Source organism: Arthrobacter sp. SW1 (assembly GCF_001766675.1).
GTDB lineage: Bacteria > Actinomycetota > Actinomycetes > Actinomycetales > Micrococcaceae > Arthrobacter.
Window position 1 is genome coordinate 625,383 of the sequence record NZ_MJLT01000001.1, and the last position, 48,737, is coordinate 674,119.

A 48,737-nucleotide genomic window follows, 5' to 3' on the forward strand; every position below is an offset into this window, starting at 1 on the left:
CGCACGCCGAGGCCTTCGGCGAGGCCCTGGGTGAAGGTCGTCTTGCCGGCACCGAGCTCGCCGGTCAGGACCAGCAGGTCCCCGGCTTCAAGGACCCGGCCGAGGGCCGCGCCGAGCGCGTGGGTGCCGTCCGCCGTCGGGATCGCAACGGAGCGCTCCCACAGCGCTGCCGCTTCCCCGCCAAAGGGATTCTCCAGGCTCACTCCGCGCCCTCTTCCGTAGGTACTTCGTTCACATAACTGCGCGGCACGCGCGGGCTGATCCGGGTAACGATCTCGTAGTTGATGGTTCCGGCTGCCGCCGCCCAGTCGTCCGCCGTCGGGCCGCCGTCGGTGCCGTCACCGAACATGACCACTTCCGCACCATGCAGCTCCGCGGCGGCGTCCGGGCTGAGATCGCCGAAGTCCACCACCATCTGGTCCATCGCGATCCGGCCCACCACGGGATAGCTGCTGCCGTTGATGCGCACGGGAGCGCCGGTAGCCACCCGCGGGACGCCGTCGGCGTAACCAAGCGGGATCAAGCCCAGGGTGCTTTCCGAGGCGGTGCGGTACCGCAGTCCGTAAGACACGCCCTGGCCTTCCGGCACGCGCTTGCAGTTGGAGAGCAGCGTACGCACGGTCATGGCCGGGCGCAGGCCGAGTTCGGCAGAGGGCTGGCCGTCGAACGGCGACAGTCCGTACAGCCCAAGGCCCACCCGGACGAGGTCGAAATGCGCGTCCGGGCGGGACAACGCGGCCGGCGTGTTGGCGATGTGCCGCACTTCGGGATCGACGCCGGAGTCCTCGGCCATGGCGATCGCCTCACGGAAGACCGCGAGCTGGTCATCGGTTTCCGGACGGTGCGGCTCATCGGCAACGGCAAGGTGTGAGAAGATGCCGACCACCCGGAGCAGGCCTTCGTCCTGGTACTCCATGGCCGTGCCGAGGAGCCTGTCCCAGTCTTCGATGGTGCAGCCGTTGCGGCCCAGGCCGGTGTCCACCTTCAGGTGGATGCGTGCCGGCCGCTCCTGTTCGCGCGCGGCGGCCACCACGGCGTCCAGTTCCCAGCCGGAGACTCCGATGTCGACGCCGGCGGCCACTGCCGCGGCGAAGTTGCTTTCGGTGGTGTGCAGCCAGGCGAGCAGCGGGGCGTCGATGCCGGCCGCACGCAGGGCCAGTGCCTCGGAGATGTGCGCGACGCCAAGCCAGCGGGCGCCGGCGTCGAGGGCTGCGCGCGCCACCTGGACGGCGCCGTGGCCGTAGGCGTCCGCCTTCACCACGGCCATGACATTGGCCGGGGAGGCGATGGCGACGAACTTCCGGACGTTGTGCCTGATGGCCTCAAGGTCGATGACCGCCGAGCGTTCCAATACGGAAGGGCCCGGCGAATCCTGGCGTCCTGGTGCTTCGTAGCTCACCCAACGATTCTAATGCGGGCCTTGGAGCCCGCTTGACGGCAGGTCCGGAGCAGGCTGTCGGAGCATGGAGCGCCGCAGCGCCCCGGCGGGTACCTTGCTGACGATGCCTTCGAGGAACGCGAAGCGGCGCAGCCACTGGCTGGATTGCCGCTCGGGCCGGGCGTTGGCCGTGTGCCACCAATCGGCGATGTCTCCCCACCCCGGCGCGGAGAACGAACCACCCAGCTCCTGCACGGACAGGGACGCGCAAAGGTTGGCGAAACGCAACCGGTCCCCCAGCGGCCACCCGGCCAGGCACCCCACGATGAACGCCGCCTCGAAGCAATCACCGGCACCGGTGGGATCGTGGGCCGTGACCGGGAGCGCCGGCACCCATTCCTCCTCGCCGCTTTCCGAATCCACGGCCATGGCGCCCTGCGCGCCGAGTGTCACCACCGCCACCGGAACCATCTCGGCCAGGGTGTAAAGCGCCGACCACGGATTGTCCGTGCCGGTGAAGGCCATGGCCTCGCGCTGGTTCGGCATGAAGGCGTGGAAATGGCCCAGCTGTTCCAGGCGCTTCCTGGACCAGGCGCCGCTCGGGTCCCAGCCGGCGCCGCCGAAGATCTTCACCCCCGCGCGGTGCGCATCCAGCACCCATGGTTCCGTTTCTTCAGCCAGGTCCGCGACGGCGGCGAGCGCCGGGGGCGGCGTGCCGATCAGTTCCGATCCGCTCAGCGGAGCCGGCAGCCCGTGCGTGACCATCGAACGGTCGTGTTCGATGCACAGCGACACGGTGACCGGCGACGGCCAGCCCGCGAAGCGCCGGGACAAGGACAGGTCCACCTCTTCCTGGCTTTCGAGGATGCGCCAGTTCGAATCGCCGTAACCGTCATCGCCGAACGCCGCGGCCAAGCTGGTCCGCAGGCCCAGGCGGGCTGCGGCGATCGCCTGGTTGGCGATCCCGCCGGGGCAGCTGCCCATCCCCTGGCACCACACCTCGGTGCCGGGCTCGGGGCGCTGACCCAGCCCTGTGAAGATGATGTCCTGGAAAACGGTGCCGCTCAGCAGCAGGTCGCAGCCGCCGTCGCCGTTTGCTCCTGCCGGGCCGGGGGCAGTGGCGCGCACGGCGGCAAGCGGATCGAAGCGATCCCGGGCACCGGGCTCGCGGTATGCCTCCATGCACGGCAGACTACGCCGCAGCCGGGGGCAGGAGTAGTGTTTTCTTCGCAGGTGTCTCTCAAGGCGGGGATGGTTCCGCCGCCTGCGGCAAGGCGTTTGGTTCAGGAGGTGTGGCGTGTCCCTGATCCGCCGTGTCGCCTTCCTCTCCCTGCACACCTCCCCCATGGAACAGCCCGGAAGCGGCGACGCCGGCGGCATGAACGTGTACATCCGCAACCTGGCCGCGGCGCTCGCGGACGAGGGCGTCGAGGTGGAGATCTTCACCCGCTCCACCGTGGCCGGCCAGCCCGCCATCGAGCATCCGGCACCTGGGGTCTGCGTCCACAACGTCCTGGCGGGCCCACCCCGGAAGCTGCCCAAGGAACACCTTCCGGAGCTGCTGCACGCCATGGTGGAGGAGATCGGACGGATCCGGCAGCGCCAGCCGCACGGCCGCTACGACCTGGTCCATTCGCACTACTGGGTGTCCGGCGTGGCGGGCCTGGAACTCTCCCGGATGTGGGGCGTTCCGCTGGTGCACACCATGCACACCATGGCCAAGGTGAAGAACCTGGTGCTGGCCTCCGGCGAGCGCCCCGAGCCGCGCCGCCGGGAAGAAGGCGAGCAGAGCATCGTCGACGGCGCCGCCCGGCTGGTTGCCAACACCCCCGCCGAAGCCGAAGAGCTCGTCTCCCACTACCACGCGGATTTCGACAGGATCGATGTGGCGCCGCCCGGCGTCGACCTGTCCGTTTTCACCCCCGCGTTCCGCGTCCGATCGCGGCGTGACCTGGGCGTGCGGCCGGGGAGCTTCCACCTGCTTTTCGCCGGCCGCATCCAACGGCTGAAAGGGCCGCAGGTGTTCCTGGCCGCCGTTGCGCTGCTGCGCAAGCGCCGCCCGGACATCGACCTTGAGCTCACCGTGCTCGGGGCCCTGAGCGGAGCGAAGGACTTCAACCTCCGCTCGATCATCAGCGACGCCGGGCTGGACGACGTCGTCACGCACCGGCCGCCGGTGGACGCGCCGGAGCTGGCGGGCTGGTTCCGTTCGGCGGACGTTGTGGTGATGCCTTCCTACAGCGAGTCGTTCGGGCTGGTGGCCTTGGAAGCACAGGCGTGCGGTACACCGGTGGTGGCCACGCAGGTGGGCGGGCTGAGCCGGGCTGTCCAGCACGGACGTACCGGGCTGCTGGTGGACGGCCACGATCCCGAGGACTGGGCCGACGCACTCGAGGACCTGTACGACGATCCGCAGACCAGGCAGGACATGGGCCGGTCGGCGGCGGTCCATGCCGAGGATTTCGGTTGGCAGCGGACGGCCCAGCGGACCTTGGACAGTTACCAGGCGGCGGTGGGCGGGCTGTTGCTGCCCCAAGGCTGACCCGGGCTGCGCGGGGCTGACGCCGGGCTGCGCGGCTTCGGCCGCGCTGTCAGTACCGGCTGGTAGATTCCTGGGATAGCTGGAAAGCAGGCCGTTCCGGACCGGAAGGACAATGATGTCTGACAGCAAGGCTCCTGGAAGCATGACCGACCTCGACATCGCGCTGGACGCAACCCTGAAGCCGATCGGCGAGATCGCCGCGGCTGCCGGGATCCCGCCCGAGGCGCTGGAGCTCTATGGCCGTTTCAAGGCCAAGATCGATCCCGCCCGGCTCACTCCCCCGGCCGGGAAGGAACCCGGCAAGGTGGTGCTGGTTTCGGCCATATCCCCCACGCCCGCCGGCGAAGGGAAGTCCACCACCACCGTGGGCCTGGCCGATTCGCTGGCCAGGGCCGGCCACAAGGTGATGATCGCCCTGCGCGAGCCTTCGCTGGGCCCGGTGCTTGGCATGAAGGGTGGGGCCACGGGCGGCGGGTATTCGCAGGTGCTGCCCATGGATGAGATCAACCTGCATTTCACCGGCGACTTCCACGCCATCACCTCCGCGAACAATGCCCTCATGGCTCTCGTGGACAACCACATCTTCCAGGGCAACGAGCTGGGCATCGACCCCCGGCGCATGACCTTCAAGCGTGTGATGGACATGAACGACCGTTCCCTGCGCGAGGTCGTGATCGGCCTGGGCGGACCGGTGCAGGGCGTTCCCCGGCAGGACGGTTTCGACATCACCGTGGCGTCCGAGATCATGGCCGTGTTCTGCCTGGCCAAGGACCTTGCCGACCTGCGGGAACGCCTGGGCCGGATCACCTTCGGCTACCGCTATGACCGCACGCCCGTCACCGTGGCCGAGCTCGGTGTCCAGGGCGCCCTCGCCCTGCTGCTGAAGGACGCCATCAAGCCGAACCTGGTCCAGACCATCGCAGGCACCCCTGCGCTGGTGCACGGCGGGCCGTTCGCGAACATTGCCCACGGCTGCAATTCGCTCATCGCCACCAGCACCGCGCGGCAGCTGGCGGACATCGTAGTCACGGAAGCCGGCTTCGGCGCGGACCTGGGCGCGGAAAAGTTCATGGACATCAAGGCGAGGATCGGCGATGTCGCGCCGGCCGCCGTCGTCGTCGTTGCAACCATCCGGGCGCTCAAGATGCACGGCGGCGTCCCCAAGGACCGGCTCTCCGAGCCCAACCCGGAGGCCCTCGCCGCCGGCGTCGAGAACCTGCGCCGGCACCTGCACAACGTCGAAAAGTTCGGCATCACGCCGATCGTCTCCATCAACAAGTTCGCCGGCGACACTCCGGAGGAACTGGACTGGCTCCTCGACTGGTGCGCCCTCGAAGGCGTGCAAGCCGCCGTCGCGGATGTGTGGGGGCGCGGCGGAGGAGGCGACGGCGGCGATGAGCTTGCGGCGAAAGTCGCCGCAGCGGTGGCGGCGCCGTCGTCGTTCCGTCACCTGTACCCGCTGGAACTGCCGGTGGAGGACAAAATCCGGACCATTGCACAGGAAATCTACGGGGCGGACGGCGTCGAATTCTCCGTCCCCGCGCAGAAGCGCCTGGCGGACATCCGGAAGAACGGCTGGGCCGGCCTGCCCGTGTGCATGGCCAAGACACAGTACTCGTTCACCGACGACGCCTCCGTGCTCGGCGCCCCCAAGGGGTTCACCATCCACGTGCGGGACCTGATCCCGAAGACGGGTGCCGGCTTCATCGTGGCGTTGACTGGCGCCGTCATGACCATGCCCGGGCTGCCGAAGGAGCCCGCAGCCATGCGGATGGACGTGGACGAGGACGGGAACGCCGTCGGGCTGTTCTGATTTTTCGGGCCGGACCCGGGACCGCGCAAAAGATGTCTGTGCCTCCTGCTTGGATGGGTTCATGGAGGCCACCAGGGTTTTGGAGGACATGCCGCAGGGTGATGCGGTGTTGATCCTGCCGTGGCCCTGGACAATCTGGTCTCGACTTTGCAGCATGTTGAGGCTGTGATGGCGAGTTTGCAGGCGTTTCGGGAGTACACGCTCGCTGTGGCGGCGCGGGTCGCGGAGGTGATGGCCGACGACGGCGGGGCTCGGTTTGGTTCCTCGCTTTGCGGTTCGGGTGTGGTGGGTTTGGGGTCGGTGGAGCTGGCCCAGCGGGCGGTGGCGGCGGAGATCGCCACTGCGACGCGGATGAGTGACCGGGTCGTGCAGCGCCAGATGGGCCAGGCCTTGGAATTGCTGAGCCGTTTCCCCGGCACGTTCCATGCCCTGGCGGACGGGCGGATCAGCCTGACCCACGCCCGGGTGATCCAGGACGCCGGGGTTTCTTTGGTGGACTCCGAGACCGTAGCTGGCTTTGAGGCGGCGGTGCTGCCCTGCGCCGAGTCGCAAGCGCCGAACCGTCTGCGGCGCCTCGCGGCCCGCGAAGCAGAGAAAGCCCACCCGGAGGCGTTGGTGGTCCGCCATGAGCGGGCCGTGGCGGGGCGATGCGTGCGGGTGAACCCGTTGCCGGACGGCATGGCCGAACTCGCCGCGACCCTGCCCGCCGCGGTGGCGTACGGGATCCATGACCGGTTGACCCAGATGGCCAAGAAGCACACGGAACTGACCGCAAGCGGCGCCGGCCCGGCCGCTGCGCTGGGCACAGCTGCAAGTACGGATGTCGGGGAATCCCGCACCATGGACCAACTCCGGGCCGACTTGTTCAGTGACATGCTGCTCAGCGGCGCACCCACGGGGCACGACACCCCGGACAGGTTGCTGGCCGCGATCACGGCCCAGGTGGATGTCACGGTGCCGGTGTTGACGCTGATGGGTGGCAAGTTCTCCCGGTCCGGAAAGCGTCGGGTGAAAGGCCGCCTTGGTGGTGCTCCGGCCGAACTGAGCGGCCGCCACCCCATCGACCCTGAAACCGCCAAACAACTCGCCGGCGCGGCCAGTGCCTGGAACCGGGTCCTCACCGATCCGGTCAGCGGCGCCGTCCTGGCGGTCGACAGGTACCGGCCCGGTGAGGACATCAAGCGCCTGCTCACAGCCCGGGATTCGCGTTGCCGTTTTCCCGGCTGCGGCATCCCGACCCGGGATCTCGACTTGGATCACACCCGCGACGCCGCCCACGGCGGAGCCACCGAGGCCGGGAACCTCGCCGGCTTGTGCCGCCGGCACCACGTCCTCAAACATCACTCGGAATGGACCGTCAGACAAGCCGGCAACGGAACCCTGCAATGGACCAGCCCCACCGGCCGGAACTACACAGACAAACCACCCACACCGGCGGCAACCACGGTGAATACCTCCAGTAACCCGCCACCGTTCTGAGCTCCCGGGCTCCGCCCGAACGACTGACCGGAAGGCGCTGGTCTTGTTCCGTGCCTTCGGGGCGGCCGGCATCGTTTGGACACAGGACGAACAGCAGGCGGAGCCGATGACCCTCTCCGGCCCCACCTGCCGTGGTCCTTCCGCTGCGTCCCTGCCTCTACTTCCCTGCCGTGTACACCGGCGGGAAGAGTTCTGCGGCGTCGCGGCGCTTGTAGTCACGCTCGCTGTAGGCCGCGACCATCTGTTCGAAGAGTCGCTGCCCCTCGGCCCGCAGTTCTTCGAGGTCGATGCCAGGCAGCGCGCCGTCCACCACCACAGGACGGCCGGCCACGTACGTGTCCGTCACGTTCCGGGCGGAGCCGTTGAGGATGAGCGTGCGCAGCGGATCTTCCACGGTGCCGTCGCGGAAGTCGCCCAGCGAGGCCACCATGATGTCCGCCTGGGCTCCAGGCTGCAGCCGGCCGAGGTCCTCGCGGCCCAGGGCCTTGGCGCCGCCGAGGGTGCCGGCGTCGAAGAAGTCGGAAACCTTGCCGGCGTCGCGGCGGCCTTCGGCGATGCGCGCCAGGTGCGTTCCGACGTCGATGCCCTTGATGAGGTCCGGCGGGAAGGAGTCGGTGCCGAGGCACATGTTGACGCCGGCGGCCGCGAAGGCGTCGAAGGACTTGAGCATGCCCGAGTAGTGGAAGGAGGTCAGCGGGCAGTGGACGATGCTGACATTGTGGCGCGCCAAAAGGTCCAGCGGACCGCCTTCGGCGTGTGATTCCGGATCGGTGCCGTCGATCACCACGCCGTGCGGAATGAGGAGCCGGGTCTTGAGCATGCCGGTGTCGACGAGCTGTTCCAGGACGGTGCGGCCGGTGAGCTTGAGTTGGAAGCCGTCCTCGGTGGGCTGCTGGAGGCAGTGCAGGCGGACGAGGGCGTCGCGGCCGAGGGCGAGCTCGACGGTCTTGCGCATCAGCTCGTCGGAGAGCGTTTCGATGCGGCACGGCAGCAGGACGCCGGTCACCAGCGGGTGGTTGAGTTCCTTGGCGTAGTCGAGGAAGCGCTCGGCGTCGGCCAGGCCCTTGAGGCCTTCTTCTTCGTCGAACAGGATGACGCGTTCGCCGTTGTTGTCCGTGACGTTGATGCCGGAGCGGTAGGCCGGGCCGAGGAAGCCGCGGAGGCCGAGCTCAATGCTGGTCTGTGCCATGCCCTGCAGTTCTTCGAAGGTTTCGGCCCAGGAACTGTGGATCTCGGAGGCGATCGGCATGTAGCTGGTGACGCCGTGCAGTGCGAGCTGCGCAAGGGCGAACTTGCGGACGTTCTGGCGCTGTTCGGGGGTGAACACGTCACGGCGGCGGTCGTGGAAGTAGTCCTCGGACCACTGCATGCCCGGGCCGGTCTCATCCGTAGGCCAGGAATCGAAGATCATGTGGTCGATGTCCGTCAGGGCATCGAGGTCGATCAGGCCCGGAGCGATCAGGCTTTGCCCGAACTCCCGGCGTTCGTCAACCGGCCCCTCGTAGGCGGTACCGACATAGATGACCTTGTCATCCTCCATCACCACCTGACCGTCGGTGAAGAGCACGTGCCGGCCGTCCTGATGGCCGAGCACATAGCGCGCGGATAGTTGAGTGATCATGAAACGCCTCCAAAATATGAAAATCGCCGTCCGGTATCCCAGAATTAACCGATCTTCAAACGACCGGGACTGGCACCTTTCCCAGTAACCGCTTGATTTCCGGGAAAGCTCGGAATGTTGTGACGTGCCTTGCATTACGCCGTGATCCACCTTACCATTTTTGGTATACCAAGACGGGGTGTCCCCATACCCTGCACAATCTCCCCAGCACACACGAAGGGTGCACTTCAATGAAGAACCAGTCCACAACCACACCGGAGGTGGATGAACGCGGCGTCAAGGTCGACGACCGCGCGGCCAGCCTCTTCACCCCGAGCGCATGGCAATGGATGTCGATGATCCTCCTGTCCACCGCGATCTGCGTGGTGGCCATCCTGCTCGGAACCCACAAGATTCCCCTGGGCAGCGCCGCAATCGTCCTCATGCCGGTCCTCTGGGCCGTACTCATGGGCGCGGTGGCCGGCATCCAGAAAGCCCGTCCCATCTCCGGCCCCAGCCGTGCCGTCTCCTCGGTGCTCCTGAACGTCAGCATCGTGATGTTCCTGGCAGCGCTCGGCACGCACGTAGGCCCGTCCCTCGCCAAGCTCACCACCCTTGGCCCGGCCATCATCCTCCAGGAAGTCGGCCACATCTTCGGCACGATCATCCTCGCACTGCCGGTCGCCGTCGCCCTCGGCATGGGCCGCATGGCCATCGGCGCCACCTGGGCCATCGACCGCGAGTCCTACCTCGCCTACGCCCTGCAGCGCTTCGGCGTGAAGTCCCCGGTCTACCGCGGTGTGTTCTCCGTGTGGCTGCTGGGCAGCGTGTTCGGCGCAGTCTTCATCTCCCTGCTGTCCGGCATCCTCGGCGGCATGGGCATCTTCGACCCCAAGGCACTGGCCCTCGGCCTGGGCCTGGGCTCCGGCTCCATGATGCTCGGCGGCGTTGCAGCGCTGTCCATCATCTACCCGGAGCAGGCTCCGGAGATCATGGCGCTGGCCGCCCTCTCCAACCTCGTGACCAACCTCGTCGGTTTCTACGCCGGTGCCTTCGTCTCCCTGCCGATGGCCCTGCGCCTCTACAAGTTCTGGTCCCGGATTTTCCGCCGCGATGACGAGGGCCGCCGCCTCGACCGCTCCGGCAAGGTGATCGAGAAGGCCAAGGCCCCGGTCGAAAAGGAACTGGACGTCACTGCTGTAGTCCAGGATCCCGAGGTCCGCATGAGCAAGAAGACGTGGATCATCGCGTTCGGCGCCAGCATCGCAGTCGGCATCCTGCTCAACGCCCTGGGCACCAAGGCGACGAGCGCCAACGACGTCATCGGTGTGTTCGTCCTTGCCGGCCTCACCGCCCTGGCCTTCGTCCTCGCCAAGTACGTCCCGGCCGTCCCCTCCAGTGTGTGGGTACTGGGCCTCGCCACCTTGGTCACGGCACCGTTCATGCCGTTCAGCTCCACCGTCGTCGCCCTGACCCACAACCTGGACGCACTGTACGTGGGCCTCGGATCGATTGCCCTGCTGGGCATGAACATCGGCCGCGACGTCAAGGCACTGAAGTCGCTGAACTGGAAGACCGTGATCGTCGCCTGCTTGACCTTCACCTCCAGCTTCGTGGCTGCTGCGGCACTCGCCCAGTTCGTCATCCACGTCTAGGCAGACGCGTCGCATAGGCGGCCTGGCCGGTTGTAACCGGCCAGGCCGCCTGTTTGTTTAAGGGGCCGTTCTCTTTGTTTAAGGAACCGTTCTTACGGCTCCGGCGGAAAGGTGTACACCACGATGGTGGTCCCCGGCTCGATCACGGCGCCGGTGGAACGGTAGGCAGCCAACGCCGCCTCGTTGTCGTGTTCCGTCCCGGTCCACATGCCATAGCAGCCCCGTTCACGGGCAATACCCGCCAAGGCGACGATCAGTCGGGAGGCGACTCCCCGCCGTCGCCGGTCCTCCGCGACGCCCAGCTCATAGATGAACATCTCCAGGCCTTTGTCCGGATGACACATTTCCACGCCGCTGATGAAGCCGACGGCGGTCCCGTCCGGGTCTTCCGCGAGCAGCAAATGGTGCCCGGGGCGTGCGAGGAAGTCCCGGGCAAGGGCCGGAACAACAGGCCTGTCGAAGAGCGGTGATGCCGCGAGCAGCAACGCTTCGTCACCTTCGGAGAGCCTGCGCAGGGTGATTTTCGACGCATCGGATCCGTCCATGCCCCGAGGCTACGCCCGACACCCGGTCAAATGAACGCAGGAAGAACACCGGACCACCTCCGGCTTGCTAAGATCTAAAGGCTCGACCGGCACTCCGGAGAGCCTCCCCATCAACTGGCCCGAAACGGACGTGCCCCAACGCGCCCGGAACCGGCCCCTGCCCGAACCGAGGAGACCCCCGCCCTCATGACCGCCTTGGCTGAACAGGACTATTTCGAGGACTACGACGACGAGGACTACCGCAGCGATATCGCTTCGCGGTACGAAGAGGGATTCGGGCAGGGTCCCGAGCTCGACGACGATTACGATTCCGGCTACGACGAAATCGACAAGCTCTTCGAGGGCCTGTTCGACGACGACGATGATGACGATTTCGACGCCCCGGCCAAGGCGAAGGCTCCCGCAAAGAAGGCCGCACCCAAGGCAAGCGCGAAGGCCACGGCCAAGCCGGCAGTGAAGAGCGAAAAGACCGCTGCCAAGAAGGCCGCGTCTTCCTCGATGCCCAAGGCCGGTCCGGTCATCACCCGCCGCGTCGTCCCGGTGGAAGCCCCGGTGGAGGCCCCTGTGGAAGCCGCGCCCGAAGCACCCGCCGCCGTCGCGCCGGTTGGCGCCGCGCCCGCAGCCGCCGCGGCGATCGAGGAAACCGCACCCGCCGCCGAGGAAACCGTCCCGACGGCGTCGGTGACCGTCGTCGAACCCGAAGCCGAACCGGAAGCCGAAGCTGCCCCGGAGCTGCCGGACAGCCCGTTCTTCGCCCCGCACATCGCGCCGGTCAACCAGCACGTGGAATTCCTGCGCAAGTTGCGCCCTGGCTTCGAGGTCCCCTACGTGGACCCGATGCACTCCGTGGAGGACTGCCGCATCGTCAGCCTCTTCTCCAACACCAGCGAAGCTTCCCCGCGCGGTACCGTGTGGGCCGGTGACGACGCCGCCGCCACCCGCCTGCTGGGCCTGCAGTTCCAGCTGGGCCTGCGCCCGGAGTGGATGATGCCGTGGAACACCCACCCCTGGTACACCCCCGGCGAAGCGAACGGCAAGCTCACCCCCGAGCAGGTCAGCGCCGGCCTGAAGCCGCTGCTTGCCTTCCTGCGGCTCGTTCCGCGGGCGTCGGCGATTGTCGCGCACGGCACCGAGGCCAACCGCCTCGCCCAGATGCTCCTCAAGACAGACAACCCGCTGATCTGGCGCCGTGGCCTGAAGGTCTACAAGGCCCGTTCCCTGCACGGCCGCGCCTTCGCCGGTTCCAAGGAGCGCCAGACCGAATGGCTGATCGAAATGGGCCGTTCCTACGCTGATGCCATGGCCCGTGCGGGCCTGCAGGCCGGGCGGCGCTAAGCTCCGGCGGGCACATCGGGGCCCGGCTTCAGGGTTCAGGCCCGTCCTGCTGGTGAGCGGTCGACGGCGGCAAGCGGCCGCCGTCGACCGCTTCCGTTTAAGCCCCCTCGGAAGAGGGACAGGTAGACCGCCGCGACGGTGCCCGCCACGAGGAGGGCGACAAAGACGGCGCTGGCGGGGTCAACGGCCAGCAGTTCAGGGATCGCCCGGCCTGGTGCGGCGACTGCGAAGCCGAAGGCGATGGCCGTTCCGATGTAGCTGCCCACCATGTTTCCGCGGTGTGCCGGGATGTTCCGGCGGATGGCGCTGATGAGGCCGAGGGTCACGGTCACCAGGGTGAACGCGGACAAGCCGTGGAGCCAGGAGAAATGACCTCCGGTGACAATCCAGAAGCTGCTCAGGCAGGTGTAGTACATCGCAGCGATCCACAGGTAGCCCATGGCGCGGTGGACCCGGTCGCGGCGGCGGCGCAGGATCTGGGCCGGACCGATCGCCAGGACGAACAGGGCCGCCACCACATGGCTGGCAAGAAGGACGTTCCAGTGCTCCATGCCTTTAGGATAGGAGCACTATCCCAAACTTGTACATCAAGATAGTCCGGGCAGGATCTGCTATCCAATGCCTCGCCTGGACACTGTCCTGCACGTGGAGGAGGCTCTTATGCAGTTGAAGGAACTCAGCGCCCGCAGCGGGGTCAGTGCCGCGAGCATCAAGTACTACCTGCGCGAAGGGCTCCTGCAGCCGGGCGAAACAGTCACCGCCACCCGCGCGGATTACGGTGACGGCCATCTGCGGCGCCTGGAACTGATCCAGGCCCTGCGCCAGATTGTCGGTCTGGGCATCGGGCAGATCCGCACCATCCTGTCACTGGCCGACGGCGGCGCCCCGCGCTTGGACGTCTTGGCGACGGTCCAGCGCGTGGTGCTCGGACTGGACAACCCCGGCACCGCGCGCGGGAGTTCCGCACCAGGGCCAGGCGACGCCGTCGTCCGCCTCCGCCGGTGGCCCGACGCGCCCAGCGACGCACGCAACGCGCTCAACGCCCATTTGGAGCTGATGCAGAAGCTCTCGGTTCCGGTGTCCCCGGCCACCCTGGATGTCTACAGCCAGGCGATGGATACAGTGGCCGCCTTGGATATCCGCGAGACAGTAGCTCCGGAGGACACGGACCAGCTGATCCTGACGGCCGCCGTCGGGATGCACATGCACTCCCAGCTGCTGCTCAAGCTGCTTGCCCTGGCCCAGGCCAGCCACGCCATCCGCGCCTTGGAGGTGCACGGCCCGGAAAACAGCAACGCGGGGTCACTTACGGCCCATCCTGACGGGCAAGATGGGCCGTAAGTGACCCCGCGTTGCGGGAAAGTGGATCCTTAGCGTTCGATGTCGCCGCGGATGAAGGCTTCGACCTTCTCGCGGGCGACATCATCGCTGTACTGCTCCGGCGGGGACTTCATGAAGTAGCTGGATGCCGAGAGCAGCGGGCCGCCGATGCCGCGGTCCAGGCCGATCTTGGCGGCGCGGATGGCGTCGATGATCACGCCTGCCGAGTTCGGGGAGTCCCAGACCTCGAGCTTGTATTCGAGGGAGACCGGGGCGTCGCCAAAGTTGCGGCCTTCGAGGCGGACGAAGGCCCACTTGCGGTCGTCGAGCCAGGAGACGTAGTCGGACGGGCCGATGTGGACGTCGTCGGCGTGGAGTTCGGCCTCGACGTTGGAGGTGACGGCCTGGGTCTTGGAGATCTTCTTGGACTCGAGGCGGTCGCGCTCAAGCATGTTCTTGAAGTCCATGTTGCCGCCGACGTTCAGCTGGTACGTGCGGTCCAGGGTGACGCCGCGGTCTTCGAAGAGCTTGGCCATGACGCGGTGGGTGATGGTGGCGCCGATCTGGCTCTTGATGTCGTCGCCAACGATCGGAACGCCCGCGGCGGTGAACTTGTCCGCCCATTCCTTGGTGCCCGCGATGAAGACCGGCAGGGCGTTGACGAAGGCAACGCCGGCGTCGATGGCGCACTGGGCGTAGAACATGGCGGCTTCTTCGGAACCCACCGGCAGGTAGCAGACCATCACGTCGGCCTTGGCCTCGCGCAGTGCAGCGACCACGTCCACGGGCTCGGCCGGGGATTCGACGATGGTTTCGCGGTAGTAGCGGCCCAGGCCGTCCAGGGTGTGGCCACGCTGGACGGTCACGCCGGTGGCGGGGACGTCGGCGATCTTGATGGTGTTGTTTTCGCTGGCACCGATGGCATCGGCGAGATCCAGTCCGACCTTCTTGCCATCAACATCGAAGGCGGCAACGAACTGGACGTCGTTGACGTGGTACGGACCGAACTCAACGTGCATCAGACCGGGAATCGTGGCCTTGGGGTCGGCGTCGCGGTAGTAGTGGACACCCTGGACCAGGGAGGCGGCGCAGTTGCCGACACCGACGATGGCAACACGAATCGGATGTGAAGACACGGAACTCCTTCGAGAACTAAGCTCAGGTGCCGGGCGCAGCCGGCGTATTTTGCGGCGGCGGCTTATGGGCACGGCGCCATTCGGCGCGGTTTTCATTATACGCAACAGGGGTAGCGCCGGATTTGTTCCTCCGGCACCACCCCTGTTTTGTGAAGCTTACTTCTGGGCCCAGCGGTTGATATCGGATTCGACGGCGAACTCGTCGATCGCGGTGAGCTCCGCCTCGCTGAAGTCGAGCCGTTCAAGCGCTCCGAGCGTGTCTTCCAACTGGGCGACGCTGGAGGCGCCGACCAGGGCCGAGGTCACCGGGGAACCCTTTGGCTGATCGCGCAGGATCCACGCGATGGCCATCTGGGCCAGGCTCTGGCCGCGGCCTTCGGCGATGGCGTTGAGGCCGCGTACCCGGTTCATCCGCTCCTCGGTGAGGGCACGTTCGGACAGGAAGTGTTCCTTCGCGGCCCGGGAGTCAGCCGGGATGCCGTGCAGGTACCGGTTGGTGAGCATGCCCTGGGCGAGCGGCGAGAACGCAATCGAACCGGCTCCCACCTGGTCCAAAGCCTCGTACAGATTGGGCGAGCCGTCTTCCGTCCAGCGGTTGAGCATGGAGTAGCTGGGCTGGTGGATGAGCAGCGGCGTCCCCATCTCCTTGAGGATCCGGGCAGCTTCGAGGGTCTGTTCCGGGGTGTAGGACGAAATGCCGGCGTACAGTGCCTTGCCCGAACGCACCGCGTGGTCCAGGGCGCCCATGGTTTCCTCGAGCGGCGTTTCCGGGTCCGGGCGGTGGCTGTAGAAGATGTCCACGTAATCCACGCCCATGCGCTGAAGGGACTGGTCCAGGCTGGAGAGCATGTACTTGCGGGAACCCCACTCGCCGTACGGGCCGGGCCACATGAGGTAGCCGGCCTTCGTGGAGATGATCATCTCGTCCCGGTAGGACTTGAAGTCTTCGCGCAGGTGGCGGCCGAAGTTGGTCTCCGCCGAACCCGCCGGCGGTCCGTAGTTGTTGGCGAGGTCGAAGTGGGTCACGCCGAGGTCGAAGGCCCGGCGCAGGATGGCGCGCTGCTCCTCGAAGCGCTTGTCATCGCCGAAGTTGTGCCACAGGCCGAGCGAGATGGCGGGCAGCTTGAGGCCGCTGCGCCCGACGCGGCGGTAGGGCATGGAGTCGTAACGGGTGTCCGAGGCCACATAAGTCATACGAACCATCCTGCCACCGGCCCGGCGGCGGCACCGGTGCAGTCCGGCATGTGGTCAGGAACACCGCTTCAGGAACAGCGCCTCATGAACACCGCACGACGGCGGCCGCCTCACCCGGGAGGGTGAGCGTCCCGCCCTGGAGCGAAACCGCAGGCTCGCTGGCGAGCAGCAATCCGCCGTCGAGGTCTCCGTCAAGGTCCATGGACAGCTCGTCCGGCCCAAAGTTGCACACCACCCGTACCCCGCCGCGGATCAGCGCCAGCCAGCGTTCCTCCTCGCTGAAGTCCACCTCGATGGCGCCGAAACCGCCCTCGCCCAGTTCCGGCGTCGAACGCCTCAACGCCGCCAAAGAACGGTAGAGCCCCAACAGGCGCGCGTGGTGGCCCTCCGAGGCTTCCTCCCAATCGAGCTTGGAGCGGAGGAAGGTTTGCGGGTCCTGGGGATTGGGCACGAGCGCCGGGTCCCAGCCCATCCTTTCGAATTCCTTGAGCCGACCCTCTGCGGTCGCCTTCCCCAACCATTCCTCCGGATGAGAGGTGAAGAACTGCCAGGGCGTCGAGGCCGCGAATTCCTCGCCCATGAACAGCATGGGCGTGAACGGGGAGGTCATGGTCAGCACCGCGGCCAATGCCAGCCGGCCGTAGGACAGCGAAGCGCTCAGCCGGTCCCCGGCGGCCCGGTTCCCGATCTGGTCGTGGTTCTGGTTGCACACCACCAGGGCTGCGGGGTGCGCGAGGTCCTGGCGGATCGGCCGGCCGTGGTGCCGCCCCCGGAAGCTGGAGTAGCTGCCGTCGTGGAAGAAGCCGTGCTTGAGGACCTTGGCCAGGGCAGCCAGGGATTCGAAATCCGCGTAGTACCCGGCGGTTTCGCCGCTGAGGTTCACGTGGACGGCATGGTGGAAATCGTCGCTCCATTGCCCGGCGAGCCCATAGCCGTTGGCCCGGCGCGGATAGATGAGCCGCGGGTTGTTCAGGTCCGATTCCGCGATCAGGGTCCGCGGCACGCCGTCTTCCTCCGCGATTCCATCCGCCAGCACCGCGAGCTCTTCCAGGATGTGCACGGCCCGCTCGTCCCGGAGGGCGTGCACGGCATCAAGGCGCAGCCCGTCCACGCGGTAGTCGCGCAGCCACATGGCGGCGTTGTCCAGGATGTACCGGCGGACTTCGTCCGAGCCCGGGCCATCCAGGTTCACCGAGTCGCCCCAAGTGTTCCCTTCGCCCAGCTTGAGGTACGGCCCGAACTTCGGCAGGTAGTTCCCGCTCGGCCCCAGGTGGTTGTAGACCACGTCCTGGATGACACCCAGCCCGGCCGCATGTGCGGCGTCCACGAAGCGCTGGTACGCCGCCGGCCCGCCGTACTGTTCGTGAACGGCGTACCAGAGCACGCCGTCGTACCCCCAGTTGTGGGTGCCGTTGAAGGCGTTGACCGGCAGGAGTTCCACGAAGTCCACGCCCAATTCCGCCAGGTAGTCCAGTTTCCCGGCCGCGGCGTCCAGGGTGCCTTCCGGGGTGAACGTTCCGAGGTGCAGTTCGTAGATGACGGCGCCGCGGAGGGCCAGGCCGGCCCAGGCGGTGGCCTGCCACTGGTGCGCTGAAGCGTCAAAGCCGGCGGACAATCCGTGCACCCCGTCCAGCTGGCGGCGGGACCGGGGATCCGGGAAAGGGCCCTCGCCGTCAACAAAGTAGCCGTAGGGAACGCTGTCCCCGGCAGGCGCGTCCGGCGCGTGCCACCAAGCGTCCGCCTGCCGCTCCATGCGGTACTCCGTGCCGCCCGCCAGCAGTGTCACGGTGCCCGCTCCGGGCGCCCACACGTCGTAGCGCATTCCGTCGGTGGCGTTTTCAGGCATGGTTCTCCCCTGCGATGGATGGGTGGATGTCAGCCGGCGGGTACCAGCAAGGCGACGGGATAGCGGGACAGCAGCTGCCCGACGTCGGCCGGGCCGGCCGGGTAGGCCGCCCCGGTGAGTTCGTCTGTGCAGTCCGCCGGCAGTTCCACCATGGTGTCCCGCCAGCCGCCGTCGCGTTCCAGCCGTTTCGGCAGGCGGGTGGCGAGCGTGACGGCGCCGCCGTCGCCTCCGCGGTCGAAGGCAATGAGGTGGCCCTCCCCTGCGCCCGACACGGACAACGGCCGGTAGCCGCCGAACAATCCGGGCCGGTCCCGGCGCAGCCGCAGAGCGCGGGAGACCACCAGCAGTTTGGCGCTTTCGTCAGTGAACGACGCCGGCCGCCCGCCGCCGTCGAGCGCCTCCAGTGCCGCGGCGCGCGCCCGGAAGTCCACCGGCCGCCGGTTGTCCGGATCGGTCAGGGAACCGTCCCGGAACTCGGTGCCCTGGTAGACATCCGGCACGCCCGGCATGGTCAGCTGCACCAGCTTGGCCGAAAGTGAATTGGACCATCCATAGGGCTCCAGTCCGGCGACGAAGTCTGCCAGGGCAACTGCCGCTTCCGGTACGTCGAACACGGAGTCGACGGCGGCCGTCACTTGGGCTTCGAAGGCTTCGTCCTGTTCGGTCCAGCTGGTGGAATTGCCGGCCTCGCGGGCGGCTTTGAGCGCAAAGCCGCGGAGGCGTTCGCGTTCTGCCGGCCAGGCCCCGGCGATGCCCTGCCACAGCAGGGCAGCGAAGGGGCCGTCCGGGATGGGCGCGAGTTCCTGCATTCGCCCAAGGAACGCTTCCCAACCGGGGACGTCCTCTGTAATGACGGAGATACGGGCCCGGGTGTCTTCGCTGCGCTTGGTGTCGTGCGTGGTCAGGGTGGTCATGGAGAGCGGAAGCGCGGACTGGCGCCGGGCCATACGGTGATGGAATTCGGCGGGCGGAACGGCGAACTCCGTGGGATCGGAGCCCACCTCGGTGAGGGTGCCAAGCCGGGTGTACCGGAAGAACGCGGTGTCCTCCACCCCCTTGGCCATCACCATGCCGGAGGTCTGCTGGAAGCGGCGGCCCAGTTCCTTCTCCGGATCAAGCAGCAAGGGCAGCAGCCGCCGGAGGACGCCTTCGAGCTCCGGCCGCGAGCGCGCCGCGCTCTCCACCGCTTCCTCAAGGACCCTGCGGCCGTGCGGCAGGTACGTGCGGTACACGGGGAAGGCGGCGATGATTTCGGACAAGGCATCCGCCACCGCGTCCCGAGGCGTCCCGCCTTCGCCCGGGACCAGCTCGCCCGGGACCACTTCCTCCGGGAGCAGCCGGGCGAGGCGGAGGATTTCCGAATGCAGGATGCCGTCAGTGACCCGGCGCTTGGTCCCGTGGATCATGGCCTGGTAATCGGCCGGCTCTCCGCGCAGCCGGGCGTCCAAGGCGTCGAGCCCGGCTTCGCCATCGGGGTCGGTGAACAGCCGGTCCACGTCGGCGAGCGCGTCGTATCCGGTGGTGCCCTCGCAGGTGAAGGATTCCGGCAGTGACTCCCCCGGTTCCAGGATCTTTTCCACGAGCACATAGGCACCGCCCGTGGCTTCCTTAAGCCGGGCCAGGTATCCGGCCGGATCGGCCAGGCCGTCCGGATGGTCGATCCGCAGCCCATCCGCCAGCCCTTCCCGGAACCAGCGCAGGATTTCGGCATGGGACTCCTCGAAGACCCAGGGCACCTCGACCCGGACACCTGCCAGGGTGTTGACGGCGAAGAAGCGCCGGTAGTTCAGTTCGGAGTCGGCCCTGCGCCAGTCCACCAGTTCGTAGTGCTGGCGGTCGTGAACCTCCCGCGGGCTGTCGCCGGGCGAGTGGCTGCCCTCGGCGAGCGGAAAGCGGTGCCCGTAGTAGTGCAGTTCGCCGTCGACGAGCTCCAACGCATCCAGGTCGTCGGCGCTGCCGAGGACCGGGATCCGGATCCTGCCGCCCGCCGCGTCCCAGTCGACGTCGAACGCTTCCGCGTACCGTGAAGACCGCCCCTCCTTCAGCAGCGACCACCACCACGCGTTCTGCGGCGGCGAGGCCACACCCATGTGGTTGGGAACAATATCCAGCAGCAGGCCCAGGCCGTCCTTCCGGGCCGCGTCCGAGAGCGCCGCCAGCCCCTCGGCGCCGCCGCGGGCAGGATCAACGGAGGAAGGATCCGTGACGTCGTAGCCGTGCTGGGATCCCTCCTCCGCCGTGAGGATCGGGGAAACATACACCCAGTCCACGCCGAGCGATTTGAGATAGCCGGTGAGCTCCGCGGCGTCCCCGAGGGTGAACCCGGGGCGGATCTGGAGCCGGTACGTGGAGGTGGGTGTCTTCATGCCTACCCTTTCGTGGCGTTGTCCGGTTTCCGTGCGGAGTCGTCCGGCTGGGAAAGCGCCGCCAGGGAGGCAGCCACGGAATGGTCCGGCTCCTTTTCAGGCATGCTGTGCGCGCGGAGGACCACCAGGGCTTTCGCGCCCACCGGGAGGATGGAGTCGGCCTCCACGGGCGTGTCCGCGCTGCCGCCGGCAGTATCGATGATCACGTCCCATTTGGGCGCGTACTCGTCCGTGGGGACTTTAAAGCCCACGGGTTCGTCGTGTGCGTTGAAGTACAGCAGGAAGTTGACATCCGTGATGCGCCGGCCCTGGTTGTCCCGGCCGCGGATGCCGTCGCCGTTGAGGAAGACTCCCACGGATCTGCCGAAGCCGCTGTCCCAGTCCGACGGCGTCATGGTGCTGCCGTCCACATCGAGCCACACGATGTCCGGAAGCCGTTCGCCCTCGCCCCGCAGCACCGGCCGGCCGTCGAAGAAGCGGCTGCGCCGGAACGTGGGGTGCTTGGCGCGCAGGGCGCTCACCGCGGCCGTGAATTCCACGAGGGGCTGGTCCACGTTGTCCCAGTTGATCCACGTCAGTTCCGAATCCTGGCAGTACCCGTTGTTGTTGCCGCGCTGCGTGCGCCCCAGCTCATCGCCGTGCAGGATCATGGGCACGCCCTGGGACAACAGCATGGAGGCAATGAAATTGCGTTGCTGGCGGGCCCGGAGCGCAAGGACTTCAGGGTCATCCGTCGGCCCCTCCACACCGCAGTTCCAGGAGCGGTTGTGGGATTCGCCGTCTTTGTTGCCTTCGCCGTTGGCTTCATTGTGTTTCTCGTTGTAGGAGACCAGATCCGCCAGGGTGAAGCCGTCGTGGGCGGTGACGAAGTTGATCGACGCCACGGGCCGGCGGCCGGAATGCTCGTACAGATCGGCCGAACCGGTCAGCCGCGAGGCGAACTCGCCCAGGGTGGATGGCTCTCCCCGCCAGAAATCGCGCACCGTATCGCGGTACTTGCCGTTCCATTCCGTCCACAGCGGCGGGAAGTTGCCCACTTGGTAGCCGCCGGGTCCCACGTCCCAGGGCTCGGCGATCAGCTTCACCTGGGACACCACCGGGTCCTGCTGGATGAGGTCGAAGAAGGAGGAGAGCTTGTCCACGTCGTAGAACTCGCGGGCCAGGGTGGAAGCGAGGTCGAAGCGGAAGCCGTCAACGTGCATCTCGGTGACCCAGTACCGGAGCGAGTCCATCAGCAGCTGCAGGGAATGCGGGCTGCGCACGTTCAAGGAATTGCCGGTGCCGGTGTAGTCCATGTAGTGCTTGAGGTCGCCTTCCACCAGGCGGTAGTAGGCGGAGTTGTCGATGCCCTTGAAGGACAGCGTGGGGCCCAGGTGGTTGCCCTCTGCGGTGTGGTTGTAGACCACGTCCAGGATCACCTCGATGCCGGCATCGTGCAGCGAACGCACCATGGCTTTGAATTCCTGGACCTGCTGCCCCGTGTCGCCCTTGGAGCTGTAGCTGTTGTGCGGGGCGAAGAAGCCGATGGTGTTGTAGCCCCAGTAATTGCTCAGCCCGCGGTCCTGGAGGATGCCGTCATTGGTGAACTGGTGGACGGGCATGAGTTCGATCGCAGTGACGCCAAGCTTCTGCAGGTGCGCGATCACGGCGGGATGCGCGACCCCGGCATAGGTGCCGCGCTGCTCTTCGGGAACCTCCGGGTGCAGCTGGGTCAGGCCCTTGACGTGGGCCTCGTAAATGACGGTCTTGTGGTACGGAATGCGCAGCAACTGGTCCCCGGCCCAGTCGAAGAACGGGTTGATCACCACGCCCAGCATCATGTGCGGAGCGGAATCGGCATCGTTCCGGGAATCGGGATCGCCCATGTTGTAGGAGAACAGCGCAGGGTCCCAGTCGATCTGGCGGTGGATTGCCTTGGCGTAAGGATCCAGCAGGAGCTTGTTGGGGTTGAAGCGGTGGCCTGCAGAGGGGTCGTACGGTCCGTGGACCCGGTAGCCGTACCTTTGGCCGGGCTGGACCTGCGGCAGGTAGCAATGCCACACATAGCCATCCACTTCGCGCAGTTCCACGCGCTCTTCCGCGCCGGTTTCATCGATCAGGCACAGTTCCACTTTCTCCGCGTTTTCGCTGAAGAGCGCGAAGTTGGTGCCACTGCCGTCAAAGCTTGCTCCCAGCGGGTAAGCAGATCCAGGCCAGACTTCCATGTGTTCTCCTCTGCGTGACGGAAAGCTGCCCCGGCCGTGCTTTCCGGCATGGCCGAAGCGATGTGCCAAAGTAACACGGCCACGTTACGCGGCGGTGTGCAAGCGGTTACACAGGGGTGGTGCCCTTCCCAAGTTTCCGGATCACCGCGGGGATCCCACCCAGCACAGAACGGGCCGTAACGGGCCCGCCAACAGAACCACCCGCACGGCCGTGGACGCTCGCCCCAACGGCGGCCACGGCTGCCCATCTGTCCTCCGGGGCGATCCCGAGCGCCGCGAACGGCCCGCCGTCGTCGAGCGCTGTTTCCGCATACTGCGCGGCAAGCGCGCCAAGCAGCCCGGCGAGCACGTCACCGCTGCCGGCGGTCGCCAGCCAGGGGGTGCCCTCCGACTGGCTGAACACCGTGCCCGACGGCGAGGCCACCAGTGTGGTGGCCCCCTTCAGCAACACCGTGGCCCCGCTGTCCGCGGCGGCCAGGCGGGCAAAGTGCAGCGGGCGGGACTCGACCTCGTCCCTGGAAACAGAGGTTCCGCGCGCCGAGAGGAAGGCGGCTAACTCCCCCGCATGCGGGGTGAGGATCCACTTGTCGGGGCAGCGTTCCGGGAGCAGGCTGAGCGCTCCGGCGTCGACGACGGCGGGCTGGCCGGCTGCCTGGGCCGCCGCCAGGACCTCGCGGGCGCGGCGGTGCTGCCCGTCGCCGTCGTCCCCGTCCGCGCTCGGAGCCGGGATTCCCGAGCCCAGCAGCCAGGCCTGAACCCGCCCCGGTTCGCCGCTTTCCACGATGGCTTCCGGAACCCGCGCCAGCACCTGCCGGGCCACGGCATCCGGGCCGAGGTAGCGGACCATGCCGGCACCCGAGACGGAAGCGCTCCCGACCGTGAGCATCGCGGCCCCGGGATAGCGCTCCGAACCGGCCACCACGCCCAGCACTCCCCTGCTGTACTTGTGGTCCCGCCGGCCGGGCGCCGGAAGCAATGCCGCAAGGTCTGCGGCATCGAGGCGGCGGAGCGAAGCCATGGGCAGGCGGTCCTCGATTCCGATTTCCGCCAGCACAGGCCGCCCTGCGTATCCTTCGCCCGGGTCGGCCAGGAGCCCCGCCTTGATGCCGCCGAAGCTGACGGTCACGTCCCCGGGGAGGACCGGCCAATGGACCTCGCCGGTATCGGCGTCCACGCCGCTCGGGATATCGCAGGCCACCACCAGAGCCGGCTTCAGGTCCTGGAGCAGGGAAACGAGCTCGGCTGCAGGACCGCGGAGGCCACCGCGCGCGCCTGTGCCCAGGATGGCATCGATCAGCACGTCGTCCGCGGCCGCAAGGACTGCCAGGTCCTCGACGTTCTCCGCAGTAAGGCGGTGTTCGCGTCCGCCGGCCGCGAGGAAGGCGGCCAACGCTTCGGGATGGGCGGAGTCCGCGGTGAGGACCGCCGTCGTACGCATTCCACGGGCGGCGAGCTTTGCCGCCGCGAACAGGCCGTCGCCGCCGTTGTTGCCCTTGCCGGCCAGCACGGTGACGGAGGCGCCGTACAGGCGCCTGCCGCGCTGCTTCAATTCGCGTACGACGGCGGCCGCCAAACCGTGGGCGGCCCGCTGCATGAGAACAGCGCCCTCACCGGAGTCCAGGAGCGGTTGTTCCGCTGCCCTGACTTCCTTTCCGGTGAAGGCGCTGATCATTGCTTGAAGTTGTCAGCCTTCGGCGACGACCATGGCGGTGGCGATTCCGCCGTCGTGGCTCATGGACAGGTGCCAGCGCTTGACGCCCTTGGCATCGGCCACGGCCAGCACGGTGCCCTGGACCTTGATGGTGGGGCCGTTCTGGTCCAGGCCGATCCAGCAGTCCTGCCAGTTCATGCCTGCCGGGGCACCCAGGACCTTGGCCACCGCTTCCTTGGCCGCAAAGCGCGCGGCCAGGGAGCGAACGTGGAGTTCCCGTTCCGCGGGCACGAACAAGCGGTCCCGCAGGCCCGGTGTGCGTTCCAGCTGCCGTCCGAACCGTTCGATGTCTACGACGTCAACGCCGATGCCAACAATCATGCGGTTATTCTACGGTGACGCTCTTGGCCAGGTTGCGCGGCTGGTCCACGTCGTAGCCCTTGGCTCCGGCGAGTTCCGCGGCGAAGATCTGCAGCGGGACCGTGGTCAGCAGCGGCATGAGCAGCACCGGGGTCTCCGGGACGTAGAAGACGTGCTCGGCGTAATCCTTGACCGATTCGTCGCCTTCCTCGGCAATCACCAGGGTGCGGGCACCGCGGGCGCGGACTTCCTGGATGTTGCTGACGACCTTCGAGTGCAGGGAGTCGCGGCCGCGCGGGGACGGGACGACGACGAACACGGGCTGGCCGTCGTCGATCAGGGCGATCGGGCCGTGCTTGAGCTCGCCGGCGGCGAAGCCTTCAGCGTGGATGTAGGCGATTTCCTTGAGCTTGAGCGCACCTTCGAGGGCCACCGGGAAGCCGACATGGCGGCCCAGGAACAGCACGGACTTTTCGTCCTTCATGCTGCGGGCCAGCTCGCGCAGCGGACCGGCTGCGTCCAGGATCTTCTGGATCTTCGCCGGGATCTTGCCAAGGTCCGCGAGGACGTCCTTGACCTGGCCGGTGAAGATGTTGCCGCGCAGCTGTGCCAGGTACAGGCCCAGCAGGTAGGCGGCCGTGATCTGCGCCAGGAAGGCCTTGGTGGAAGCCACGGCGATTTCCGGTCCGGCGTGGGTGTACAGCACGGCGTCGGATTCACGCGGGATGGTGGAGCCGTTGGTGTTGCAGATGGAGACGGTCTTGGCGCCCTGTTCGCGGGCGTAGCGGACGGCCATCAGGGTGTCCATGGTTTCGCCGGACTGGCTGATGGACACCACCAGGGTGTTTTCGTCCACGATCGGATCGCGGTAACGGAACTCGTGGGCGAGTTCCACCTCGGTGGGGATGCGGCACCAGTTCTCGATGGCGTACTTGGCCACCAGGCCGGCGTAGGACGCCGTGCCGCAGGCCAGGACGATGATCTTGTTGACCTTCTTCAGCAGCTCAGGATCGATGCGGAGTTCGTCGAGGGTGAGCTTGCCGTTGGCGTCGGAGCGGCCCAGGAGGGTCTGCGCGACGGCGTCCGGCTGGTCGTGGATTTCCTTCTCCATGAAGGAGGAGAAGCCGCCCTTTTCGGCCGATGCCGGGTCCCAGTCCACGTGGTATTCGCGGCCTTCTGCGGGGGCGCCGAAGAAGTCGGTGATCTCCACGGTGTCCGCGGTGATGGTGACGATCTGGTCCTGGCCGAGTTCTACGGCGCGGCGCGTGTAGTCGATGAAGCCGGAGACGTCGGAGCCGAGGAAGTTTTCGCCCTCGCCGAGGCCGACAACCAGCGGGGAGTTGCGGCGGGCTGCGACGACGACGCCGGGCTGGTCCGCGTGGACGGCGAGCAGGGTGAAGGCACCTTCGAGGCGCTGGCAGGCAAGCTGCATGGCCTCGGTCAGGGAGCCCTTGGTAGCGTCGCCGCCAAGCTGGTTGCGGAAGATGTCGCCCAACAGGGCGGCGGCAACCTCGGTGTCGGTTTCGGAGCTGAATTCAACGCCCTTGGCCAGGAGCTCCTGCTTCAGCTCGGCAAAGTTTTCGATGATGCCGTTGTGGATCACGGCCAGGCGGCCGGCGTCTGCCAGGTGCGGGTGCGCGTTTCCGTCCGTGGGCCCACCGTGGGTGGCCCAGCGGGTGTGGCCGATGCCGGTCAGGGAGTCAGGCAGGGGCTTGGCCTCGAGCTCACCCAGGAGGTTGCCGAGCTTGCCGGACTTCTTACGGGAGGAAATGGCGCCGTCGGCGACAACCGCCACGCCTGCGGAGTCATAGCCGCGGTACTCCAGGCGGCGCAGACCTTCAAGGACAACGTCCAAAGCTCCGTGCCCTGCACCGGCCGGACGGGACGAATTGCCAACATAACCAACGATTCCACACATGGGCACAAGCCTAGCGGTTCTCCGCCCCTTATTTCGCGTTGAGGTCAGGGAGGGGCAGAATCTCTTAGGTGACTTTGCAACGCAACGAGGCGAACGGCGATACCTCTTCACCGTTCGTGGAGCTTGACAGGCAGACGTGGTCCCGGCTGGCAGCGCAGATGGAGCAGCCCCTCAATGAGGAGGACATCATCCGGCTGCGGGGCCTGGGCGACCCCCTGGACATGAACGAAATCCGCGAGGTCTACCTTCCCCTCTCCCGGCTCCTGCACCTTTACGTCGAGGCCTCGCACCAGCTGCACGCTGCCACCACCACCTTCCTCGGCGAACAGACGCAGCGCACGCCGTTCGTGATCGGCGTGGCCGGCTCGGTCGCCGTCGGGAAATCCACCATCGCCCGCGTGCTGCGCGAGATGCTGCGCCGCTGGCCCGGCACCCCGAATGTGGAACTGATCACCACGGACGGTTTCCTCTACCCCCTGGCGGAACTGAAGCGGCGGCACCTGCTGGAGCGCAAGGGCTTTCCGGAGTCCTACGACCGCCGGGCGCTGCTCCGCTTCGTCAGCGAAATCAAAGGCGGGGCGGAAGAGGTCCGGGCCCCCTGGTACTCGCATGTCACCTACGACATCGTGCCGGACAAGGAAGTGGTGGTCCGCCGCCCGGACGTGCTCATCGTCGAAGGCCTGAACGTGCTGGCCCCGGCCCGCCCCCGGCACGACGGCCGGCAGGGACTGGCGCTGAGCGACTTCTTCGATTTCTCCATCTATGTGGACGCCAAGACCTCGTATATCGAGGAATGGTACGTGGACCGTTTCCGGAAACTGCGGGGTACCGCGTTCGCCCAGCCGGAATCCTATTTCCACCGCTACGCCACCCTCTCCGATGCCGAGGCGGAGGCAACGGCCCGCGGCATCTGGAAGCGCATCAACGAGCCCAACCTCGAGGAAAACGTGCTGCCCACGCGCGGCCGTGCCCAGCTGGTCCTCACCAAGGACGCCGACCACACCATCCGCCGGATGCTCCTCCGAAAGGTCTAGCACGCATGTGCGAAAACAGCGCGCCGGACCGCAGGACGTTCACGGCATTCCTCGCCGCGAGCTTGGGAATGGCCGCCCTCTCGGCCTGCACGCCGCAGGAGCCGGAACGCGCGGCTTCCACTTCCGGCAGCCCCTCTGCCAGTGCCGGAACGTCCGGACGCCCGACGGCGGCAGGCACCCCGAGCCCGACGTCCGCCGGTCAGCCGGCTCCTTCCCCGGTGAAAGGCAACCCGCCCGCCACAGGCGCGTTGCCGCCGTCGGCGTCCCTCCCGAAACAGCACTCACTGAGCGATCCACGCAGCCCCTGGGTGGTGGTCAACAAGCACCGGCCGCTCACGCCGCTGCAGTTCGTCCCGCCGGACCTGGTCCAGCCCGCCGTGCAACTGGCCACCAGCGGCGAATCCGCCCTGCTTAACAGCACGACGGCGGCCGCGGCCGAAAAGCTCTTCGGCGCCGCTGCCTCCGCCGGAGTCACCGTCACGCTGGCCTCCGGGTACCGCTCCTTCGACAGCCAGGCTGCCACGTACAACGGCTATGTCAGCAGCCGCGGCCAGGCGTCGGCGGATACCGCCTCCGCGCGTCCCGGTTTTTCCGAGCACCAGACTGGGTGGGCTTTCGACATCGGCGACGGCGGCGGAGCCTGCAGCTTCCAGCCGTGCTTCGCCGAACAGCCGGCCGCCGTCTGGGTGAAGGCCAATGCCCACAAGTACGGCTTCGTGGTGCGGTATCCCTGGATGCTGCACGAAACCACGGGCTACTACTACGAGCCCTGGCACCTGCGCTACATCGGCACCGAAGCTGCCGCAGACATGGCCAGGCGCGGCATCACCACGCTCGAAGAGTACTTCGGAACGGGCGCCGCACCCTCATACCGCTGACACAGCGGCTTCTCCAGTCATGCGCAGGTATTTTTGACAATGTTGTCTTAGCCGCGACACGAAGCGAAAAATTCCCTTGGAGCTAACAGCGAATTTACTAATCTGCGCTATTTTGGAGCCATGTTGAGCGGATTCAAGAAATTTCTCCTGCAGGGCAACGTCATCGACCTCGCCGTGGCCGTCGTCATCGGCACCGCGTTCACCGCTGTGGTTGACGCGATCGTCAAGGGTCTGCTGACCCCGCTGATTGCCCGCCTTTTCAATGCCAAGAACCTTGCCGGCATGACCTGGGAGGGCTTCGCCTACGGCAGCGTCATCGCCGCCATCATCAACTTCGTGCTGGTCGCTGCCGCCATCTACTTCCTGGTGGTTGTCCCGATGAACCACATGATCGAGCGCCGCAACGCCAAGCACGGCATCAAGCAGGAAGAAGAGACCGTCGATCCGCAGATCGCGCTCCTCACCGAAATCCGCGACAGCCTGTCGGCACGCAAGTAAACCTGACCACAAACGGCTGCGGCCCGCCTCCTGGGGAGGCGGGCCGCAGCCGTTTAAAGCTGTTTCGGAACGTTCCTAGACGGCAAGTTCGCGCGGAATTCCGAGACGGTCTTCCACGACGCCGGCAAGGGCCGTGCAGATCCGGGTGGCTGTTTCCATGTCACCGGCTTCGACCATGACACGGACCAGTGCCTCGGTGCCGGACGGGCGCAGCAGCACGCGGCCGGAATCGCCGAGTTCCAGCTCCGCGGCGGCGACCGCGGCGGCGACGCCTTCGTCAGTGGCAGCGCGGGACTTGTCCACGCCCTTTACGTTGATCATCAGCTGCGGCAGCTTGGTCATGGCGCCGGCGAGCTCCTTCAGTGAGCGCCCGGTGCGTGCCACCTGCGCTGCGATCTGCAGGCCGGTCAGGACGCCGTCGCCGGTGGTGGCGTACTCCGAGAAGATCACGTGGCCGGACTGCTCGCCGCCCAGGCTGTACCCGCCCGCACGCATTTCCTCCAGCACGTACCGGTCCCCCACCGCGGTTTCACGGATGGTGATTCCGGCCTTGCGGAGGGCGATCTTGAGGCCGAGGTTGCTCATGACGGTTGCTACGAGGACGTCGTCCTTGAGGTGTCCGGCGTCCTTGAGCGCCAAGGCGAGGATGGCCATGATCTGGTCACCGTCCACCTCGTTGCCCTCGTGGTCCACGGCCAGGCAGCGGTCGGCGTCGCCGTCGTGGGCAATGCCGAGGTCCGCGCCGTGCTTGACCACGGCTTCCTTGAGCGGGCCGAGGTGGGTGGAGCCGACGCCGTCGTTGATGTTCAGGCCGTCCGGCTCGGCGCCGATGACGATCACGTTGGCGCCGGCGTCCTTGAAGACCTGCGGGGAGCAGCCGCTCGCGGCGCCGTGCGCACAGTCCAGCACCACGGTGAGCCCGTCGAGGCGGTGCGGCAGGGTGCCGAGCAGGTGGACGATGTAGCGGTCTTCGGCGTCGGAGAAGCGCTGGATGCGCCCTACCTCGCCGCCGAGCGGGCGGGAGGGCTCCTTGCCGAGCTGCGCTTCGATGGCATCCTCGACGTCGTCCGGCAGCTTCTGTCCGCCGCGCGCGAAGAACTTGATCCCGTTATCCGGCGCCGGGTTGTGGGATGCGGAAATCATGACGCCGAAATCGGCGTCGAGGTCCGCCACCAGGTAGGCGGCCGCCGGAGTGGGCAGCACACCGGCGTCGAACACATCGACTCCGGAGCTGGCCAGGCCAGCTTCCACGGACGCTGCCAGGAACTCGCCGCTCGCCCGCGGATCACGGGCGACGACGGCGCGCGGCCGCTTTCCGTCAGGGGTACGGTCATGGCCAAGTACGACGGCGGCGGCCTGGGCGAGCTGCAACGCCAGCTCAGCTGTGAGGGCTCCGTTCGCGAGACCGCGCACGCCATCTGTTCCAAATAATCTAGACATCGTGCTCCAGTCTAATCGAAGGGCATGGCTCCCACGGTTCCCGACCCACTGCGGGGTCCATCCGGAGGGTGCCTGGAAACGGCGGAAGCCCGCCCCGCCAGATGGCGGAACGGGCTTCCGGTTGGACGCAAGGCGTCCGAAAGCGATTTAGCGCTTCGAGTACTGCGGGGCGCGACGTGCCTTCTTGAGACCGGCCTTCTTACGCTCGATGACGCGGGCGTCACGAGTCAGGAAGCCGGCCTTCTTGAGGGTCGGGCGGTTGTTCTCGACGTCGATCTCGTTCAGCGAACGGGCAACACCGAGGCGCAGGGCGCCGGCCTGGCCGGAGGGGCCACCACCGTGGATACGGGCGATGACGTCGTAGGCGCCTTCAAGTTCGAGGATCTTGAAGGGTTCGTTGACTTCCTGCTGGTGCAGCTTGTTCGGGAAGTAGTTGGCCAGCTCGCGGCCGTTGATGGTCCACTTGCCGGAGCCCGGCACAACGCGGACGCGTGCAACGGCTTCCTTGCGACGGCCAACAGCTGCACCGGAAACGGTCAGTGCGGGGCGCTCCTTCTTCGGCGCAGCGTCAGCCGGTGCGCTTTCAGAGGTGTAGCTGGTCAGTTCCTCGGCCTCGACGGCTTCGTTGGTCAGTTCTTCGTTCTGAGCCACGATTCTCCTTGTGTAAAAAGTTGTTTGGTGGCCAGGACTACTGGGCGACCTGGGTGATTTCGAAAGTCTTCGGCTGCTGGGCAGCGTGCGGGTGCTCAGCGCCACGGTAGACCTTGAGCTTGCTCAGCTGCTGAGCGGCGAGGGAGTTCTTCGGGAGCATGCCCTTGACGGCCTTTTCCACGGCGCGAACCGGGTTGGACTCGAGCAGTTCCGCGTAGTTGACGGAGGTCAGGCCGCCCGGGTAGCCGGAGTGGCGGTAAGCGCGCTTCTGCTCCAGCTTGGCACCGGTCAGGGCAACCTTCTCGGCGTTGATGATGATGACGAAGTCGCCCATGTCCATGTGGGATGCATAGGTCGGCTTGTGCTTTCCGCGCAGCAGTGTTGCGGTCTGGCTGGCAAGACGACCAAGGACAACATCGGTGGCGTCAATGACGTGCCACTGGCGGTTGATATCGCCGGGCTTCGGGGTGTACGTACGCACGGTTTTGCCTCGTTCTTGTTCTGGCGTTCATGTTTAAGGCCACACGCACAGGCGCGGACCTACTCTGTATGCGCTACCGGAGCAGAGGTGAGGGCTCTATGTACCAGTCATCCCAAGGTCTCGAAATGCCTCCCCGGGTATGTGATCCTGCAACTGGATCCCCAAGCGGGCATGTGTCATCGAGAAAGGACACGCACAACGACTATCAAGAATAGCGCCAAGTGAGTTGCAGGGTCAAAATGGGGATACTGTCCGCCGCCGCTGGAGGAGGTGCCCGTGATGACTGAGCTGTTGCTGCTTGCCGTCGCGGGGCTTGCCGGGGGCGTTTCGAGCCTGCTCGCGGACCTCGCGATCCACCGATGGCTGCCGCGGCTCGGCGCCATCCCGCCGCTTGGGATCAGATTCACGACGGCGGCTGCCGCGCTGGCGCTCTCCGCGCTGTTTGCGTGGCGTTTCGGTTCCTCCCCTGAATTGCCGGCTTTCCTTTTCCTGGCGGTTTTGGCGGCACAGCTTTCCCGGATCGACATTTCACTGCACCTGCTTCCCAATCCGCTCGTTGTACTCCTGCTGGGGGCGGGCTTGGTGCTTCTGGTGCTGTCATCTGCACCCGGCCAAGACTGGGGCGCGCTGCTCCGCGCAGGCGCCGGCGGCGTCACACTGTTCGCCGCGTACCTGGTTCTTGGATTAATTTCTCCCCGCGGCATCGGCATGGGTGACGTCAAGCTGGCCGCACCCCTCGGCGTGTACTTGGGCTACTTGGGTTGGAAACATGTGCTCTACGGGGGGCTGCTGGGGTTCGTGGTGGGCGGCTTGTCCACGGTGCTGTTGTTACTGCTGAGGCGCGGAAATACGCCAAAAGAGACGCCTCACGGTCCTCCGATGTTTGCCGCCGCCATCGGCACGATGCTGCTCCTGGCCTGACTGCCGGCGAGGCTTGACGGACTACTTGTTTCGGCTACCAAGTAGTGCCCGGAACAAAAACTGAGTACACCCGCAAAAACAATCTGTGCGCCCCGATAAAAAGTCGAGTACAGCCGTCTCTTGCCACCCTCCATGCCCCGGGTGAATTCTTGAGCCATCGAAATCCGAACCGCTAAGCGAATTATGGGGGCGGCTTGGAATTCGTCGACAAATTCACTTATCTGGGAAGGAATTCCAATGCAATCTCTCATGGTCTCAGTGGTCTCATTCATCGCCGGCGTCAAGGATCGGCTTACCTCCGAAAAGGGCGCGGTCGCGACAGAATACGGCCTCCTCATTGCCCTTGTAGCATTCGCGATCATTGCCGGAGCCATCGTCTTTGGCGACGCCCTCGGAGACTGGTTCGCTGCGCTGGGCGCGACCGTCGGCGGCTGGGCCACCACCCCGTAGCGAGCAACCAACGCCAGAATGCGCCGCTGCCAGCCCGGCGGCGGCGCATTCTTCGTTTCGGAACGAATTCGCACCTGGGGAGGGTCCGTTGAAACGCAACTATCGTAGGCGGCCGCCGGCGCGGGATGACCAAGGCGCCGTTGCAGTCGAGTTCGCCATCATTACCCCGTTCCTGCTGCTCTTGGTTGCGGGCATCATCGAATTTTCCTACGCCATGGGCGTGCAAATCTCGGTGACGCAGGCAGCCCGGGAAGCAGCCAGAACCTATGCCGTCACTGACGACTGGGGGAAAGCGACAGCTGCAGGCACCGCCGGAGCGCCAAGCCTCAGCGGTGCGATTTCCTTCAGCAAGGACATCGACTGCGAAGAGGACAGCACCGTCAATGTCACCGCGCAATACACCGCGAATTCTCTGACGGGATTTGCGTTGAATTTCTCAGGAAACTTCATTTCCTTCGCGGGAACCTTTACTTCGACCGGAGTAGGGGCCATGCGATGCGGCGGATAAAAGGAAATTCCCGCGAAAATACTACCGCGAATTCCAAGGAAAAGGGCGCGGCCGGCGTCACAGTGGCTTTACTGCTCCTGGTCCTGATCGGAGCAGGGGCCATGGCGGTGGATGTCGGCCAGATCTACGTAGAACGTGCCGAGCTGCAAAACGGCGCCGATGCCAGTGCCCTCGCGGCGGCACAAATATGCGCGGAAGACGACGGCTGCAGCCAGTCTGAGGCCGAAGCGGCGGCCGGGTTCCTGGCCAACGGCAACGCCCGCGATGACGCCAGCACGGTGACGTCCGTGGACCTCAGCGTTGCCGACCAAGTGACGGTCACGACGTCGACCCTGGACGGCACCAGCGGTGCTGGCTTCCTGCGAAAGATGTTCGCCAGTGCCTTGGATGCCCCGCCAGTCACTGTGGGGGCGTCGGCCACCGCTGCGCTCACCTATCCCGGAAGCGGTGGGGCCTTTCCCCTTGCTTTCTCGGACAAGTGCTGGGATCTCAGCGCCACCGAAGCCTCAGGTGAACTCCAGAAGATCTCGTGGAAGCCAGGCACCACCTGCACCAACCCGTCAGGGCACGTCATTCCTGGCGGATGGGGCTGGCTTGAAGACCCGGATGCCGACTGCTACGCGGTCACCGCTACAGGCAACGTGGTGGGGTCAGACCCCGGCAGCGATAAGCCCGAACAATGCGCAGACATCCTTCAGGGCTGGATCAACACCCTTAACGCCGGGGACAAGGTCGAAGTCACTTTCCCCGTCTTCGACGCAAGCACCGGAACCGGCAGTGGAGCCGTTTACCACATCATCGGCTACGCCACTTTCAACGTCGTGGGCTGGAAGTTCGGCCAAAACGGCGTCTACGAGTACCACAACACGGCAGATGCTCTCGGCAATTCAAACCTGGCCTGCTCGGCAGGGAACGCACGCTGCATCATTGGCCAGTTCGTCAAATACGTGACGCTCGAAAACGCCGAAGGCGGTGGGGCCGGCTCTGGGCAGAACCTCGGCACCGTCGTCATCAAGCTCATCAAGTAGCGGCGGCTGGGACCGCCGCAGATCGGCAAGGAGTTACAAGTGAAAACACGCCTGCTGGGAGGCATCGCTGCGCTTGTCATAGCTGTCATCGGGACAGTGATGCTCATCGTTTACGTCCAAGGAGCCGACAAGCGCGCCTTGGCCAACACCGAGACCGAAGAGGTCTACATCGTCCAAAAGGAGATTCCCTCCGGCACATCCGCTGCAAGCTTTGGCGACAAGGTAACCAGGAAGGCCGTCCCGAGATCCGCCATTGCAGCAGACAGCGTCCGGAGCCTCAGCGATCTTGAAGGCAAGGTCTCATCAATCAGCTTCATGCCGGGTGAGCAGGTTCTATCCTCGCGGATGGTCGAACCCGGTGCTGTCGTAGGCCGGGGTCGCGTGGAAGTCCCCACAGGTCTCCAGGAAGTCACGGTGAAGCTTGATATTGAACGTGTCGTCGGCGGTACCATCCGCTCAGGCGACACTGTCGGAGTGCTGCTGTCCTTCAAGCCAAAAGATTCCACCAAGGCTCCGGACATGACTCAATTGACCCTTCATAAGGTGCTCGTCACTGCGGTCCAGGATGCGAACGGTGCCATCTCGGAAGCGAGCGGGACCCAGAAGACCGGTAGCGGGACCGGAACCATCAAGAGCACGTCTTCGCAGACTGCCTACTTGGTCACCTTGGCCCGTTCTTCAGTAGATGTCGAAAAGATCGTTTTCGCCGCAGAGTTCGGCAAGATCTACCTCACCAAGGAGCCTGACGACGCTGTCCAAGGCAACTCCGGAATCATGACGCTCGACAAGGTAGTCCGATGAGCCGCTTCATTCTGATCACCCCGGACACCGACTTCGAACGCCGGGTGCGCGCGGCAACCGCAGGAATGAGCGGCAGCCTGCAATGGTTCCAGGCGGACTATCTTCCCGAAAGCCCGCAGGACGTCCTCAGCCAACTCCTGGGCGAGCCTCCTGAAGTGCTGATCCTTGGCCCCGGCCTGGACGTCGACGACTCCCTCAAACACGCTTCTTTGCTGGACCTCCAGTTCCCGGAAATCAGCGTGGTCCTCGCCGCGGAGCAAAGCGCCGAACTGGTTCTGGCAGCCATGCGTGCGGGTGTGCGTGACATCCTCTCCCCGGTAGCTGAAACAGACACGATCCGCGTGATGGTGGAGCGGGCAAGCCTTGCGGCGGCAGGCCGGCGTCGAGGGCTGGCTCCCAGCGCGGCAGAAGCGCCTGGTCAGGCATCGGGCGGACGGATCATCGCTGTGATGTCGCCGAAGGGCGGGGTCGGCAAGACCACGGTTGCCACCAACCTGGCCGTCGGGCTTGGAACATTGGCCCCGATGGGCGTGGTGATCGTCGACCTTGACCTGCAGTTCGGCGACGTAGCCAGCGGGCTCCTGCTGGACCCCGAACGGACCATCACGGATGCCGTCCTCGGACCGGCGAGCCAGGACTCCATGGTGCTGAAGACCTACTTGAGCGTCCATCCCGCCAGCCTCTACGCGCTGTGCGCTCCGAGGAACCCTGTCGAAATGGACCGGATCAAGGCAGACCATGTCACCCGGCTCCTGGAACAACTGCGCCACGAATTCCAGTACGTGGTGATCGATACGGCCCCGGGTCTGGGCGAGCACGTCCTGGCGGCATTGGAACAAGCCACCGACGCCGTATGGGTATGCGGCATGGATATCCCCAGCATCCGTGGCCTGAAGACAGGTCTGGAAGTCCTCGACGAGCTGCGGCTGCTGCCACAACACCGCCACGTGGTGCTGAACATGGCCGACCCGAAGAGCGGCCTGAAGCTGGCCGACGTCGAAGCTACGCTCGGCGTGCCGGTGGACGTTGCCATTCCTCGTTCACGGACCTTGCCGTTCTCCACGAACAAGGGTGTGCCGCTGTTGCAGGACGGCCGGCGCGATGCCGCCACCAAAGGCCTGCGTTCCCTGGTGGAACGCTTCAAGCCGAACTGGGATGAACGACTGCACAAGCAACTGCACAGAAGGGCGGTGGTCCGGTGAACCTCTCACGCAGGCTCGGAAGCCTCTATGGCGAGCAGCCATCCGGCGGCGCGGCAGCCAGCCTGGAAAGCAGCGAAAGCGATGCCGCAGCCGCTACGCTTAGCCGCTTTCAGGAAGCCCGGGCAGCAGAGAACGCACAAGCTGCCACAGCGCGCGACGGCGATCCGCAATCGACCGTGCTGGCCAGCGAAGCCTTGGGCAGCCTCAAGGAACGGGCCAGCGCCGCGTTGTATGAACGGCTGGGCTCGCGGCTGACGGATTCCTCCTTGGACGAGGAGGAACTCCACAAATACGTGCGGGACGAGCTCCGGCTCATCGTCGATGCCGAGCAGGTTCCCCTGACCAGCGGTGAACGCCACCGGCTGAGTTCTGAGATCATTGACGACGTCTTGGGGCACGGACCGATCCAGCGATTCCTGGACGATCCGGAAATCACCGAGGTGATGGTCAACCGCCACGACAGCATCTTCGTGGAGCGGTTCGGCAAGATCTTCAAGACCGAGGCCAGGTTCGCTTCCGACGAAGCCCTGCGGAAAGTCATTGAACGAATCGTCTCCCGGGTGGGGCGCCGCATCGACGAATCCTCGCCCCTGGTGGATGCCCGGCTTGCCGACGGTTCCCGCGTCAACGCCATCATTCCGCCGTTGGCGGTCAATGGTCCCTCCCTTACCATCCGAAAGTTCGGCCGCGAGGCGCTGACGGTTGCCAAGCTGATCGAACTCGGCAGCATGTCACCCGAGATGGCCGAACTGCTTCGGGCCTGTGTTCTGGCCCGATTGAACATCATCGTCTCGGGAGGCACAGGCACCGGCAAGACCACGTTGTTGAATGCATTGTCCTCGTTCATTCCTGCCGATGACCGGATCGTCACCATCGAGGATGCAGTCGAGCTCCAACTCCAACAGGAACACGTTGTCCGTTTGGAAAGCCGTCCGGCGAACATTGAAGGTCGCGGCGAGGTGACCATCCGTGACCTCGTGCGTAATTCGCTCCGCATGCGCCCGGACCGGATCGTCGTCGGAGAGGTCCGCGGTGGCGAGTCGCTGGACATGCTGCAGGCGATGAACACCGGCCATGACGGTTCCATTTCCACCGTCCACGCAAACTCCCCGCGGGACGCCATTGCCCGCTTGGAGACGCTGGTCCTCATGGCTGGGATGGATCTGCCACTACGTGCAATCCGTGAACAGATCGCTTCCGCAGTAAACCTCATCGTCCACATCACCCGCTTGCGCGATGGCAGCCGCCGGATTACCCACGTGACGGAAGTCCAAGGGATGGAAGGCGACATTGTCACTCTCCAGGACGCATTCCTCTTCGACTACTCGGCCGGCATGGATGCCAATGGGCGCTTCTTAGGCAGGACCGTGCCGACAGGCGTTAGGCCACGCTTCACAGATCGCTTCGCGGAACTCGGAATCCCGATCTCGACGGCCGTCTTCGGATCCTTGATCCCAGGAGCCCGGCGATGAATCCCTACTTCCTGCCTGTTGGCTTGGCGGCGGTTTATCTTGCCCTGCTGCTTGTGGTGTTCCTTGTCCTCAAGCCCGGCAGGGCCCTCGATATCCAGCGCAGGCAGCCGGGATTCCAAGGGCGGCCATCTGCACTGTCGACCATCGCCGGCTCCGCACGGGGTGCCATTGAGTCGGGTTTGAAGGGCAGCTCGGGCGGACTGGTGTCCCAATCCCGTCTCGATGCTGCCGGGCTGAAGAAGCAGCCATCAGACTATCTTCTGATTGCCGGTGTGACAGTTCTCCTCGCCGGGGTCATTGGTTTCCTTTTGGGTGGGCTCCTATTCGCGCTGCTGACATCCAGCGTGGCATCTGTTGGGCTCGTGTTTACCTTGCGAATACTGACATCCCGGAGACAACGGCGTTTTGATGAACAGGTGCCAGACACGTTACGGATGCTCACGGGCGGCATGCGAGCCGGCCATAGCCTCCTGCGGGCAGTCGATGCTGCCGCGAAGGAATGTGAGGCGCCGATGTCCGAGGAACTGGCCAGGGTGGTCAATGAAACACGGATTGGTCGGGATCTCGGGGAATCCATGTTCGAGGTAGCTACGCGGACCTCCAATGAGGACTTCAGCTGGATCACACAAGCGATCGAGATCCACCGGGAGGTCGGAGGCGATCTCGCCGAAGTCCTCGACCACGTAAGCGAGACAATCCGGGACCGGAATCAAATCCGCCGGCAGGTGAGGGCTTTGAGTTCAGAGGGACGGATCTCGGCACTGGTACTCCTCGCGCTTCCGGTTCTGATGTTTGTAGTCGTTTGCCTGATCAATCCGCTCTACGCCACAACCTTCACCTCGACGTTTCCAGGATTCCTGATGATCGCCGTCGCTGTGATCATGATGGCCTTGGGTGCTTTGTGGCTGAACCGGCTCGTGAAGCCGAAGTACTAGGAGCCTGCTATGCAAATTTTCATGTATTCCGCGATCTTGGCGATTGTAGCTCCTGTCTCTTGGATGGTTTGGCTCGCATTCAGCGGTGACCGCTCCGCACGGCGAAACATCAAGAAGAACCTCGGCCAAGGGACCAAGGCTGTAGTGAAGCCCGCGGACGCAGCACAATGGTTAGCCGGGGTCTCCCGCCAGATCGTTCCTCAGGGCTATGTCGCGTGGCTCGATAAACAACTAGCCGGAGCTGGGAGGCCTAAAGACTGGCCGCTAGGCCGAGTCCTCGCGATCAAACCATTATTGGCGTTGGTATTCGCCGTGCTCGGAATGATGCTTTTCCTAGGCGACCGTTCCGGTGGGCGGGCAATCCTGGCTCTGGCCATCACGACACTGGCCTATTTCGTTCCAGACCTTCTGATTCGTTCCACTGCTCAAAAGCGCCGCGAAGCTGTACGGCTTGCGCTGCCAAACGCCTTGGACCAGATGCTTATCTCTGTGCAAGCGGGACTTGGTTTCGAAGCCGCCATGGCCCGGGCCGCGCAGAACGGCAAAGGCCCTCTCGCTGATGAGTTCATCCGTACTCTCCAGGACATCCAAGTGGGCAGGAGCCGCAAGGAAGCCTATCTGGACATGGCCAGCCGGGTCGACGTGGCGGACGTGAGGAGCTTCGTCCGATCAGTTGTTCAAGCAGATACCTATGGAATTGCAATCGCGAAAGTCCTGAAGGCTCAGGCCCAGGAAATGCGGATCAAGCGCCGGCAACGGGCGGAAGAAAACGCAATGAAGTTGCCGGTGAAGATCCTTTTCCCGCTGCTCTTCTGTATTTTCCCCGCACTGTTCGTCATCATCCTTGGCCCGGCGGTACTCTCCATCGCCCGGATGTTCCAGTGACGCCCCCAGCGGAACAGCCAAAACCAGCCTGATTCTGGGCAGGCACCTGGAGTACCTCGACGCCACGTCCGGCAGCATCTGGATGCCGGACGGAGGTACCCGACCCGGCGCCATCCGCGGAGGCGCCGTCCCCGACCACCCGGTACCCAGAGCCGAGGTGGTCACCCGGCCCCCTTCCGGTACCCAGAGCCGGAAGGGGGTCACTCACGTTGCCGAAAAACTACTCCCGCTTCGCCCTCGTCAGTTCAGCCCGGGCCAGCAGTTCCGAGTCCGCGGGGTAGGCAACCTCTTCCAGCACCAGTGGATGCGGGGCCGCCAGCACCGACTTGGCATCGCGCACGCCGGCAAGCATGCGGTCGTGCATCCACTGCGGCGTCTCCAAGCCCTCCCCTACCCGCAAGGCGCCGCCCACCAGGGAGCGGACCATATTGTGGCAGAAGGCGTCGGCCTGCACCGTGGCGACAATGACCCCGTCTTCGCCCCGGGCGAAGGAGAAACGCTGCAGCTCCCGGATGGTGGTGGCACCTTCGCGTGGCCGGCAATAGGCGCGGAAGTCCTGGAGGCCCAGGAGCAAGGAAGCACCCTGGTTCATCAGTTCAACGTCAAGGCCGGCCTTGTGCCACAGGGTCAGGCCGCGCAGCAGGGGATCCCAGCGTTCGGGGCCGTCGGCAATCCGGTAACTGTAGCGGCGCCACAGCGCTGAAAAGCGGGCGTCGAATCCCGACGGCGCCAGTGCGGCGTCGTGGATTTCAATGGCTCCGTGCTCCCCCGCCAGCACCCGGCTGAGCGCGCCGCGCAGCTTCCTCTGCAGGGCGGCGGCCGGTTCGTACAGTCCCCCGCGGGACAGGCGGAACCATTCCTCGGGTGACAGGTCGATGTGGACCACCTGCCCGCGAGCGTGGACGCCGGCGTCGGTGCGTCCGGCCACGGTCACGCGGACCGGGCGGCGGATCACCAATTCGAGGGCCTCCTCCAGGCAGCCCTGCACAGTGCGGAGCGCGGGCTGCACGGCCCAGCCGCTGAACGGCCCGCCATCGTAGGAAAGATCCATCCGGACACGCAAAAACCCGCCACCCCCGGAAACGGGGGCAGCGGGTTCTTGTTCGTTCATAGAAACAAGTCTATGCGAAGAAAATCAGCGAATTACTTCGCGTCCTTCTCCTCGGCCGGAGCCTCTTCGGTCTCGACAGGCTCGACCACCGAGTCGGCCGGAGCCTCTTCGGCAGCGGCCTCGGGAGCCTCGGCAGCTTCGGTCTCCACGACCTCTTCAGCCGGAGCTTCTTCAGCGGTTTCGACAGGCTCAACCGCCGCAGCCTTCTCGGCAGCCTTGGTGGCCTCGGCTACAACAGCCTGCTTCGGGGAAACGGGCTCGAGCACCAGTTCGATGACAGCCATGGGAGCGTTGTCGCCCTTGCGGTTGCCGATCTTGGTGATGCGGGTGTAGCCGCCCTCGCGGTTCTCGACAGCCTGTGCGATGTCGGTGAACAGCTCGTGGACGATGCCCTTGTTGCTGATCAGGCCGAGCACGCGGCGGCGGGAAGCGAGGTCGCCACGCTTGGCGAAGGTGACCAGGCGCTCTGCGTACGGCTTCAGGCGCTTGGCCTTGGTAACCGTGGTGGTGATGCGCTTGTGTTCGAACAGCGAAGCTGCCAGGTTCGCGAGCATCAGGCGCTCGTGAGCCGGACCGCCTCCGAGGCGCGGACCCTTAGTGGGGGTAGGCATAGTAATTTCTCCTGTAATGAAGGCCGTACTGGTCCGTCCGGGACCCGATGGCCAAGATCTGTGTTAGAGCTCGTCGTCGCTGAACGCGGCGTCGTCCTCTTCGATGGCTGCGGCGCGGGCTGCAAGGTCGAAACCGGGAGGCGAGTCCTTCAGGGACAGGCCCAGTTCCACCAGCTTTGCCTTGACCTCGTCGATGGACTTGGCACCGAAGTTGCGGATGTCCATCAGGTCAGCCTCGGAGCGGGCAACGAGTTCACCCACGGTGTGGATGCCCTCACGCTTGAGGCAGTTGTAGGAACGGACGGTGAGGTCCAGATCCTCAATCGGCAGTGCCATGTCGGCAGCCAGGGCTGCGTCGGTGGGCGACGGGCCGATCTCAATACCTTCAGCTGCGGTGTTCAGCTCGCGGGCCAGACCGAACAGTTCCACCAGGGTGGTGCCTGCGGAAGCCACGGCATCGCGCGGGGCGATGGCCGGCTTGGTCTCGACGTCGACAATCAGCTTGTCGAAGTCGGTGCGCTGCTCAACACGGGTGGCTTCCACGCGGAAGGTCACCTTCAGGACCGGCGAGTAGATCGAGTCGACCGGGATACGGCCGATCTCGGAGTCGCCGGACTTGTTCTGAGCTGCCGAAACGTAGCCGCGTCCGCGTTCGATGGTCAGTTCGAGTTCGAACTTGCCCTTCGAGTTCAGCGTGGCAATGTGCAGATCCGGGTTGTGGAATTCGACGCCGGCCGGCGGAGCGATGTCCGCAGCGGTGACGACTCCGGGACCCTGCTTGCGCAGGTACGCGACAACCGGCTCATCGTGCTCGGAGGACACGGAGAGGTTCTTGATGTTCAGGATGATCTCGGTGACATCTTCCTTGACACCCGGAACCGTCGTGAACTCGTGCAGCACGCCATCGATCCGGATGCTGGTAACAGCGGCACCGGGGATGGAGGAGAGCAGGGTACGGCGGAGGGAGTTTCCGAGGGTGTAGCCGAAGCCCGGTTCCAGCGGTTCAATGATGAAACGCGAGCGGTTCTCGGAGACTACTTCTTCAGACAGTGTGGGGCGCTGTGCAATAAGCACTTAGGTTTCCTTTCGGCGAGCATCCGCTATATGACGCAACACAGGTAGTGGAAATCGGCTTGTTTCTTCCGGCGCTGCCGGCCGTGCCGCCGGACAATGAATGCCCGACGGCGGCACGGCCGGCCGCAGCGGAGTCAACTAGACGCGGCGGCGCTTCGGCGGGCGGCAACCGTTGTGGGCGCTGGGGGTGACGTCCTGGATGGAGCCAACCTCGAGGCCGGCGGCCTGCAGCGAACGGATTGCGGTCTCGCGTCCGGAACCCGGGCCCTTGACGAAAACGTCAACCTTGCGCAGACCGTGCTCCTGGGCGCGCTTTGCAGCAGCCTCGGCAGCCATCTGGGCAGCAAACGGGGTGGACTTACGGGAGCCCTTGAAGCCAACCTCACCGGCGGAAGCCCAGGAGATCACAGCACCGGTCGGGTCCGTGATGGACACGATGGTGTTGTTGAAGGTGCTCTTGATGTGCGCCTGGCCGAGCGCAATATTCTTCTTATCCTTGCGACGCGGCTTACGGACCGCTCCACGAGTCTTGGGGGGCATGTTTTCTCCTACAGAAAGTTATCGGGGAAGAACTGGTCAATCCCTACGGATTAACGAGCCTTCTTCTTGCCGGCGACGGTGCGCTTCGGGCCCTTGCGGGTACGAGCGTTGGTCTTCGTACGCTGACCGCGTACGGGCAGGCCCTTGCGGTGGCGCAGGCCTTCGTAGCTGCCGATTTCAACCTTGCGGCGGATGTCAGCGGCTACCTCGCGGCGAAGGTCACCCTCAACCTTGTAGTTGCCCTCGATGTAGTCACGCAGCTGAACCAGTTCGGCGTCAGTCAGGTCCTTGACGCGAACGTCAGCGCTGATGCCGGTGGCAGCCAGGGTTTCCTTTGCACGGGTCTTGCCCACGCCGTAGATGTAAGTAAGCGCAATTTCCAACCGCTTTTCGCGGGGAATGTCTACGCCAGCGAGACGAGCCATAGTGGCGGTACTCCTTGAATAAACCGGAGGTCGTAGGCAGTACACCCACACTTTCCGTGTGGCCCCAGCCTCCGACCGGGGGTTCGCTGTCCGGGCTCGTTGTTGCTCAATGTCCCAGCGCAGCTTGTGCTGCCTTTATTTACTTGCGTGGGCACAGCCCAGGTTTGCCCTTGCGGGCGCTGACTCCCTGGCGGGAATTAGCCCTGGCGCTGCTTGTGGCGCGGGTTCTCGCAGATCACCATGACCCGGCCATTACGGCGGATCACTTTGCACTTGTCGCAGATCTGCTTAACGCTCGGCTTGACCTTCATGGCTTTCCTTTGCGTGTTGCAGGTGGTCGGCTGGAACGGCTAGCGGGCTTGCGCCCTGCCGGCCAGCAATTTACTTGTAGCGGTAGACGATGCGACCACGTGTGAGGTCGTAAGGGCTCAGTTCCACCACTACGCGGTCCTCAGGGAGAATCCTGATGTAGTGCTGGCGCATCTTCCCCGAGATGTGTGCAAGAACGATGTGCTTGTTGGTCAGCTCAACACGAAACATCGCGTTGGGCAGCGCCTCGGTCACAACGCCCTCGATCTCAATGACCCCGTCCTTCTTGGCCATATCCTCCGCTAACTGTTGTTTGCCGCAGTCCTTCCCAAGGGAATCCCTGCGGACGTTTTTGGGTTTTCGGCTGTTCCGCCACCCCGCCCAAAAATGGGCATGATGATGCAGACAACCAACACACAACTCTACTGCAGGCGGATACTTTTTCCAAACCGGCCGCTGCCGCTGCCGGGAGGCGGCGCTCAGGCGCCGAACGCGCGGAACTCCCCGGCCGGCGTCGTGATGGTTTCGGCGGAAGCGATGCCGTCCAGAACGGCCAGCCTCACGGCTTCGGCGGCGGCGCTTTGCAGGGTGATGAGGGAGATTTGGCGGGCCTGCTCGCTGCTCCGGTCGAGCGCGACGGCGCCGGTCGCCAACGCGAACACGGTGTCGCCGTCGGCGAGGGTGTGGGACGGGTTGAGGGCCCGCGCGAGTCCGGCATGGGCGGCCCCCGCGGTGCGCTTGCATTCGGCCGGATCCAGGACGGCGTTCGTGGCGACGACGGCGAGCGTCGTGTTCAGCCCCTGACTGCCGGGCGCCGGCAGCTCAGCCCCGGCAGGCATGCCGAGCGCATTCACCACCGCGATGGCGCCGACCACCACGGGACCGTCCGGCGCGACCGCTTCGAGAGTTACCGACGCCGTCCCGACTCCGCCTTTGAAGGCTCCCCTGCCGAGCACCGCCCCGGTTCCGGCGCCGGCGTTGCCGCGCTCGACGTCGGCCTCCTCGCCGGACGCCGCAGCAGCGGCTGCCGCGTCGTAGCCCATGTCCGCACCGGGACGCGCGGCAAAGTCGCCGCCGCGGCCGAGGTCGAAAATGGCGGCAGCGGGGACGATAGGCACCACGCCGCCCGTTACCGGGAAGCCGCGGCCGTGTTCTTCGCACCAGCGCTGGGCGCCGTGCGCGGCGGCCAGACCGTAGGCGCTGCCGCCGGTGAGCACCACTGCGTCTACCGTGGGCACAAGGGTGGTCGGGTCCAGCGCGTCGGTTTCGTGGGTGCCGGGCCCTCCCCCGCGCACGTCCACCGAGCCGATGGTTCCCGGCGGAGGCAGTACCACCGTGACACCGGACAGCCAGCCGTCGCCGACCTTGCGGACCTGCCCAACCCGGATTCCGGGAACATCGGTGATCTTGGATGCCATGAGCCCATTGTGCGGCAGCAACGGTGAACACGCAGCGAACAACCGCACAGTGAGTAAACGAGAGCTTAAGTATTAGCGAACTCTCACTTATTCGGGCTGTTTTCGGGCGTTTCGGCACCGGCGCTGTGGTGGAGTGATTCCGGCCTGTGCGAGCTGCCGGGCTGTGCGGGTTCCCCGCCCTGAACCGACTTCCACGGATATCCATGACGATTCTCGATACTGCTCCGGCTCCGTCCGCGAACCGGCCTTCGCCCCGCGCCCGACGCGGCTGGAGCCCGCGCCGCCGCCGCGACTTCCTGGTGTTCCTCGCGTTCGCCGCGCCCAACCTCCTGCTGATCGCGGTGTTCACGTACCTCCCGCTGATCAACAACATCTATTACTCCACGCTCGACTGGACGCTCGGCTCGGCCGAAGCGACCGTCGTCGGGCTCGGCAACTACCTGACCTTCTTCACGAGTGCCGACGCCCCGCGCGTCCTGGGCACCACCGCCCTCTTCACGGCCTGCACCGTTGGCGGCTCCATGCTGCTCGGCCTGCTTGTCGCTCTGGCGCTCAACGCCAAGGTCCGCGGCACCACCTTTGCGCGGGCCGCCGTCTTCGCCCCGTACGTGCTGTCCGGCGTGGGCGTCGGCCTCGTATGGCTCTTCATCTTCGATCCCGGCTACGGCGTCCTGTCCTGGATCCTGCGGGCGTTCGGGGCAACCAGCCCGGAGTGGATCAACGATCCGCAGTTGGCACTGGTGATGGTGATCGTGGTGTACGTCTGGAAGAACCTGGGCTATTGCGCCGTGGTGTTCCTGGCCGGATTGCAGTCACTGCCCGGGGACGTCATGGAGGCCGCAGCGCTCGACGGCGCCGGCGGCGTGCGCCGTTTCCTCGCCATTTCGCTCCCGCTGCTGTCCCCCACCACCTTCTTCCTGCTGATCACCACCATGCTCAGTTCCCTGCAGGCCTTCGACCTGATCCGGATCATGACCCCGCTGGGCAACGGCACCAGCACCCTGATCTACGAGGCCTACCTGCAGGCCTTCGGTGCCTACAACCGGGCCGGCTACTCCGCTGCGATCTCCGTGGTGCTCTTCGCCATCCTGCTGCTGGTCACGGTGCTGCAGCTGCGCTTCGTGGAGAAGAAGGTGCACTACGCATGAGCACGCTGACTGAAAACCGGGCCTTCACCCGGAAGAACTTCGCGGCAACCCTGGCCGGCGGCTACGTCCCACTGATCCTCGCCACCCTGGTGGTGTTCCTGCCCCTGCTGTGGATGGTGCTCAGCTCCTTCAAGCAGCCCGGGGAGATCGTCACCACGGAGCTGAAGTTCCTGCCGGAGTCGCTGAACCTGGACAACTACCGCGAGGCCATGACCACCGTGCCGTTCGGGCAGTTTTTCCTGAACAGCGTGATCGTCACGGCGGTGGGCTCCACCATTAAGGTCACACTCGCCATCCTGACGGCCTACGCCCTGGTGTTCGTGGACTTCCCGTACAAGAACGCGGTGTTTGTGCTGATCCTAGTGGCATTGATGGTCCCGGCCCAGGTGTCCATCCTGCCGAACTACATCCTGATCGCGGGCCTGGGCGGGAAGAACACCCTCTGGGGAATCATCCTGCCGGGCCTGGGAACCGCCTTCGGCACCTTCCTGCTGCGCCAGCATTTCCTTACCCTTCCCGGTTCCATCCTGGAGGCCGCGGAGCTCGACGGCGCCGGGCACTGGCGGCGCCTGTGGCGGATCGTGGTGCCGGTCTCCGTGCCGTCCATCGCCACCGTGGGCCTGGTGACCGTAGTGAGCGAATGGAACGACTACATCTGGCCGCTCATCATCACGGACCGCCCCGAAAGCATGACGCTCCCCGTGGGCCTCACCCTGCTGCAGAACTCCGAAAGCAACGGCGCAGGCTGGGGCATCCTCATGGCCGGAGCCGTGCTGGTGATCCTGCCCGTGCTGGTCATCTTCGCCATGCTGCAGCGCTACATCGTGGCCGGACTGACGCAAGGCAGCGTCACCGGCTGAAAACCGCCCTTCCCGTCAATCACCCGCATCAACCCTGCCGGACACCAGTGAAAGGTCCTTCATGAACCAGCCCGCTTCGAACCAGCACCTGCTCCGCCGCCAGTTCCTCGGACTCTCGACGGCGGTGGCCGTCGGCGCCGCCCTGGCCGCCTGCGGAGGCCCCTCCACCAGCGGCGGCTCCACCGCACAGGCCGCGGCCGACGTCGACTTCTCCGGAGTGAAGCCCGCAGCGAGCTTCGACTTCTGGTCCACCCACCCGGGCAAGTCCCAGGACGTCGAGAAGGAACTGATCGCCAAGTTCCAGGCCAAGCACCCGGACATCAAGGTCAACCTGATCACCGGCGGCGCGGACTACGAAGAAATCGCTCAGAAGTTCCAGACCGCCCAAGCCGCCAAGAGCGGGCTGCCCGCACTCGTGGTGCTCTCCGACGTCTGGTGGTTCCGCTACTACATGAACAAGAGCATCATCCCCATGGACGGACTGCTCAAGCAGCTCGACTTCAAGCTGGATGACTTCCGCGAAACCCTCGTGGCCGACTACGGCTACGACGGCAAGCAGTGGGCCATGCCCTACGCCCGCTCCACCCCGCTCTTCTACTACAACAAGGACCACTTCAAGGCCGCCGGCCTGCCGGACCGCGCACCGAAGACCTGGGCCGAATTCGCCGAATGGGCCCCCAAGCTCAAGGCTGCCTCGAAGGCACGCTTCGCCTTCATGTACCCGGCGCTGGCCGGCTACGCGGGCTGGACCCTGCAGAACAACCTGTGGGGCGAGGGCGGCGGCTGGTCCAAGGACTGGGAGATCACGGCCGACTCGGACGCCAACGTCAAGGCGCTGCAGTTCGCCCAGGACTCCGTTTACAAGGACGGCTGGGCCGGCGTGTCGTCGAAGGACTCGGCTGACGACTTCGCCGCAGGCATCGCCTCGGCCACGTTGTCCTCCACCGGCTCGCTGGTGGGCGTGCTCAAGAACGCCAAGTTCAACGTGGGCGTCGGCTTCCTGCCCGGCGGTCCGGCGTCGCAAAGCCCGGTCTGCCCCACCGGCGGCGCTGGCCTCGGCATCCCGGCCGGCGTTCCGAAGGAACAGCAGCTGGCCGCCGCCACCTTCCTGAAGTTCATCAGCGAGCCGGAGAACACTGCGCTCTTCTCCGCGGCCACGGGATACATGCCCACCCGCAAGTCGGCGGACATGTCCACCGTGCTGGCCAAGACCCCGCAGATCAAGACCGCCATGGACCAGCTTGCCGTCACCCGCAAGCAGGACAACGCGCGTGTGTTCCTGCCGGGCGCAGACCAGGAAATCGCGAAGGCCGCCGCGGCGATCCTGACCCAAAAAGCCGACGTCAAGGCCAGCCTGGGCAGCCTGAAGGGCAAGCTCGAGGACATCTACGCCAAGGACGTGAAGCCGAAGCTCGGCTGAACCTCCCCCTAAACCAGCGCGAACGTACACTTGGGGCCCCTTTTCCAGGGCGGTTTCTAAGGGTCGTTGCAACACTTGTTGGTTAGATGGCTAGTAGTAGATCACGCAGGCGCTCGGCTGGGGTATCCCAGTCGAGCGTTTTGCGTGGTCGGCCGTTGAGTTCCTGGGCCACGTGTTCAAGATCCTCTGGCCCGTAGACGGACAGGTCGGTGCCTTTGGGGAAGTACTGGCGCAGCAGCCCGTTGGTGTTCTCATTGGAGCCGCGTTGCCAGGGGCTGGCCGGGTCGCAGAAGTA

At 65.7% G+C, this 48,737-nt stretch carries 47 protein-coding genes (1 of these 47 only partly in view); 21 read left to right on the plus strand and 26 right to left on the minus strand.

Annotated features, from left to right (window positions below; all coding sequences use genetic code 11):
• The 3 genes in view from tsaE to BIU82_RS02965 are tightly spaced (at most 9 nt apart) and all read right to left on the minus strand, a layout consistent with a single transcriptional unit that may run on beyond the window.
• Nucleotides 1–203 carry the start of a tRNA (adenosine(37)-N6)-threonylcarbamoyltransferase complex ATPase subunit type 1 TsaE gene (gene tsaE / locus BIU82_RS02955; protein WP_253182653.1) on the minus strand. The gene continues 424 nt to the left of window position 1, outside the view, so 203 of the gene's 627 nt are visible here — the first part of the coding sequence; it begins with the start codon at nucleotides 201–203; its stop codon lies beyond the left edge, outside the window.
• Nucleotides 200–1,399: an alanine racemase gene (gene alr / locus BIU82_RS02960; protein ID WP_070347919.1), complete on the minus strand. Its 1,200-nt coding sequence runs from the start codon at nucleotides 1,397–1,399 to the stop codon at nucleotides 200–202. The genes tsaE and alr overlap by 4 nt, the downstream gene beginning before the upstream one ends.
• 9 nt (nucleotides 1,400–1,408) lie before the next feature.
• Nucleotides 1,409–2,560 carry a PfkB family carbohydrate kinase gene (locus tag BIU82_RS02965; protein ID WP_083292149.1) on the minus strand — a complete coding sequence of 384 codons (1,152 nt, stop codon included), beginning with the start codon at nucleotides 2,558–2,560 and terminating at the stop codon, nucleotides 1,409–1,411.
• 115 nt (nucleotides 2,561–2,675) lie between these two features.
• On the opposite strand from BIU82_RS02965, the gene mshA reads away from it, so the two are divergent.
• From mshA to BIU82_RS02980, 3 genes are all read left to right on the plus strand, one after another.
• A complete protein-coding gene (gene mshA, locus BIU82_RS02970) occupies nucleotides 2,676–3,920 on the plus strand; it encodes a D-inositol-3-phosphate glycosyltransferase (RefSeq protein WP_070347920.1) in 1,245 nt (414 codons plus the stop codon).
• Nucleotides 3,921–4,035: 115 nt separating this feature from the next.
• A complete protein-coding gene (locus BIU82_RS02975; RefSeq protein WP_070348020.1) occupies nucleotides 4,036–5,733 on the plus strand; it encodes a formate--tetrahydrofolate ligase in 1,698 nt (565 codons plus the stop codon).
• Nucleotides 5,734–5,853: 120 nt separating this feature from the next.
• Entirely contained in the window at nucleotides 5,854–7,212 is a 1,359-nt protein-coding gene (locus BIU82_RS02980) for an HNH endonuclease signature motif containing protein (protein WP_074466396.1), read from the plus strand.
• Nucleotides 7,213–7,369: 157 nt separating this feature from the next.
• On the opposite strand, the gene BIU82_RS02985 is transcribed toward BIU82_RS02980, so the two are convergent.
• Nucleotides 7,370–8,833: a chlorohydrolase family protein gene (locus tag BIU82_RS02985; protein WP_070347921.1), complete on the minus strand. Its 1,464-nt coding sequence runs from the start codon at nucleotides 8,831–8,833 to the stop codon at nucleotides 7,370–7,372.
• A 230-nt stretch (nucleotides 8,834–9,063) separates the two neighbouring features.
• Here BIU82_RS02985 and BIU82_RS02990 point away from each other — a divergent pair, with 230 nt between their 5' ends.
• On the plus strand, nucleotides 9,064–10,467 hold the full coding sequence (locus BIU82_RS02990) for a DUF3100 domain-containing protein (RefSeq protein WP_253182654.1): 1,404 nt from the start codon (nucleotides 9,064–9,066) through the stop codon (nucleotides 10,465–10,467).
• Between the two features lie 92 nt (nucleotides 10,468–10,559).
• Here BIU82_RS02990 and BIU82_RS02995 read toward each other — a convergent pair whose 3' ends face one another.
• The gene (locus BIU82_RS02995) at nucleotides 10,560–11,012 is read right to left on the minus strand and encodes a GNAT family N-acetyltransferase (protein WP_139146466.1); all 453 of its coding nucleotides are present in this window, start codon (nucleotides 11,010–11,012) and stop codon (nucleotides 10,560–10,562) included.
• Nucleotides 11,013–11,849: 837 nt separating this feature from the next.
• On the opposite strand from BIU82_RS02995, the gene BIU82_RS03000 reads away from it, so the two are divergent.
• Nucleotides 11,850–12,347: a uracil-DNA glycosylase gene (locus BIU82_RS03000; protein WP_253182668.1), complete on the plus strand. Its 498-nt coding sequence runs from the start codon at nucleotides 11,850–11,852 to the stop codon at nucleotides 12,345–12,347.
• Nucleotides 12,348–12,382: 35 nt separating this feature from the next.
• Here the strand turns inward: BIU82_RS03000 and BIU82_RS03005 are convergent, their stop codons facing one another.
• Nucleotides 12,383–12,898 (minus strand): DUF2306 domain-containing protein, encoded by a 516-nt coding sequence (locus BIU82_RS03005; protein ID WP_070347922.1) that lies wholly within the window; start codon nucleotides 12,896–12,898, stop codon nucleotides 12,383–12,385.
• Nucleotides 12,899–12,965: 67 nt separating this feature from the next.
• On the opposite strand from BIU82_RS03005, the gene BIU82_RS03010 reads away from it, so the two are divergent.
• Nucleotides 12,966–13,688 (plus strand): MerR family transcriptional regulator, encoded by a 723-nt coding sequence (locus tag BIU82_RS03010; protein WP_253182655.1) that lies wholly within the window; start codon nucleotides 12,966–12,968, stop codon nucleotides 13,686–13,688.
• A 29-nt stretch (nucleotides 13,689–13,717) separates the two neighbouring features.
• On the opposite strand, the gene BIU82_RS03015 is transcribed toward BIU82_RS03010, so the two are convergent.
• The 8 genes from BIU82_RS03015 to glmS form a co-directional block, all read right to left on the minus strand.
• Nucleotides 13,718–14,803, minus strand: coding sequence for an inositol-3-phosphate synthase (locus BIU82_RS03015; RefSeq protein ID WP_070347924.1), 1,086 nt, complete (start codon nucleotides 14,801–14,803; stop codon nucleotides 13,718–13,720).
• 156 nt (nucleotides 14,804–14,959) lie between these two features.
• Nucleotides 14,960–15,997 (minus strand): L-glyceraldehyde 3-phosphate reductase, encoded by a 1,038-nt coding sequence (mgrA, locus tag BIU82_RS03020; RefSeq protein WP_070347925.1) that lies wholly within the window; start codon nucleotides 15,995–15,997, stop codon nucleotides 14,960–14,962.
• A gap of 82 nt (nucleotides 15,998–16,079) precedes the next feature.
• Nucleotides 16,080–17,843 (minus strand): malto-oligosyltrehalose trehalohydrolase, encoded by a 1,764-nt coding sequence (gene treZ / locus BIU82_RS03025; RefSeq protein WP_070347926.1) that lies wholly within the window; start codon nucleotides 17,841–17,843, stop codon nucleotides 16,080–16,082.
• Between the two features lie 29 nt (nucleotides 17,844–17,872).
• Nucleotides 17,873–20,209 (minus strand): malto-oligosyltrehalose synthase, encoded by a 2,337-nt coding sequence (treY, locus tag BIU82_RS03030; RefSeq protein WP_070347927.1) that lies wholly within the window; start codon nucleotides 20,207–20,209, stop codon nucleotides 17,873–17,875.
• A gap of 2 nt (nucleotides 20,210–20,211) precedes the next feature.
• The gene (gene glgX / locus BIU82_RS03035) at nucleotides 20,212–22,413 is read right to left on the minus strand and encodes a glycogen debranching protein GlgX (protein ID WP_070347928.1); all 2,202 of its coding nucleotides are present in this window, start codon (nucleotides 22,411–22,413) and stop codon (nucleotides 20,212–20,214) included.
• Between the two features lie 106 nt (nucleotides 22,414–22,519).
• A complete protein-coding gene (locus BIU82_RS03040; RefSeq protein WP_171906474.1) occupies nucleotides 22,520–24,085 on the minus strand; it encodes an NAD(P)H-hydrate epimerase in 1,566 nt (521 codons plus the stop codon).
• 12 nt (nucleotides 24,086–24,097) lie between these two features.
• Nucleotides 24,098–24,445: a holo-ACP synthase gene (locus BIU82_RS03045; RefSeq protein WP_070347929.1), complete on the minus strand. Its 348-nt coding sequence runs from the start codon at nucleotides 24,443–24,445 to the stop codon at nucleotides 24,098–24,100.
• 4 nt (nucleotides 24,446–24,449) lie between these two features.
• Nucleotides 24,450–26,342: a glutamine--fructose-6-phosphate transaminase (isomerizing) gene (glmS, locus tag BIU82_RS03050; RefSeq protein ID WP_070347930.1), complete on the minus strand. Its 1,893-nt coding sequence runs from the start codon at nucleotides 26,340–26,342 to the stop codon at nucleotides 24,450–24,452.
• Between the two features lie 68 nt (nucleotides 26,343–26,410).
• Here glmS and coaA point away from each other — a divergent pair, with 68 nt between their 5' ends.
• The 3 genes from coaA to mscL all read left to right on the plus strand — a co-directional run bounded on the left by coaA (nucleotide 26,411) and on the right by mscL (nucleotide 28,752).
• On the plus strand, nucleotides 26,411–27,376 hold the full coding sequence (gene coaA / locus BIU82_RS03055) for a type I pantothenate kinase (RefSeq protein WP_074466397.1): 966 nt from the start codon (nucleotides 26,411–26,413) through the stop codon (nucleotides 27,374–27,376).
• Nucleotides 27,377–27,381: 5 nt separating this feature from the next.
• Nucleotides 27,382–28,254 (plus strand): M15 family metallopeptidase, encoded by an 873-nt coding sequence (locus BIU82_RS03060; protein WP_070347931.1) that lies wholly within the window; start codon nucleotides 27,382–27,384, stop codon nucleotides 28,252–28,254.
• A 120-nt stretch (nucleotides 28,255–28,374) separates the two neighbouring features.
• Nucleotides 28,375–28,752: a large conductance mechanosensitive channel protein MscL gene (gene mscL / locus BIU82_RS03065; RefSeq protein ID WP_070347932.1), complete on the plus strand. Its 378-nt coding sequence runs from the start codon at nucleotides 28,375–28,377 to the stop codon at nucleotides 28,750–28,752.
• Between the two features lie 75 nt (nucleotides 28,753–28,827).
• Here the strand turns inward: mscL and glmM are convergent, their stop codons facing one another.
• The 3 genes from glmM to rplM form a co-directional block, all read right to left on the minus strand.
• Nucleotides 28,828–30,192: a phosphoglucosamine mutase gene (gene glmM, locus BIU82_RS03070; RefSeq protein WP_070347933.1), complete on the minus strand. Its 1,365-nt coding sequence runs from the start codon at nucleotides 30,190–30,192 to the stop codon at nucleotides 28,828–28,830.
• A 147-nt stretch (nucleotides 30,193–30,339) separates the two neighbouring features.
• Nucleotides 30,340–30,843, minus strand: coding sequence for a 30S ribosomal protein S9 (gene rpsI, locus BIU82_RS03075; RefSeq protein WP_070347934.1), 504 nt, complete (start codon nucleotides 30,841–30,843; stop codon nucleotides 30,340–30,342).
• A gap of 37 nt (nucleotides 30,844–30,880) precedes the next feature.
• Complete coding sequence (gene rplM, locus BIU82_RS03080) at nucleotides 30,881–31,324, minus strand: 50S ribosomal protein L13 (protein WP_070347935.1); 444 nt, start codon at nucleotides 31,322–31,324, stop codon at nucleotides 30,881–30,883.
• Nucleotides 31,325–31,603: 279 nt separating this feature from the next.
• On the opposite strand from rplM, the gene BIU82_RS03085 reads away from it, so the two are divergent.
• The 9 genes from BIU82_RS03085 (at nucleotide 31,604) to BIU82_RS03125 (ending at nucleotide 39,526) form a co-directional block, all read left to right on the plus strand.
• The gene (locus BIU82_RS03085; RefSeq protein ID WP_139146467.1) at nucleotides 31,604–32,245 is read left to right on the plus strand and encodes a prepilin peptidase; all 642 of its coding nucleotides are present in this window, start codon (nucleotides 31,604–31,606) and stop codon (nucleotides 32,243–32,245) included.
• A gap of 237 nt (nucleotides 32,246–32,482) precedes the next feature.
• The gene (locus tag BIU82_RS03090; RefSeq protein WP_070347937.1) at nucleotides 32,483–32,695 is read left to right on the plus strand and encodes a Flp family type IVb pilin; all 213 of its coding nucleotides are present in this window, start codon (nucleotides 32,483–32,485) and stop codon (nucleotides 32,693–32,695) included.
• Between the two features lie 88 nt (nucleotides 32,696–32,783).
• Nucleotides 32,784–33,203 (plus strand): TadE family protein, encoded by a 420-nt coding sequence (locus tag BIU82_RS03095; protein ID WP_070347938.1) that lies wholly within the window; start codon nucleotides 32,784–32,786, stop codon nucleotides 33,201–33,203.
• Nucleotides 33,191–34,231, plus strand: a complete 1,041-nt coding sequence (locus BIU82_RS03100) for a pilus assembly protein TadG-related protein (RefSeq protein ID WP_070347939.1) — start codon at nucleotides 33,191–33,193, stop codon at nucleotides 34,229–34,231. The genes BIU82_RS03095 and BIU82_RS03100 overlap by 13 nt, the downstream gene beginning before the upstream one ends.
• Before the next feature lie 39 nt (nucleotides 34,232–34,270).
• Nucleotides 34,271–35,032 (plus strand): RcpC/CpaB family pilus assembly protein, encoded by a 762-nt coding sequence (locus BIU82_RS03105; RefSeq protein WP_070347940.1) that lies wholly within the window; start codon nucleotides 34,271–34,273, stop codon nucleotides 35,030–35,032.
• Nucleotides 35,029–36,234: an AAA family ATPase gene (locus BIU82_RS03110; RefSeq protein WP_070347941.1), complete on the plus strand. Its 1,206-nt coding sequence runs from the start codon at nucleotides 35,029–35,031 to the stop codon at nucleotides 36,232–36,234. The genes BIU82_RS03105 and BIU82_RS03110 overlap by 4 nt, the downstream gene beginning before the upstream one ends.
• Nucleotides 36,231–37,706: a CpaF family protein gene (locus BIU82_RS03115; RefSeq protein ID WP_070347942.1), complete on the plus strand. Its 1,476-nt coding sequence runs from the start codon at nucleotides 36,231–36,233 to the stop codon at nucleotides 37,704–37,706. Before BIU82_RS03110 ends, BIU82_RS03115 begins: the two co-directional genes overlap by 4 nt.
• On the plus strand, nucleotides 37,703–38,641 hold the full coding sequence (locus tag BIU82_RS03120) for a type II secretion system F family protein (protein WP_070347943.1): 939 nt from the start codon (nucleotides 37,703–37,705) through the stop codon (nucleotides 38,639–38,641). The genes BIU82_RS03115 and BIU82_RS03120 overlap by 4 nt, the downstream gene beginning before the upstream one ends.
• 9 nt (nucleotides 38,642–38,650) lie before the next feature.
• Nucleotides 38,651–39,526 (plus strand): type II secretion system F family protein, encoded by an 876-nt coding sequence (locus BIU82_RS03125; RefSeq protein WP_070347944.1) that lies wholly within the window; start codon nucleotides 38,651–38,653, stop codon nucleotides 39,524–39,526.
• A gap of 220 nt (nucleotides 39,527–39,746) precedes the next feature.
• On the opposite strand, the gene BIU82_RS03130 is transcribed toward BIU82_RS03125, so the two are convergent.
• The 8 genes from BIU82_RS03130 to BIU82_RS03165 all read right to left on the minus strand — a co-directional run bounded on the left by BIU82_RS03130 (nucleotide 39,747) and on the right by BIU82_RS03165 (nucleotide 45,014).
• A complete protein-coding gene (locus BIU82_RS03130; RefSeq protein WP_070347945.1) occupies nucleotides 39,747–40,637 on the minus strand; it encodes a tRNA pseudouridine synthase A in 891 nt (296 codons plus the stop codon).
• Nucleotides 40,638–40,669: 32 nt separating this feature from the next.
• Nucleotides 40,670–41,248, minus strand: a complete 579-nt coding sequence (gene rplQ / locus BIU82_RS03135; RefSeq protein WP_070347946.1) for a 50S ribosomal protein L17 — start codon at nucleotides 41,246–41,248, stop codon at nucleotides 40,670–40,672.
• A gap of 63 nt (nucleotides 41,249–41,311) precedes the next feature.
• Nucleotides 41,312–42,322, minus strand: a complete 1,011-nt coding sequence (locus BIU82_RS03140) for a DNA-directed RNA polymerase subunit alpha (protein WP_070347947.1) — start codon at nucleotides 42,320–42,322, stop codon at nucleotides 41,312–41,314.
• Between the two features lie 138 nt (nucleotides 42,323–42,460).
• The gene (rpsK, locus tag BIU82_RS03145; protein ID WP_021472435.1) at nucleotides 42,461–42,862 is read right to left on the minus strand and encodes a 30S ribosomal protein S11; all 402 of its coding nucleotides are present in this window, start codon (nucleotides 42,860–42,862) and stop codon (nucleotides 42,461–42,463) included.
• A 50-nt stretch (nucleotides 42,863–42,912) separates the two neighbouring features.
• Nucleotides 42,913–43,287: a 30S ribosomal protein S13 gene (rpsM, locus tag BIU82_RS03150; RefSeq protein ID WP_070347948.1), complete on the minus strand. Its 375-nt coding sequence runs from the start codon at nucleotides 43,285–43,287 to the stop codon at nucleotides 42,913–42,915.
• 197 nt (nucleotides 43,288–43,484) lie between these two features.
• On the minus strand, nucleotides 43,485–43,598 hold the full coding sequence (gene rpmJ / locus BIU82_RS03155; protein WP_011775570.1) for a 50S ribosomal protein L36: 114 nt from the start codon (nucleotides 43,596–43,598) through the stop codon (nucleotides 43,485–43,487).
• Nucleotides 43,599–43,668: 70 nt separating this feature from the next.
• On the minus strand, nucleotides 43,669–43,890 hold the full coding sequence (gene infA / locus BIU82_RS03160; RefSeq protein ID WP_009358723.1) for a translation initiation factor IF-1: 222 nt from the start codon (nucleotides 43,888–43,890) through the stop codon (nucleotides 43,669–43,671).
• A 185-nt stretch (nucleotides 43,891–44,075) separates the two neighbouring features.
• The gene (locus BIU82_RS03165) at nucleotides 44,076–45,014 is read right to left on the minus strand and encodes a P1 family peptidase (RefSeq protein WP_070347949.1); all 939 of its coding nucleotides are present in this window, start codon (nucleotides 45,012–45,014) and stop codon (nucleotides 44,076–44,078) included.
• 203 nt (nucleotides 45,015–45,217) lie between these two features.
• On the opposite strand from BIU82_RS03165, the gene BIU82_RS03170 reads away from it, so the two are divergent.
• From BIU82_RS03170 to BIU82_RS03180, 3 genes are all read left to right on the plus strand, one after another.
• The gene (locus tag BIU82_RS03170) at nucleotides 45,218–46,162 is read left to right on the plus strand and encodes a sugar ABC transporter permease (protein ID WP_083292150.1); all 945 of its coding nucleotides are present in this window, start codon (nucleotides 45,218–45,220) and stop codon (nucleotides 46,160–46,162) included.
• Nucleotides 46,159–47,022 (plus strand): carbohydrate ABC transporter permease, encoded by an 864-nt coding sequence (locus BIU82_RS03175; RefSeq protein WP_070347950.1) that lies wholly within the window; start codon nucleotides 46,159–46,161, stop codon nucleotides 47,020–47,022. The genes BIU82_RS03170 and BIU82_RS03175 overlap by 4 nt, the downstream gene beginning before the upstream one ends.
• A gap of 61 nt (nucleotides 47,023–47,083) precedes the next feature.
• Nucleotides 47,084–48,442, plus strand: coding sequence for an ABC transporter substrate-binding protein (locus BIU82_RS03180; protein WP_070347951.1), 1,359 nt, complete (start codon nucleotides 47,084–47,086; stop codon nucleotides 48,440–48,442).
• A gap of 82 nt (nucleotides 48,443–48,524) precedes the next feature.
• Here BIU82_RS03180 and BIU82_RS19225 read toward each other — a convergent pair.
• Nucleotides 48,525–48,737 (minus strand): IS30 family transposase (locus BIU82_RS19225; RefSeq protein WP_139146468.1); only part of this gene is annotated, 213 nt, incomplete at its 5' end.

What these genes read in the sequence shown, in the direction of transcription:
- BIU82_RS02965 (WP_083292149.1), bottom strand. Translation starts at nt 2,560, where the DNA reads ATGGAGGCATACCGCGAGCCCGGTGCCCGGGATCGCTTCGATCCGCTT.
- BIU82_RS02975 (WP_070348020.1), top strand. Translation starts at nt 4,036, where the DNA reads ATGTCTGACAGCAAGGCTCCTGGAAGCATGACCGACCTCGACATCGCG.
- BIU82_RS02985 (WP_070347921.1), bottom strand. Translation starts at nt 8,833, where the DNA reads ATGATCACTCAACTATCCGCGCGCTATGTGCTCGGCCATCAGGACGGC.
- BIU82_RS02990 (WP_253182654.1), top strand. Translation starts at nt 9,064, where the DNA reads ATGAAGAACCAGTCCACAACCACACCGGAGGTGGATGAACGCGGCGTC.
- BIU82_RS02995 (WP_139146466.1), bottom strand. Translation starts at nt 11,012, where the DNA reads ATGGACGGATCCGATGCGTCGAAAATCACCCTGCGCAGGCTCTCCGAA.
- BIU82_RS03000 (WP_253182668.1), top strand. Translation starts at nt 11,850, where the DNA reads ATGCACTCCGTGGAGGACTGCCGCATCGTCAGCCTCTTCTCCAACACC.
- BIU82_RS03005 (WP_070347922.1), bottom strand. Translation starts at nt 12,898, where the DNA reads ATGGAGCACTGGAACGTCCTTCTTGCCAGCCATGTGGTGGCGGCCCTG.
- BIU82_RS03010 (WP_253182655.1), top strand. Translation starts at nt 12,966, where the DNA reads ATGCCTCGCCTGGACACTGTCCTGCACGTGGAGGAGGCTCTTATGCAG.
- mgrA (WP_070347925.1), bottom strand. Translation starts at nt 15,997, where the DNA reads ATGACTTATGTGGCCTCGGACACCCGTTACGACTCCATGCCCTACCGC.
- treZ (WP_070347926.1), bottom strand. Translation starts at nt 17,843, where the DNA reads ATGCCTGAAAACGCCACCGACGGAATGCGCTACGACGTGTGGGCGCCC.
- treY (WP_070347927.1), bottom strand. Translation starts at nt 20,209, where the DNA reads ATGAAGACACCCACCTCCACGTACCGGCTCCAGATCCGCCCCGGGTTC.
- glgX (WP_070347928.1), bottom strand. Translation starts at nt 22,413, where the DNA reads ATGGAAGTCTGGCCTGGATCTGCTTACCCGCTGGGAGCAAGCTTTGAC.
- BIU82_RS03040 (WP_171906474.1), bottom strand. Translation starts at nt 24,085, where the DNA reads ATGATCAGCGCCTTCACCGGAAAGGAAGTCAGGGCAGCGGAACAACCG.
- BIU82_RS03045 (WP_070347929.1), bottom strand. Translation starts at nt 24,445, where the DNA reads ATGATTGTTGGCATCGGCGTTGACGTCGTAGACATCGAACGGTTCGGA.
- glmS (WP_070347930.1), bottom strand. Translation starts at nt 26,342, where the DNA reads ATGTGTGGAATCGTTGGTTATGTTGGCAATTCGTCCCGTCCGGCCGGT.
- BIU82_RS03060 (WP_070347931.1), top strand. Translation starts at nt 27,382, where the DNA reads ATGTGCGAAAACAGCGCGCCGGACCGCAGGACGTTCACGGCATTCCTC.
- mscL (WP_070347932.1), top strand. Translation starts at nt 28,375, where the DNA reads ATGTTGAGCGGATTCAAGAAATTTCTCCTGCAGGGCAACGTCATCGAC.
- glmM (WP_070347933.1), bottom strand. Translation starts at nt 30,192, where the DNA reads ATGTCTAGATTATTTGGAACAGATGGCGTGCGCGGTCTCGCGAACGGA.
- BIU82_RS03085 (WP_139146467.1), top strand. Translation starts at nt 31,604, where the DNA reads ATGACTGAGCTGTTGCTGCTTGCCGTCGCGGGGCTTGCCGGGGGCGTT.
- BIU82_RS03090 (WP_070347937.1), top strand. Translation starts at nt 32,483, where the DNA reads ATGCAATCTCTCATGGTCTCAGTGGTCTCATTCATCGCCGGCGTCAAG.
- BIU82_RS03100 (WP_070347939.1), top strand. Translation starts at nt 33,191, where the DNA reads ATGCGGCGGATAAAAGGAAATTCCCGCGAAAATACTACCGCGAATTCC.
- BIU82_RS03110 (WP_070347941.1), top strand. Translation starts at nt 35,029, where the DNA reads ATGAGCCGCTTCATTCTGATCACCCCGGACACCGACTTCGAACGCCGG.
- BIU82_RS03120 (WP_070347943.1), top strand. Translation starts at nt 37,703, where the DNA reads ATGAATCCCTACTTCCTGCCTGTTGGCTTGGCGGCGGTTTATCTTGCC.
- BIU82_RS03125 (WP_070347944.1), top strand. Translation starts at nt 38,651, where the DNA reads ATGCAAATTTTCATGTATTCCGCGATCTTGGCGATTGTAGCTCCTGTC.
- BIU82_RS03130 (WP_070347945.1), bottom strand. Translation starts at nt 40,637, where the DNA reads ATGAACGAACAAGAACCCGCTGCCCCCGTTTCCGGGGGTGGCGGGTTT.
- rplQ (WP_070347946.1), bottom strand. Translation starts at nt 41,248, where the DNA reads ATGCCTACCCCCACTAAGGGTCCGCGCCTCGGAGGCGGTCCGGCTCAC.
- rpsK (WP_021472435.1), bottom strand. Translation starts at nt 42,862, where the DNA reads ATGCCCCCCAAGACTCGTGGAGCGGTCCGTAAGCCGCGTCGCAAGGAT.
- rpsM (WP_070347948.1), bottom strand. Translation starts at nt 43,287, where the DNA reads ATGGCTCGTCTCGCTGGCGTAGACATTCCCCGCGAAAAGCGGTTGGAA.
- rpmJ (WP_011775570.1), bottom strand. Translation starts at nt 43,598, where the DNA reads ATGAAGGTCAAGCCGAGCGTTAAGCAGATCTGCGACAAGTGCAAAGTG.
- infA (WP_009358723.1), bottom strand. Translation starts at nt 43,890, where the DNA reads ATGGCCAAGAAGGACGGGGTCATTGAGATCGAGGGCGTTGTGACCGAG.
- BIU82_RS03165 (WP_070347949.1), bottom strand. Translation starts at nt 45,014, where the DNA reads ATGGCATCCAAGATCACCGATGTTCCCGGAATCCGGGTTGGGCAGGTC.
- BIU82_RS03170 (WP_083292150.1), top strand. Translation starts at nt 45,218, where the DNA reads ATGACGATTCTCGATACTGCTCCGGCTCCGTCCGCGAACCGGCCTTCG.
- BIU82_RS03175 (WP_070347950.1), top strand. Translation starts at nt 46,159, where the DNA reads ATGAGCACGCTGACTGAAAACCGGGCCTTCACCCGGAAGAACTTCGCG.
- BIU82_RS03180 (WP_070347951.1), top strand. Translation starts at nt 47,084, where the DNA reads ATGAACCAGCCCGCTTCGAACCAGCACCTGCTCCGCCGCCAGTTCCTC.